Annotated in this window: 44 protein-coding genes (2 of these 44 cut by a window edge); 29 read left to right on the top strand and 15 right to left on the bottom strand. The window is 53.3% G+C overall.

From position 1 onward, the window contains the following. Nucleotides 1-314, bottom strand: partial view of a GNAT family N-acetyltransferase gene (locus tag EDM56_RS18405; protein WP_122919384.1) — the 5' portion only. The gene continues 259 nt to the left of window position 1, outside the view; 314 of the gene's 573 nt are visible here — the first part of the coding sequence; the start codon lies at nucleotides 312-314; its stop codon lies off the left edge, out of view. Nucleotides 315-435: 121 nt separating this feature from the next. On the opposite strand from EDM56_RS18405, the gene pdxR reads away from it, so the two are divergent. Beyond that, on the top strand, nucleotides 436-1,923 hold the full coding sequence (gene pdxR, locus EDM56_RS18400; RefSeq protein WP_122919383.1) for a MocR-like pyridoxine biosynthesis transcription factor PdxR: 1,488 nt from the start codon (nucleotides 436-438) through the stop codon (nucleotides 1,921-1,923). Nucleotides 1,924-1,943: 20 nt separating this feature from the next. Here pdxR and EDM56_RS18395 read toward each other — a convergent pair whose 3' ends face one another. From EDM56_RS18395 to EDM56_RS18380, 4 genes are all read right to left on the bottom strand, one after another. Next, nucleotides 1,944-2,681, bottom strand: a complete 738-nt coding sequence (locus EDM56_RS18395) for a stalk domain-containing protein (RefSeq protein ID WP_122919382.1) — start codon at nucleotides 2,679-2,681, stop codon at nucleotides 1,944-1,946. An 88-nt stretch (nucleotides 2,682-2,769) separates the two neighbouring features. After that, nucleotides 2,770-4,275, bottom strand: coding sequence for a vWA domain-containing protein (locus EDM56_RS18390; protein WP_122919381.1), 1,506 nt, complete (start codon nucleotides 4,273-4,275; stop codon nucleotides 2,770-2,772). 107 nt (nucleotides 4,276-4,382) lie between these two features. Then, a complete protein-coding gene (locus EDM56_RS18385; RefSeq protein WP_122919380.1) occupies nucleotides 4,383-5,729 on the bottom strand; it encodes an aspartate aminotransferase family protein in 1,347 nt (448 codons plus the stop codon). Between the two features lie 309 nt (nucleotides 5,730-6,038). After that, entirely contained in the window at nucleotides 6,039-7,835 is a 1,797-nt protein-coding gene (locus EDM56_RS18380; protein WP_122919379.1) for a sigma-54-dependent Fis family transcriptional regulator, read from the bottom strand. Between the two features lie 165 nt (nucleotides 7,836-8,000). Here EDM56_RS18380 and EDM56_RS18375 point away from each other — a divergent pair, with 165 nt between their 5' ends. Genes EDM56_RS18375 through EDM56_RS18365 form a run of 3 tightly spaced genes read left to right on the top strand, consistent with a single transcriptional unit; the run spans nucleotide 8,001 to nucleotide 11,003 of the window. Continuing rightward, nucleotides 8,001-9,536: a spore germination protein gene (locus EDM56_RS18375; RefSeq protein ID WP_122919378.1), complete on the top strand. Its 1,536-nt coding sequence runs from the start codon at nucleotides 8,001-8,003 to the stop codon at nucleotides 9,534-9,536. 25 nt (nucleotides 9,537-9,561) lie between these two features. After that, on the top strand, nucleotides 9,562-10,764 hold the full coding sequence (locus tag EDM56_RS18370) for a Ger(x)C family spore germination protein (RefSeq protein WP_122919377.1): 1,203 nt from the start codon (nucleotides 9,562-9,564) through the stop codon (nucleotides 10,762-10,764). 5 nt (nucleotides 10,765-10,769) lie between these two features. Continuing rightward, the gene (locus tag EDM56_RS18365) at nucleotides 10,770-11,003 is read left to right on the top strand and encodes a hypothetical protein (protein WP_122919376.1); all 234 of its coding nucleotides are present in this window, start codon (nucleotides 10,770-10,772) and stop codon (nucleotides 11,001-11,003) included. A gap of 116 nt (nucleotides 11,004-11,119) precedes the next feature. On the opposite strand, the gene EDM56_RS18360 is transcribed toward EDM56_RS18365, so the two are convergent. Then, nucleotides 11,120-11,491, bottom strand: coding sequence for a beta/gamma crystallin family protein (locus tag EDM56_RS18360; RefSeq protein WP_122919375.1), 372 nt, complete (start codon nucleotides 11,489-11,491; stop codon nucleotides 11,120-11,122). 243 nt (nucleotides 11,492-11,734) lie between these two features. On the opposite strand from EDM56_RS18360, the gene EDM56_RS18355 reads away from it, so the two are divergent. From EDM56_RS18355 to EDM56_RS18310, 10 genes are all read left to right on the top strand, one after another. Next, nucleotides 11,735-12,436, top strand: coding sequence for an ABC transporter ATP-binding protein (locus tag EDM56_RS18355; RefSeq protein ID WP_122919374.1), 702 nt, complete (start codon nucleotides 11,735-11,737; stop codon nucleotides 12,434-12,436). A 32-nt stretch (nucleotides 12,437-12,468) separates the two neighbouring features. Then, nucleotides 12,469-13,926, top strand: a complete 1,458-nt coding sequence (locus EDM56_RS18350) for an ABC transporter permease (RefSeq protein ID WP_122919373.1) — start codon at nucleotides 12,469-12,471, stop codon at nucleotides 13,924-13,926. Nucleotides 13,927-13,977: 51 nt separating this feature from the next. Next, nucleotides 13,978-15,498 carry an efflux RND transporter periplasmic adaptor subunit gene (locus EDM56_RS18345; RefSeq protein ID WP_122919372.1) on the top strand — a complete coding sequence of 507 codons (1,521 nt, stop codon included), beginning with the start codon at nucleotides 13,978-13,980 and terminating at the stop codon, nucleotides 15,496-15,498. 115 nt (nucleotides 15,499-15,613) lie between these two features. After that, nucleotides 15,614-16,549: a DMT family transporter gene (locus EDM56_RS18340; RefSeq protein ID WP_122919371.1), complete on the top strand. Its 936-nt coding sequence runs from the start codon at nucleotides 15,614-15,616 to the stop codon at nucleotides 16,547-16,549. Between the two features lie 412 nt (nucleotides 16,550-16,961). Beyond that, nucleotides 16,962-17,996, top strand: coding sequence for a cytochrome c oxidase subunit II (gene coxB, locus EDM56_RS18335; RefSeq protein WP_122919370.1), 1,035 nt, complete (start codon nucleotides 16,962-16,964; stop codon nucleotides 17,994-17,996). Between the two features lie 68 nt (nucleotides 17,997-18,064). After that, on the top strand, nucleotides 18,065-19,909 hold the full coding sequence (gene ctaD, locus EDM56_RS18330) for a cytochrome c oxidase subunit I (RefSeq protein ID WP_122919369.1): 1,845 nt from the start codon (nucleotides 18,065-18,067) through the stop codon (nucleotides 19,907-19,909). Further along, nucleotides 19,909-20,544 carry a cytochrome (ubi)quinol oxidase subunit III gene (locus EDM56_RS18325; protein ID WP_122919368.1) on the top strand — a complete coding sequence of 212 codons (636 nt, stop codon included), beginning with the start codon at nucleotides 19,909-19,911 and terminating at the stop codon, nucleotides 20,542-20,544. The genes ctaD and EDM56_RS18325 overlap by 1 nt, the downstream gene beginning before the upstream one ends. 2 nt (nucleotides 20,545-20,546) lie before the next feature. Further along, the gene (locus EDM56_RS18320) at nucleotides 20,547-20,867 is read left to right on the top strand and encodes a cytochrome C oxidase subunit IV family protein (RefSeq protein WP_122919367.1); all 321 of its coding nucleotides are present in this window, start codon (nucleotides 20,547-20,549) and stop codon (nucleotides 20,865-20,867) included. Nucleotides 20,868-20,941: 74 nt separating this feature from the next. Further along, nucleotides 20,942-21,856 (top strand): cytochrome c oxidase assembly protein, encoded by a 915-nt coding sequence (locus tag EDM56_RS18315; protein WP_183192509.1) that lies wholly within the window; start codon nucleotides 20,942-20,944, stop codon nucleotides 21,854-21,856. A gap of 34 nt (nucleotides 21,857-21,890) precedes the next feature. Next, the gene (locus tag EDM56_RS18310) at nucleotides 21,891-22,349 is read left to right on the top strand and encodes a DUF420 domain-containing protein (RefSeq protein WP_122919365.1); all 459 of its coding nucleotides are present in this window, start codon (nucleotides 21,891-21,893) and stop codon (nucleotides 22,347-22,349) included. Between the two features lie 160 nt (nucleotides 22,350-22,509). Here EDM56_RS18310 and EDM56_RS18305 read toward each other — a convergent pair whose 3' ends face one another. Beyond that, complete coding sequence (locus EDM56_RS18305) at nucleotides 22,510-23,277, bottom strand: sulfite exporter TauE/SafE family protein (protein WP_122919364.1); 768 nt, start codon at nucleotides 23,275-23,277, stop codon at nucleotides 22,510-22,512. A 321-nt stretch (nucleotides 23,278-23,598) separates the two neighbouring features. Here EDM56_RS18305 and cyoE point away from each other — a divergent pair, with 321 nt between their 5' ends. The 6 genes from cyoE to addA all read left to right on the top strand — a co-directional run bounded on the left by cyoE (nucleotide 23,599) and on the right by addA (nucleotide 37,891). Continuing rightward, entirely contained in the window at nucleotides 23,599-24,540 is a 942-nt protein-coding gene (gene cyoE / locus EDM56_RS18300) for a heme o synthase (protein ID WP_122919363.1), read from the top strand. A 31-nt stretch (nucleotides 24,541-24,571) separates the two neighbouring features. Further along, on the top strand, nucleotides 24,572-25,483 hold the full coding sequence (locus tag EDM56_RS18295; protein WP_122919362.1) for a COX15/CtaA family protein: 912 nt from the start codon (nucleotides 24,572-24,574) through the stop codon (nucleotides 25,481-25,483). A 156-nt stretch (nucleotides 25,484-25,639) separates the two neighbouring features. Beyond that, entirely contained in the window at nucleotides 25,640-26,896 is a 1,257-nt protein-coding gene (locus EDM56_RS18290; protein ID WP_122919361.1) for an exonuclease SbcCD subunit D, read from the top strand. After that, nucleotides 26,893-30,543: an AAA family ATPase gene (locus EDM56_RS18285; RefSeq protein WP_122919360.1), complete on the top strand. Its 3,651-nt coding sequence runs from the start codon at nucleotides 26,893-26,895 to the stop codon at nucleotides 30,541-30,543. Before EDM56_RS18290 ends, EDM56_RS18285 begins: the two co-directional genes overlap by 4 nt. A 33-nt stretch (nucleotides 30,544-30,576) precedes the next feature. Further along, nucleotides 30,577-34,053, top strand: a complete 3,477-nt coding sequence (addB, locus tag EDM56_RS18280; protein WP_122919359.1) for a helicase-exonuclease AddAB subunit AddB — start codon at nucleotides 30,577-30,579, stop codon at nucleotides 34,051-34,053. Further along, nucleotides 34,046-37,891 carry a helicase-exonuclease AddAB subunit AddA gene (addA, locus tag EDM56_RS18275; RefSeq protein WP_122919358.1) on the top strand — a complete coding sequence of 1,282 codons (3,846 nt, stop codon included), beginning with the start codon at nucleotides 34,046-34,048 and terminating at the stop codon, nucleotides 37,889-37,891. The genes addB and addA overlap by 8 nt, the downstream gene beginning before the upstream one ends. A 53-nt stretch (nucleotides 37,892-37,944) precedes the next feature. Here the strand turns inward: addA and EDM56_RS18270 are convergent, their stop codons facing one another. After that, a complete protein-coding gene (locus tag EDM56_RS18270; protein WP_122919357.1) occupies nucleotides 37,945-38,646 on the bottom strand; it encodes a DUF4362 domain-containing protein in 702 nt (233 codons plus the stop codon). A 136-nt stretch (nucleotides 38,647-38,782) separates the two neighbouring features. Between EDM56_RS18270 and purU the strand changes: the two genes are divergently transcribed. Together purU and EDM56_RS18260 are read left to right on the top strand one after the other, a co-directional pair. Further along, nucleotides 38,783-39,682 (top strand): formyltetrahydrofolate deformylase, encoded by a 900-nt coding sequence (purU, locus tag EDM56_RS18265; protein WP_122919356.1) that lies wholly within the window; start codon nucleotides 38,783-38,785, stop codon nucleotides 39,680-39,682. Nucleotides 39,683-39,885: 203 nt separating this feature from the next. After that, nucleotides 39,886-40,779, top strand: coding sequence for an AEC family transporter (locus tag EDM56_RS18260; protein ID WP_122919355.1), 894 nt, complete (start codon nucleotides 39,886-39,888; stop codon nucleotides 40,777-40,779). A gap of 359 nt (nucleotides 40,780-41,138) precedes the next feature. On the opposite strand, the gene EDM56_RS18255 is transcribed toward EDM56_RS18260, so the two are convergent. The 3 genes from EDM56_RS18255 to EDM56_RS18240 form a co-directional block, all read right to left on the bottom strand. Next, on the bottom strand, nucleotides 41,139-41,804 hold the full coding sequence (locus EDM56_RS18255) for an alpha/beta hydrolase (protein ID WP_122919354.1): 666 nt from the start codon (nucleotides 41,802-41,804) through the stop codon (nucleotides 41,139-41,141). Nucleotides 41,805-42,216: 412 nt separating this feature from the next. Then, nucleotides 42,217-42,873 (bottom strand): CoA transferase subunit B, encoded by a 657-nt coding sequence (locus EDM56_RS18245; protein ID WP_122919352.1) that lies wholly within the window; start codon nucleotides 42,871-42,873, stop codon nucleotides 42,217-42,219. Nucleotides 42,874-42,902: 29 nt separating this feature from the next. Beyond that, nucleotides 42,903-43,595, bottom strand: coding sequence for a CoA transferase subunit A (locus tag EDM56_RS18240; RefSeq protein WP_122919351.1), 693 nt, complete (start codon nucleotides 43,593-43,595; stop codon nucleotides 42,903-42,905). A 250-nt stretch (nucleotides 43,596-43,845) separates the two neighbouring features. Between EDM56_RS18240 and EDM56_RS18235 the strand changes: the two genes are divergently transcribed. Next, entirely contained in the window at nucleotides 43,846-45,459 is a 1,614-nt protein-coding gene (locus EDM56_RS18235) for a hypothetical protein (protein WP_122919350.1), read from the top strand. Between the two features lie 111 nt (nucleotides 45,460-45,570). Continuing rightward, a complete protein-coding gene (locus tag EDM56_RS18230) occupies nucleotides 45,571-46,374 on the top strand; it encodes a Cof-type HAD-IIB family hydrolase (protein ID WP_122919349.1) in 804 nt (267 codons plus the stop codon). A 60-nt stretch (nucleotides 46,375-46,434) separates the two neighbouring features. Here the strand turns inward: EDM56_RS18230 and EDM56_RS18225 are convergent, their stop codons facing one another. Both EDM56_RS18225 and EDM56_RS18220 read right to left on the bottom strand, forming a co-directional pair. After that, complete coding sequence (locus EDM56_RS18225; protein WP_183192508.1) at nucleotides 46,435-46,992, bottom strand: GNAT family N-acetyltransferase; 558 nt, start codon at nucleotides 46,990-46,992, stop codon at nucleotides 46,435-46,437. Nucleotides 46,993-47,098: 106 nt separating this feature from the next. Continuing rightward, the gene (locus EDM56_RS18220) at nucleotides 47,099-47,950 is read right to left on the bottom strand and encodes a putative RNA methyltransferase (RefSeq protein WP_122919347.1); all 852 of its coding nucleotides are present in this window, start codon (nucleotides 47,948-47,950) and stop codon (nucleotides 47,099-47,101) included. A gap of 401 nt (nucleotides 47,951-48,351) precedes the next feature. On the opposite strand from EDM56_RS18220, the gene EDM56_RS18215 reads away from it, so the two are divergent. The 5 genes from EDM56_RS18215 (at nucleotide 48,352) to EDM56_RS18195 (ending at nucleotide 55,022) form a co-directional block, all read left to right on the top strand. Beyond that, complete coding sequence (locus tag EDM56_RS18215) at nucleotides 48,352-49,596, top strand: efflux RND transporter periplasmic adaptor subunit (RefSeq protein ID WP_122919346.1); 1,245 nt, start codon at nucleotides 48,352-48,354, stop codon at nucleotides 49,594-49,596. After that, a complete protein-coding gene (locus EDM56_RS31905; RefSeq protein WP_122919345.1) occupies nucleotides 49,586-52,840 on the top strand; it encodes an efflux RND transporter permease subunit in 3,255 nt (1,084 codons plus the stop codon). The genes EDM56_RS18215 and EDM56_RS31905 overlap by 11 nt, the downstream gene beginning before the upstream one ends. A 34-nt stretch (nucleotides 52,841-52,874) precedes the next feature. Then, entirely contained in the window at nucleotides 52,875-53,378 is a 504-nt protein-coding gene (locus EDM56_RS18205) for a VanZ family protein (protein WP_246009437.1), read from the top strand. A gap of 221 nt (nucleotides 53,379-53,599) precedes the next feature. Further along, nucleotides 53,600-54,019 carry a S1 RNA-binding domain-containing protein gene (locus tag EDM56_RS18200; RefSeq protein WP_122919343.1) on the top strand — a complete coding sequence of 140 codons (420 nt, stop codon included), beginning with the start codon at nucleotides 53,600-53,602 and terminating at the stop codon, nucleotides 54,017-54,019. A 226-nt stretch (nucleotides 54,020-54,245) separates the two neighbouring features. Then, on the top strand, nucleotides 54,246-55,022 hold the full coding sequence (locus EDM56_RS18195) for an alpha/beta hydrolase family protein (protein ID WP_122919342.1): 777 nt from the start codon (nucleotides 54,246-54,248) through the stop codon (nucleotides 55,020-55,022). Here the strand turns inward: EDM56_RS18195 and EDM56_RS18190 are convergent. Together EDM56_RS18190 and EDM56_RS18185 are read right to left on the bottom strand one after the other, a co-directional pair. Further along, on the bottom strand, nucleotides 55,008-56,837 hold the full coding sequence (locus tag EDM56_RS18190; RefSeq protein WP_122919341.1) for an ATP-binding protein: 1,830 nt from the start codon (nucleotides 56,835-56,837) through the stop codon (nucleotides 55,008-55,010). The genes EDM56_RS18195 and EDM56_RS18190 overlap by 15 nt on opposite strands. Next, on the bottom strand, nucleotides 56,837-57,671 hold the 3' portion of the coding sequence (locus tag EDM56_RS18185) for a BMP family ABC transporter substrate-binding protein (protein ID WP_122919340.1). The gene runs 179 nt beyond the window's last position; 835 of the gene's 1,014 nt are visible here — the last part of the coding sequence; its start codon lies beyond the right edge, outside the window; it ends in the stop codon at nucleotides 56,837-56,839. The genes EDM56_RS18190 and EDM56_RS18185 overlap by 1 nt, the downstream gene beginning before the upstream one ends.

The raw sequence follows: 57,671 nt of genomic DNA, 5'->3' as shown, positions 1-57,671 counted from the left end.
TCATAGATGGCGATGCCGATTTCGAACCAGTTGGTGACCTCGCTCACCCAATACCGTCCGACTGTGCCTTTCAGCTCGCCGTCGATCTCGATGACCAGCTCGGTGCGAGGAGTAGCAGTATCTAGCAGCGACAGGCTTTCGTCATGCTTTTTGCTGTATTCTTCAAGCGTGAGCTCCGGGAGCGGCGCATAGGGCCCATTCCAATTGAGGTGCTCCCGGTCAGAAGCGAGATACTTCCAAAAGTAAATTTGCTCGATATCCGCCGGCTGCAAATCTCGCAAAATGACCCGTTTTCCTTGCAGATGTACATGCATATACGTTTTTCCTCCAATCATCAACACCGATGTGATACGCTTATGGTAAGGAAAAATTGACATGATCGATAGTGTCAGTTGTAAAAAATATGACAAGGTCAGATTGTGGGGAACAAACCGAATGGATATGACGCCGCGCTTGCATCCGAAAGCGGAAGAACCACTCTATGCGCAAATCTATCGCCATTTCCGCGAAACGATCATGGACGGCCGATTGGCTGCGCATTCCCGGCTGCCGTCTGTCCGCCAGCTCTCCAGCTCGCTTTCCGTAAGCAAAATTACGGTGGAGACCGCGTATCAGCAGCTTGCCGCAGAGGGCTTCATCGAAAGCCGAGCGCGCAGCGGTTTTTATGTAGCCGAATTGGAGGAGCGGGCCATCGACGAATCGGGTGAACTGATCGTCTTGAGTCATTTGGCGAACGGACAGTCTACACATTCCCCCGTGCAGGAGGGCGAGGCGGCAGGAACCGAGCGAACAACAGCACCGCCGATCGCTTACCATTTTCACGGCTCGATCATCGATCTGGAGCATTTCCCGTTCACACAGTGGCGCAAATGCGCGAGTGAGGCACTGGATTTGTTCCGCGATGATTTTTCTTTTTACGGCGAGAACCAGGGGGAACCAGAGCTGTGCGAGGAAATCGCACGTTACTTGCAGCGCGCCCGGACGGTACGTTGTGACGCTGCGCAAATCTTGCTCGGGTCTGGCTTCCAGCAGGCCATCGGCTTTCTCGCCCTGATGCTTGGGCCCGATCGACGTATCATCGCGATGGAGGAGCCGGGGTATGCCGATGTGCGGGAGGTGTTTACGCAATATGGACACAAGGTGGTGCCGATACCGTTGGAGGAGGATGGGCTTGACGTCGAGAGTCTAGCGGAAAGCGGAGCGCATGCCGTCTATGTGACACCGGCCCACCAGTATCCGCGCGGCATGGTGATGCCGATCGGCAAACGGCTCCGGCTCTTGCAGTGGGCGCAAGAGACAGGCGGCTACATCATCGAGAACGATTATGACGGCGAGTTTCGCTACAATGTGAAGCCGACGCCATCGTTGCAAGGCTTGGATCAAGATGGCAGGGTCGTTTACATCAGCAATTTTTCCAAAGCGCTGTCGCCGGCATTGCGGGTGAACTACACCGTGCTGCCGCCTGCCCTGTTGGAGCGTTATTTGCAGCATTTTTCCTTTTACCCGTGCCCGGTTCCGCGCATTCATCAGCGCACGCTGCAGCTGTTTATGCAAAAAGGCCACTGGGACCGCCATGTGCGCCGGATGCGCAGCCTGTATGGGCGCAAGCATGCTGAGCTGCTTCATGCGATCACTTCGATCATGCCCAAGGATCGGGTGGAGGTTGTGGCCCAATTTGCGGGCCTTCATATTGTCCTGCGGATCAAGCTGGCTGCCACGGCCGAACAGTTGGCAGCAGAAGCAGCGGCCCGTGGGGTCAAGATATACACGACGACGAAAAGCTGGATGAGGCTAAATCTTGATGTTATGCCGCACATTTTGGTTGGGTTCGGCGGCATGCACATCGAGGACATCCGCCCCGGTATCGAACAGTTGCATGAGGCGTGGTTCGGCGCAGAAAAAAAGAGAGCCCGCGAATCGTGATCTCTCTTTTTTCGGCGTGTTTATCCTTTTTTCAGTTCGTCGGTTTTGACTAATTTGCCGTTTTTAAACTGCACGATGCTTGATTCCAGCAGCTCTCCTTTACCAAAGGAGGAGGTTGTTGGCGTCGTGATCAGCTTGAATGCATGGCGATGGACATAAATCTCCTTGGTGTCCGGGTTGTACACGACGTCTCCGCTCGGTTGCGAGCCGTCCGCGTTCGCGCCAGATTCGCCTTCAAACAGGTGAATCGTGCTGACGAGCTTTGCTTGACCTTGTTCATAGCGGAAAAGCGAAGCGTACGAATCATAGGGGATACCCTCGACAGAGGTATAAACGAAATTGACCAAAAACTCGGAAGAGCTCGCACCTGACATGTTGATGAAGTTTTTGGACAACAAATGCTTATGTGGTGAACGTGTTCGCGGATTGCTGTAATCCTGAGTGATCGGCTCAAGCAGGCGGTCGAGGACTGTCTGTGGCACAGGATTGCCGCTGCTAAAGCGCACAGCAGGGGTTTTGTTATCCCATTCCTGCTTGATCCCGAGCATATTGGCGACCGTCGCAACCGGTGCGTTGACGTTGCCGTTATAGATGAACGGCTCGGCTTTCGTATCAATGGTCTTGCCGTTGACAATCAGCTTGATATTGGCGAATCGCGCGCTAATTTTTTCCGTGAGTGATTTGGCATAGCCGCTGCCACCAAATGCCAGGCTGATTGCCAGGAGCGGTAGGATGTTGTGTCTAGGTTTTAGCTTCATATCGGTAGCTTCCTTTCGAAGTTCGTGTGTGTATCATGATAGACTTGTGGGGGTGCAGGAATGTTTCCGATCGTACCTTTACCCATTTTTACCTGCCACGAAGGGCGAGCGCATTTTTCACAAGCTTGATGAACTCCAGTTGCTCTTCTCCTTTGGCGACGGGCTGCGCCACTTCCAAAACCGATTCGAGCGAGCCATTCTGCACCCACGGACTTCCGCGCAAAATCTCGGCATATTGGGCAACGGCGCAGAGGAAGAGCAGCTCGGGTGCGGGCTTGCTGCTTATAGGGCCGATCGTCTTCTCGATTTCCTCCGTTTTTCCCGTGTCCGCGTTTTGATAGCGGAAGCGGACCTTACCCAGATCGTGCGAGAGATCTCCTCGCGGCTTCACTTCATATAGGGCGGTAACGCTGTGGCCACCGCCGATTTCGCCCCCATCCACGCGATCATTGCGAAAGTCTTGATCCGCCACGTCCCGGTTTTCATAGCCGAGCAAGCGGTATTCCGCCACCTGCTTGGGATCAAATTCCACCTGGATTTTGGCGTCCTTCGCAATCGTCTGCAGCGTGCCGGTCAATGCTTCGGTGAACACTCGGCGCGCTTCGGAAAAGCTGTCGATGTAGGCGTAGACCCCATCCCCTTTGTCGGCAAGCTGCTCCATCAACGTATCGTTGTAATTGCCCATGCCAAAACCGAATGTGCTGAGCAAAATGCCGTCGGAGGCGTAATTGTCGATGCGCTCCAGCAAGGCTGAGGCGCGAGTCTCGCCCACATTGGCGACGCCGTCCGAGCAAAGGATGACGCGGTTGATGCCACCGTTCAGAAAAGACTCTGCCGCCATCGCATAACCCAGCTGCAACCCTTCCTCAGCATTGGTTGATCCTTCTGGTATCAGATAGTCGAGGCTGGCCAAAATTTTTCCTTTGTCTTGGACGGAGGTCGGCTCCAGCAGGCGACGGCCGTTCGAGCCGTATACGACGATTCCGACCCGATCCCCCTCGGTCAGCTGATTCACCAGCACAGAGAGGCTTTGTTTCACCAGCCCAAGGCGGTTTTCCTGATTCATCGATCCTGAAATGTCAATGACAAAGACGAGATTCGCCGGCTTACGCTCAAGTGCGGCGATTTCTTTGCCTTTGATCCCGATCCTCACCACTTCGTTGCCAGGGGAAAACGGGGAGGGAGCAGCATCTGTGTAGATGGCGAAGCTGCCGGTTTTTGGTGGTTCGTATGCAAGCGGAAAATAATTGATGAATTCCTCAAGTCGTACGGCGCTTTCTGGCGGTAGCGAGCCGCGGGAAATGTAATTGCGCATGACCGAATAAGCCCCGGTGTCGACATCGACCGCGAAGGTGGAGAGGCGGTCGTCGGTTGTCGAGACAAATGAGTTGGTTCCGTATGATTCAAAGTACATGCCGTTTCCGAGGGCGCCTGGATTTGGTGCAAACGCAGTGCTATCCGCGCTGGACATTTGTCCCTGGAATTGGCTTTGCGCCTCGTTTCCGCCGACTGGAGCGGGTGCTTGGCTGCTGCTGCAGCCTGCAGAGACGAGTGACATTGTGACGATGAGCCCCATGATTTTTCTTTTTTTCATGGTAAAACCCCCTTTGATGCTAAGACGTGGAAAAATAAGGAATGTTGCACGAAAAAGCCCCGTGAAACAGGTTCACGGGGCGATCGGCAAGGCAAGCGCAAGCTGCTTTAGGCAAGCAATTCTTCCACGCTGTCGCGGAAGACTTTCGTATGGTAATCGATGTCTTCGATTGTTGTCTGCGAGGAGATCAAGGCCATGTTATGGAACGGCGTCATCAAAATGCCGCGGTTCAGCGCATACAGGTGCATGTAGCGGTCCAGCTCGTAGTCGGCTGCGGCGGCAGCTTCTCCGCCATTTCGCGGCGCTGTGTCGCGGAACCAGTACTCGGTGCGGCAGCCCAGGCGCTTGACGATCCACGGGAGCTGTTTCTCGTCAATCACAGATTGCACGCCGTCAGCAAATCGCTCGGCGAGCGCGATGTTCCGTTCGAAATACTCTTCGGTCAGCACATTTTCGAGCGTGGCGCGCATCGCCGCCATTGATAGCGCGTTGCCAGCCAGCGTACCGCCGATCCCACCGACATCCGCACCTTCCAGATCAATGGAACCGCGAATCATTGCAGCAACCTCATGGCTAAAGCCGTAGACGGCGGTCGGTATGCCGCTGCCGATCGCTTTGCCGACGGTGAGCATATCGGGCTTCAGTCCGTGTGCGCCGGTGTAGCCGCCAGGTCCAGCCGACATTGTGTGTGTCTCATCGTAAATCAGCAGCGTGCCGGTGCGGCGTGTGATTTCGCGCAGGGCATCGAGGAACCCTGGTTCCGGCTGGATGATGCCGATGTTGGTCATCGCAGGCTCCGCCAGTACGGCAGCGACGTCGCCGGGGGCAAGCGCTTTTTCCAGCGCTTCGATGTCGTTGAACTCCACAACCTTGGTGGTCATCGTCGGATCGATGGCCGGCCCGATGTTGCTCACGCGGCTGTGGGCATCCCCATCAGTCAGCGTGACGAACGTTTCGTCCACGGTTCCGTGGTAGCAGTAGTTGAAGACGAGCACATATTTGCGCTTCGTAATGTGGCGTGCCAGTCGGAGCGCGAAGCGGTTGGCATCCGTCGCGGAGACGGCCACTTGCCAATACGGCAGGCCGAAGCGGCGAGTCAGCTCCTCGCCGACCCAGATCGAATCTTCCGTCGGCAGCATGAATGTGACACCTTTGCGGACGCGGTCCGCGATCGCCTCGACAGAACCTGTGGGCGCATGCCCCGTCATCGAGCCGGTATCGCCGAGACAGAAATCGATGTAGCGGTGGTCATCCACGTCGGTGAAATAAGCGCCGGAGCCTTCCTTGACAAACAGCGGGAACCCGCCCGCCCATTTAACCATCCAGTTCATCGGCACTCCGTCGAGCAGGCTTGCTTTTGCCCGCTCGTACAGTGCTTTGGAGCGAGGGTGCGTTTCCTCAAACAGCTGCAGCTCTTTTTCAATCAGGGATTGCAGTCGTGTGCGATCAATCATGACTCGATTCTCTCCTTCACCAGAAAAATGGTTTCCGCTGAAATAAAAGAGCAATTCCCGTGCCATTAGAAAACCTGGCTACGCCATGCTTTTGGCTTAAGCCGCGGTTGCACTTATACTGGATAAGAATTATAAATTCTTAACTGTATGAGAAAAAGCCTGATAAGACGGACTTACCAGGCCATGGGATTCGTTCCCGGTTTTTCAAATTTGACAAATTGAAGCTGCAAGAAAGAGGGGAGCCGACAAAATGAGGCGATCCAATCAGGTTTGTTGTTTTTGACAACCATTTTTCAAATTTGACAAACGCTACGGACGTGCCCGAATGCCCAGTTCGCGGATGCGTCGGTACAACGTCGATTCGCTGATTCCCAAGAGCTTGGCCGCTTTCACCTTGTCCTCCACCGAATAGCCAGTTTCCCGCAGCACGCGCTCAATGATTTGCTTTTCGAATACATCGAGCTGTGCCTTCAGCTTGCGCGTTTCCTTTTCTCCCGAATGGGTGCGACGCAGGCGGGCGGGAATGCTGTCGACCGTGATGAGCCGCTCGGTCGCCAGATTGACTGCGTACTCCACGACGTTTTCGAGCTCGCGAATATTTCCCGGCCATTGATAGCTAACCAAAAGCTCCATCGTCTCCTGATCAAACCCGCTGATTTCCTTGCCGATCAAGCGGGCGTGCCTCGCCAGCGCTTGCGTGAGGAGAAGTGGGATGTCTTCCTGCCGTTCCTTGAGCGAGGGAAGATGGAGCGGGATGACATTCAGGCGAAAAAACAGATCCTCGCGAAATTCTCCGTCCGTGATCATCTGCTCCAGATCTCGGTTGGTGGCCGCGATGACGCGGACGTCGATAGACAGGGAGCGAGTGCTGCCGACCCGTTCGATCTCCCGATATTGCAGCACATGGAGCAGCTTTACTTGCAAATGGAGAGAAAGGTCGCCGATTTCATCGAGAAAAATCGTGCCTCCATTTGCCAGCTCGAACTTGCCGACTTTTCCGTTTTTGCTGGCGCCGGTAAAGGCGCCGGGCTCATAGCCAAAAAGCTCGCTCTCCAGCAAAGCATCAGGAATCGCACCGCAATTGACGGTGATGAACGGCCGTTTTTTACGGGAGCCGCTATGATGAATCGCCCGGGCGAATAAGCTTTTTCCCGTTCCGCTTTCTCCGGTAATTAGGACGGTCGAGTTGCTGAGCGCGATTTTTTGCCCTTGCTCCTTAACGCGCAGGATCGTTTCGCTGGTGCCGATGATTTCTTGGAACGAAGAGCTTTCTTCCTTTTCCGTCAAGTCATAGACCATCCGTCGCACATCAGCGCTGTCGCGAAACGATAGGACAGTGCCGATTGGTGCATGGTCTGCGCTGCTTGCGCCGTGACCGCTGGCATTGATCGGCATCACAGTTGTAAAAAAATGCAAGGGCATGCCGCCACGGCGAAGCGGGGAGCGCGTATGGATCTCTTCTCGATCGCGGTATCCAACGCCGCTTTGCAGCACTTCGTGAAAGGAACTGTCGGGCCAGATCTTGGAAAGGGCGATCCCGATCAGCTGCTCGCGCGTCTGCCCGATCAACCGTTCCGCCATCATGTTGCAGGATGTAATGATCCCGTCCTTATCGACAGCCAGGATGCCGTCGCGGATCGTTTCGACGATGCTCGTCAGCTCCGTAGCGATTTTGGTTTCGGAAACTTTGCTTGCGAGCAAATAGGCCATCCGTTCCAAAAAAGTAAGCAGAGGCCCGCGGTTGCAGAGGAGCGTATGGCGTTGCTGCTCAGTAAAGGCAACCAGCCCCATCAAGCCGATCACCCGTCCGCTTAGCTTGATGGGACAGCACACTTCAGCCAGCTCGGCCTCCAGCGCGGCGTAGTCGGCGTTGTTTTGGGCATCTTCGATGACATACGGCTCGCCGGTTTGCAGCACCTGGCTGTACGTGAGCCCGGACTGAACGTTTCCTTCTTCTTCCTTTTGCCCGATCTTTTCTTTATAACGCCCTGTTCCGGCGATGATGGTCAGACGGTCGTCGATGATCTCGACATCGATTCCCAATGCGGCGGTGATTGCTTCCGCAACCTCCTGAGTCGTCTGGCGAATATCCAATAAACGTGACATGGCAGGTGACCTCCGATCGCGTAGCCTAAGGAAAACGGCAGATGTTAGGAGAATTGTATCGAAAAAGCAGAGCGGCGGGCAATGATTTTGCGTTTGCGGTTTTCGCATGAAGGCAAATATTCAAGGAAATAATAGACACAACCTTGGCTAGATAGGAGGGCAGCGATGCGAGAGCAGGCTCCGGAACAACTGGAACCGTTATATCCGAACCTCCAGGATAACATTACAAGGGTGTTGGAGGAGCTTCATTACGCTTCAGACATTGTATTGCGCGAGCTTTTGATCGGCACGGAAGAAGCGCCGCTCCGGGCTGCGCTTTTTTATACGGAAGGCTTGGTGGATACGCAGTCGCTTCATCATTATTTGATGGAGCCGCTTATGCTCAAAATGGACCCGGCGGTGTGGGCTGCCGTTTTGCAAGCGGAGGAGGGCTTTTTGCAACGGCTCAAAAACGATGTGCTGACGGTCGCCGCCATCATGGAAATCGCCGATTTCGATAATTTGTTCACCGCTTTGCTGTCAGGCAACGTCATTCTGCTATTTGACGGTTTTGATGTCGGCTTTCTGCTGTCATTAAAAGGCTGGGAAGCCCGGGCGATCACGGAGCCATCGACAGAATCGATCATTCGCGGGCCGCGGGACAGCTTTACCGAGACGCTTCGTACCAATACCGCGCTGATCCGCAGACGCATCCGCGACACCCGACTGCGTGTGGAGCAGCGGATGGTGGGGCGATCGACGAAAACGGACGTCGCCATCATGTATATCGAAGGGATTGCCAATGAAACAGTGGTGGAAGAGGTGCGGGTCCGTCTGGACAGGATCGATTTGGACAGCGTGCTGGAGAGCAGCTTCATTGAGGAAGAAATCCAGGACCGCACCACGACGCCTTTTCCCACCATCTTCAATACAGAGAGGCCCGATGTGGTGTGCGCGAATTTGCTTGAGGGCCGTGTGGCTATCGTCGTGGACGGAACCCCGTTCGTCTTAACGGTGCCTGCCTTGTTCGTTGAGTTTTTCCAGTCTGCTGACGATTACTACCAGCGTTCCGATATCAGCACGCTGCTGCGTTTTCTGCGCCTGCTTTGTTTTTTTATCGCGCTGATTGGTCCGTCGTTGTACATCGCCATCACGACGTTTCACCAGGAGATGCTGCCGACCCAGCTTCTGATCAGCTTGGCAGCGCAGCGGGAGGGCGTGCCCTTTCCGGCGTTTATTGAAGCCCTCGTAATGGAAATCACGTTTGAGATTTTGCGCGAAGCGGGCGTAAGGATGCCGCGGGCAATCGGGCAAGCGATGTCGATTGTCGGTACGCTGGTCATCGGGACGGCAGCGGTTGACGCAGGGATCGTCTCTGCCGCGATGGTCATCGTCGTTTCGATCACTGCCATCTCGACCTTTGTGTTCCCCGCATTCAACATGGGCATTTCCGTGCGGATTTTGCGTTTTGGGCTGATGGGACTGGCTGCCTCGTTCGGCATTTTCGGCATTATTGTCGGCTTGATCGCGCTCGTCCTGCATTTGTGCAGTCTGCGTAGCTTTGGCGTACCGTATATGAGCCCGCTTGCTCCGATGCAGATTTCTGACCAAAAAGATGTGCTGCTCCGCGTCCCACGCTGGATGATGCTGACGCGCCCCCATCTGATCAGTTCCTGGAACAATGTCCGGCAGAAAAGCAACCGGCCAAAACAACGCCAATAAGCCAATGGAAAGGGGAGTTGGGGGGATGCGGAAAAAGGGACTTTTCTTGGGGCTGCTCTGCCTTCTTCTCTTTGTCTCTGGCTGTTGGAACCGGAGGGAGCTGAACGAACTGGCGATCGCGGTTGCACTTGCGATTGATAAAGATGGAAAAGACTACAAAGTCAGCGTGCAGGTGGTAAACCCGGGTGCGGTTGCAGCGAAAGGCGGAAACAACTCCTATTTGCCCGTGACGTTTTATCAGCAATCGGGAGGCACGATTTTCGAAGCACTGCGGAAAATGACCAGCGTGTCTCCGCGCAAAATCTACTTGTCCCATCTGCGCATGCTGATCATTTCGGAGGAGCTCGCGCGGAATGGCATCGGCAAAGTTCTGGATCTCGTCCTGCGGGATCAGGAGGTGCGGAGCGATTTTTATGTCGTCATTGCAAAGGAAGAGCAAAAAGCGGAAGATACGTTGAAAATTTTGACCACGATTGAAAAAATTCCGGCCATCAAGCTGTTTTCTTCACTTGAAGCGTCGCAGAAGGCGTGGGCGCCGACGAGTGCCATCACGCTGTTCGACTTGGCATCAACCTTGGCGGAAGAAGGCAAGCAGCCGGTTTTGACAGGGCTTGAGCTGAGGCACCTAAACAAACAAGGAGAAACCAGGGCGAATATTGACAGCATCCAGCCGATTACTACGCTTGCCTATTCCGGTTTGGGCGTTTTTCGGCGGGATAAGCTGATTGGCTGGTTGAATGAGGAGCAGAGCAAAGGCTACAACTATATCACCAACCAGGTGAAAAGCACGATCGGTGAAATCAAGTGCCCGAAAGGTGGAATTATGGGGCTTGAGGTCATCCGCTCACAGGCCAAAATCAAAGGGAAGTTCGTCAAGGGCCAGCCGGAAATCACGATTCAGGTCCGGGCGGAGGACAACGTAGGGGAAGTGGAGTGCAAGGTTGATTTGATGGATCCAAAGGTGATCGCTGAGCTGGAACAATCGGCGGAAAAACAATTTGAGCAATTGATTATGTCAACCATCAGCTCTGTGCAAAAGAAATACCAGGCAGATATTTTCGGATTCGGCTCGGCGCTTCATCGTGCCGACCCAAAGGCTTGGAAAAAGATCCGAAAAGATTGGGAGACCAAATATTTTCCCAAGCTCAAAGTAAACATCAAAGCGGATATTCATATCAGACGGCTTGGCAAAGCAAGCAACCCGCTAACGCAGTACATTAAGGAGTAGAACGTATGGGGAGTGTACTAGGAATACTCATCGTGATTTTGATCATTTGTTTGCTTGAGGTGCCGAGCTTGCTCAAAAAAAAGCAGAGACGGGAGCTGTTGGCGTTTTCAGTTCTGCTGCTCGTCGGGACAGGGCTGAATATCGCACTGGCGATGCATATTGAACTTCCGAATCCAATGGATTGGATCATTGCGGTGTACAAACCGGTCAGTGATATGGTTGACAGTCTTTTCAAATGAGCATGGGCCTAGGGGGCTAAAAAGAAAAGCAACCGTCGAACAGCGGATCGTTTCCGACGGTTGCTTTTTTATACAGCTCGAAATGGTTTTGATCTGTAATGGCATGTGTTTTCCACTCAGTCACTGATGACCAAAATATTTTTTGGAATTTGACCGGTACGGCATATCTGGGAAATGGTTTCATCTGACATCCGACCACAGACGAGGATCAGCGATGTCGTGATGTTGTCAAAGCCGAATCTCGAAAGCCGGGGGATGTTTTGGGAACCGCGGAAGACTCTGACTTTGCCTTTAAAATTAGCTGCGGAGAACAACACAAGCGTCACATTGTCGGGTTCTCTCAAATTGCTGACACGAAAACTAGAGAGCCTGTTATTGAAATCGAAGGCGTGCATATCGCGGATAGCAACACCGCCGCGTTTAAAGCGGATCCGGCGACCCTTGTAGTTTTTCTGGGAATACAGCGAAAGACGAAGACTGGTTTCCATATCGTTTCACCTCATTCTCATAATGATAGTTACACAATATGTAAGAGTCAGGTCGGGTTCTTGTACGAATGTGAATGGTCATCTGCTTGTTTTCACGTTTCTACGGGTGAAAGATCAGCAAATCTAGCACATTATTGCGCGTCATTTGCCTTCAGGAAAAGGTTGTAACTTTATTCCTACTCGTTCGTCATACTTACAGAGTTGGAAAAAATATTCTGCCAGAGTAACTGAGGGGTAATGCAGATGAGCAATAAGCCAGGAGAATTAACCGCAGTCGGAATCAATCACAGCTATGGTGCGGGCAAGCTGAAAGTGCCGGTACTGTATGATGTGGGGTTGCATATCAACAACAGTGAATTCATCGCGCTTTGCGGGACGTCAGGGTCAGGAAAATCTACGCTGCTCAGTCTGTTGGCGGGACTGACGAGGCCGGAGGAAGGGCAAATCTTCATTAGCGGCGAGGAAATCTCTCGATACAACGAAAATCAGCTGTGCTTGTTCCGGCGCAGATCGATGGGCTTCGTCTTCCAGTCCTTCAACCTGCTGCCCAATTTGACCGCATTGGAAAATGTCGAGCTGCCGCTTGTCTTCCTCGGCGAGAGCAGGCGCAACCGGATCAAGCGGGCAAAGGAAATGCTTGCGATGGTTGGCTTGGAAGAACGAATGAAGCACCGTCCCAATGAATTGTCGGGTGGACAGCAGCAGCGCGTTAGTATCGCCCGCGCCCTTGTAACCAAGCCGAGCATCGTTTTGGCTGATGAGCCGACAGGGAACCTCGACAGTGCGACGGAAGAGGAAATCTTGATCCTGATGCGCGAGATGAACCGCGAAAACAAAACGACGTTTGTCATCGTCACACACGACCAAGGGGTGGCGGAGATGTCGGATCGCGTTATTTATCTCAAGGATGGCAGGGTCATCCAGAAGGAAGGCATGCTGGCGTAAATCATGCAAATGCATAAAAAGGTGTGGGAGAATTGAAACTATTGGATTCATTGGGGATTGTGTGGCGCAATCTGTGGCGGATGAAGCTGCGGACGATCCTGACCTCGATTGGGGTCATGATCGGTACGGCTGCGATTGTCGCCATGATCTCGCTCAGCTTGGGCCTGAAGGAAAGCGCGGTAAAAAGTCTGGAGAATTTCGGGAACCTCACCGAAATGGAAGTCGCACCGATGTATTGGGACGAAAAAACACAAAAGCCGATTCCGCCTGACAAACTGAAAAAGCTGAATGAGGATGCAGTGCTGGAGCTCAAGCAGATTCCCGGCGTACAAGCCGTCATGCCAACCAGGCAGCTGCACAGCGACGCCAAGCTGAAAATCGGCAGGCGCGAAGGACATCTTCAAATAATCGGCGTAGACGTCAAGGAATCGAGCGCCATGAAAAAAAGCACGGTTGAAAAAGGGGAATACCTCAGCGGACAACCCAACGAAATCGTCATTTCCTACGAGGTTCCCCGCGAAATGCGCGATGTGGAAAAAGATAAGCGTGAAGAGCGGAAGCGCCGCGCCAATGATCGGGCAGGGCGCCCAGCCGATATGGGTGGTGGATTCGGAGGAGAAGGCGGCCCTGACATGCCAACTGCTTTCAATGCGGTAGGCAAAACCGGAACCTTCGTTCTGAGCCGCGATTACGAAGACTCGAACGGTGACCGCAAATTTGAAAAAAAAGAAATTCGCGTACGAGTGGTCGGCCAATTCCAGAAAGAAGAAAACAATCGCTTTGGCCGAGGCCCGGTCGCCTATGTGCCCCTTGCCATGGTGGATGAAATGAACAAGTGGCTGGAGCAGCAGGACCAGCAAAATAATGGCAGTGACGCGCCACGCAAGCGCTCTCGCAACGATAAGGCGAAGCCGGAATTCGAGAGCATTTTTGTCAAAGTCGACAGCCGCGAGAACGTGGAAAAAGTTGTAGAAGGCGCGCAAAAATTCGGGTATGAAATTTATTCTCCAGCGCGTGAGTTAAAGGAAATCAATAAGTTCTTCTTTGTCATTCAATTGATTTTGGGCGGAATTGCCGCGATCTCGTTGCTCGTTGCGACAATCGGGATCGTCAACACCATGATCATGTCCATCCTGGAACGTACGAAGGAAATTGGGATCATGAAAGTTATTGGCGCGACCGTTTACAATATTCGCTGGCTGTTTTTGATCGAGTCCGGCTTTATCGGGCTGATCGGCGGCATCACGGGATTGGGTCTCGCATACGGCGCGGTAGAAATCCTCAATTATGTCGCAGCCAGTAATCCGGATTTCAATTTGTTCGGCGGACGCATGCCTGCCGGAGATACGCCGACGAAGCTGGCGGTTGTCCCATTGTGGCTCGCCATGTTCGCCATCGGATTTTCATTCGTCATCGGCTTGTTGGCGGGGATCTTCCCGGCGTTCCGCGCGTCCCGTCTAAGTCCATTGCAAGCGATTCGTTCCGAATAGATCAAATAGAGATAAGAAAAATAAAAGTCGTGAGCAGAATGAGAGGGTACTATGAGCAAGAAGAAGTGGATCATTATCAGCAGTCTCGTGGTTGTGTTGGGGGGCGGAGGCTACGGTGGCTATCATTATTGGAAAGCAAATTCAGCCGCGGAGGAACCAGTCATGGAGGAGAAGCCGCAGCTGCCAACGGTTGCTGCTGACACGGGCGAGGTCAAGAAGACGATTTATTCGACCGGGACTGTAGAAGCCAAAGCGCATGAAGAGGTAAAGTCGGACATGTCAACAAAGGTGGAACGGATTCTGGTCAAGGAAGGGCAGCATGTCAGCAAAGGGACACCGCTGTTCACGTTTGACAGCGCAGATGCGGAATTGCAGATTCAAAAGCAAGAGATCGCGCTCTCCAAATTGGAGCGGGATATGCTAGAGTTGGGCAAACGCAAGGACAAGATCGTTTCGGATAAGAAGGGCAAGATCAAAGAGATCATGGTCAAAGCAGGGGAAACGGTATCCACCAATCAGGTGATCGCCAAAGTCATCGACATGGACCATCTGAAGATCGTGGGAAAATTTTATTCCGTGCAATCAACCAAGTTCCAGGTCGGCCAACAAGTGCGCGTCTTCTTGCGTGCATCGCTCACCTACACAGAGGGGATCGTAACCAATATCGATCAGGCCGGGAAAAAGGTGGAGAACGCCGGCGTGCTGTATGACGTTGAGGTGTTGGTGAAAAAGGACAGCGGATTGGGCGTCGGCGACATCGGCCAGGTCGAATACCGCGGGCCAAACGGCGAGATTGGGTTGAGCCAAATCGTCACCAAGTTCGAATTCCCTGAAGAGATGGAAATCGTTGCGGGTACAGAGGGGAAAGTAAGCAAAGTGCTTGTGAAGGAAGATGACGCGGTGCAGCCAGGCCAAACGATGGTCGAGATGGACATGGAAGCGAGCGATCTGGAAAAGAAAGAAAAAGAGATTAACTTGAAAGAAGCGCAGCTTGATTTGATCCAGAAAAAGCGCGACTTGAGCAAAAAGCAGGTGACGGCAACAGTCGGCGGCGTCGTGACCAAGATCAACGCCAAAGAAGGCGAGCAGATCGACGGCAGTAAACCAGCGATGGTCATCATGGACATGTCCTCTGTTTATATGAAGGCATCCGTCGACGAGGTGGACATTCCTTACATCCAGGTGGGGCAAACCGTCGATGTATATGTGACGGCGTTCGGCAATCAGGTTTTCAAAGGGAAGGTCGTAGAAATTCCGCAGGAAGGTACCACGCAGGACAAAACCGTTCGCTTTGAGGTGAAAATCTTAATCGCCGACGGTGGCAAGATGAAGCACGGAATGACGGGCGATTGCGACATCAATGTCAACAGGGTGGAAAACGTGGTGCGTCTGCCTGTGAATGCGGTGGAAGTGCTTGAAGAAGGCAAAGGCACCGTCATGGTGAAAGATCCAAACAGTGGCGAGCTGATGCCGAAGGAAGTAGAGATTGGTATTGAAGGCGCCGAGTTCATTGAGATCAAGAGCGGTGTTAAAGCCGGCGATGAGGTCATGGTGACAGGCGGTATGGGATAAGATACGGGGCAGCCTCTTCTTGCGATGGAAGAGGCTGCTTTTTTCAGGCCGCGATCAGAAATCCCCTGTTATAATGAAAAAACGCATAGTACGTTACGGTAAAGAGGGGATTCGATTGAAGGCGATTTTGCTTGGCATCGCGGCATCATTTTTTTTCGCATTTACCTTTGTTTTGAATCGGGCGATGGACTTGTCGGGTGGTAGCTGGCTGTGGAGCTCATCGCTCCGCTACTTTTTCATGGTTCCGCTTTTGCTTGGCTTGGTCTGGTATCGCGGTAATTTGCGGGCGCTGTTCGTGGAAATGAAACAGCGGCCGTGGGCATGGGTATGGTGGAGCTTTGTCGGCTTCGGTTTATTTTATGCCCCGATCACCTTCGCCGCGGCTTACAGTCCGGGCTGGCTTACGGCCGGCACTTGGCAAATCACCATTGTGGCGGGCTCGCTTTTGGTCCCGTTTTTTCAGGATGCAGACGGAAGGAGGCAAAAAATTCCGCTGCACGGCCTCTGGATGTCAGGCTTGATTTTGCTCGGAGTCGCCGTCATGCAGCTGCAGCATGCCGAAGGCTTGTCCATGGCGCAGCTGATGTTCGGCGTCATCCCGGTCTTGATCGCCGCCTTCGCCTATCCGCTAGGCAACCGCAAGATGATGGCATTGTGCCAAGGGCGCCTCGACGCCTTTCAGCGGACGCTTGGCATGACGATTGCCAGTTTGCCGCTATGGGTGATCATTGCGGCGATCGGGTGGAATGAAGCGGGCTTGCCCTCATCCGGCCAACTTGTACAGACGCTCTTGGTCGCCATCACGTCCGGCGTCGTGGCGACGCTGCTGTTTTTTTCGGCGACCGACATGGCCAAAGGCAATGCCCAGCAGCTGGCAGCAATCGAGGCGACACAAGCGGGAGAGGTGATCTTTGCAGTCGTCCTGGAGATGCTGATTTTGCAAGCGCCGCTGCCGTCAGTATGGTCAAATGTCGGGATGGCGCTCGTGATGGTAGGAATGGTTTTGCACAGCATTTTGGGTCAGCGAAAACCGCTGGAAAAAAGCCCGTAATATTGTTCACAAAATTGTTAACAAATTGCTAACAAAAGACAAATTCTTTCCAATGTTTTTTAGGTATACTTAATGAGAAGTAGCTCTCCCGGGCTATGCCAAACCCGAGTGAGCCGCTTTTTTCTGTGAAAAGCGGTTTCCACGTTTTTCATAATTTAGGTTATGACCGTTCGCGGTCAAACAAAACGGCCCCGACCGTTTTGCACTTATTCGATCACTGATCGCTGGTGCTCTTTTTTGCCTTGGGACTGGGGAATGTTTGCTATTACTTTTTATCTTTGTGGTTATGATAAGAGATGGAAGTAACCTGCCGAGCATTCATTCGGTATTCGTGTAAAAAAGGGTGCTAATAGATTTCCGGCTGGAGGCACAGCTGGATCTATTACAACACAGAGAAAGTGGGGTTTATTGTATGAAGAGTCGTTGGCATCATGCTATGCGTCTGCTTTTCGCCGTTATGGCGTTGACGCTAGTGCTTACGGGTTGTGGCGACCCAACCCTCTCTGCCTTAACGCCGTCTGGGCCTGTGGCAGAATCCCAATTCTGGTTGATGAAGCTTACCTTCGGCATCATGGCTGGCGTTTTCTTGGTCGTCTTCATTCTTTGGCTTTATGTTTTGGTTCGCTATCGCAAAAAGTCAGGTCAAACCGGTTATCCGAAGCAGGTTGAAGGGAACCATAAACTGGAAATCATCTGGACGGTTATTCCTTTTGTGCTTTTGATCATCATGGCAGTACCAACGGTTACGATCGGCTTTGATTTGGAGAAGCGTTATGACAAAGCTGAAGCGATGCAAGTGAATGTCACGGCTCACCAATTCTGGTGGGAATTCGAATATCCAGACCTGGGCATCCACACTGCGCAAGACCTGTATATTCCTACCGGGAAAAAAGTTCAATTTACCGTTACGTCTGCTGACGTTATCCATGCATTCTGGATTCCTGCACTCGGCGGTAAAATCGACACCAACCCTGGTGACGAAAACCACATCTGGCTCCAAGCAGACAAGCCGGGCATTTATAAAGGCAAATGTGCTGAGCTCTGTGGTGCGGCCCATGCGTTGATGGACTTCAAAGTGGTTGCAGTTGACCAAGCGAAGTTCGATGAATGGGCGACAAAATTGAAAACGGCTTCTGTTACGCCAAAAACCGATTTGGCAAAACAAGGTCAAGAAGTATTCAAGAAAAGCTGTATCGGATGCCACGCGATTGGCTCTGAAGGTGGTCGTTTGGGTCCAAACCTGACCGATCTTGCAAGTCGCGAACGCCTTGCTGGTATTCTTCCTAACAACGCAGAAGAGCTACATAAATGGTTGAAAGATCCGCAAGCAATGAAACCAGGCAACAAAATGCCGAACCTGAACCTGCCGGACGATCAAATCAACGCGCTGGTTGAGTACCTCGGCGAGCTGAAAATCGATTACGATAATGGTTTGCCAAAGCAATAATTTCATATGAAACGTGCGATGAGTCAAGCCATTTTTGACTCAAGTGAAACTGCAAAGGAGGTAAAACCGTGGCTGCACATGCTCATTCTCACAAGAAGAGATCGGGATTGTGGGACTACCTTACGACCGTAGACCATAAGAAGATCGCGATTCTCTATTTGGTGGCAGGAGGCTTCTTCTTCCTAGTTGGTGGTATCGAAGCGCTGCTCATTCGTCTTCAATTGATGTATCCAGAAAATACATTGGTCGGCGGAGCCACCTTTAACCAATTGATCACCATGCACGGTACGACAATGATCTTCTTGGCTGCGATGCCGATTATCTTCGCGTTGATGAACGCAGTAATTCCGCTGCAAATCGGCGCGCGTGACGTTGCGTTCCCGTTTGTTAACTCTCTTGGTTTCTGGTTGTTCTTCTTTGGTGGCGTTCTCTTGAACACTAGCTGGTTCTTGGGCGGCGCTCCTGATGCAGGCTGGACCAGTTATCCGACCCTGGCCAATCCGGAGTTTAGCGGACATGGGGTCGACTTTTACGTCGTCGGTCTGCAGATCGCCGGTATCGGTACGCTGATCGGTGGTATCAACTTCCTAGTAACCATCATCAACATGCGTGCGCCAGGCATGACGTTCATGCGTATGCCGCTCTTTACTTGGAGCTCTTTCGTAACTTCTGGACTGATCCTGCTGGCTTTCCCAGCGATCACTGTTTCTCTCGTCCTGTTGATGTTTGACCGCCTCTTCGGCGCTAACTTCTTTGATACATCTGCCGGTGGTAACGTAACCATTTGGGAGCACTTGTTCTGGGTGTTCGGTCACCCTGAGGTTTACATCTTGATCTTGCCGGCATTCGGTGTGATCTCGGAAGTTCTGAGTACGTTCTCGAGCAAGCGTTTGTTCGGTTACAGCTCGATGGTATTCGCAACTGTACTGATCGGCTTCCTCGGCTTCATGGTGTGGGCTCACCACATGTTCACAGTAGGTCTTGGCCCGATCGCCAACTCACTGTTCGGTGTGGCGACGATGTTGATCGCAGTACCGACCGGTATCAAAATCTTTAACTGGATTATGACCATGTGGGGCGGACAAATCCGGTTCTCGACGGCGAACCTGTTTGCAATCGGATTCATTCCAACATTTGTTATCGGTGGTATGACTGGGGTAATGTTGGCGATGCCAGCAGCTGACTTCCAATACCATGACAGCTATTTCGTCGTTGCTCACTTCCACTACGTTATCGTCGGTGGTTTGATTAACGGTTTGTTCTCCGGTCTCTATTACTGGTGGCCAAAAATGTTCGGTATCTCACTGAGCGAAAAAGTAGGGAAATGGAACTTCTGGTTGTTCTTCATCGGTTTCCATTTGACGTTCTTCCCGCAGCATTTCCTCGGCTTGATGGGGATGCCGCGCCGCGTATTTACGTTCTTGCACAACCAAGACCTGGATACAGGCAACATGGTCAGCTCGATCGGTGCGATCATCATGACCGTTGGTGCACTGCTCTTCTTGGTAAACATCCTGGTAACTGCAAAAGCTGGCAAAAAAGCTCCAGCAGACCCATGGGATGCGCGTACGCTGGAATGGTCCATTCCATCGCCGCCGCCTGAGTACAACTTTGCTCAAACACCATTGGTTCGCGGTTTGGATGCCCTCTGGGTAGAAAAAATGGCGGGCAACAAAGGCATGACATATGCAGAGCCGCTCGGTTCGATCCATATGCCATCGCCATCGTTCATCCCGTTCCTGATGTCTCTATGTTTCTTCGTCGCAGGCTACGGCCTGATGTATCACATTGTTCCAGTGATCGTGATCGGCCTCGCCGGCGTGCTGGTAAACATGTTCTTCCGCTCGGTGTACGATGACCACGGTTATCATATCGAACCGGATGAGATTGACGAGAAGGGGGTTAAGGCGTAATGGGAAACGATCATGCACTTCACCACGGCGCTCTTCCTGACGAACCGGAAAAAGCCACCCTTGAAGGTAGAAATAAGGTTCTCGGTTTCTGGCTCTTCCTCGGCGGGGAAACAGTATTGTTCGGCAGCTTGTTTGCCACATTCCTGGCACTCCGTCATCAAACGAATGGCGGCCCGAGCGGAGCAGAATTGTTCCAGCTGGGCATGGTTGCAGCCGCAACCTTCATTCTCTTGACCAGTAGCTTGACATCTGTATTGGCGATTTTGGCAATGCACAAGAAAAACGTGAGCGCGATGGTCGCTTGGCTGATCGTCACGGTTATCTTGGGTCTTGCGTTCCTCGGTCTTGAAATTTATGAGTTCAACGAGTATGTGCATGAAGGTCACACGATGACTTCCAGCGCATTCGGTTCTGCTTTCTATACGCTTGTCGGCTTCCACGGTGCGCACGTATTGTTCGGTGTGCTTTGGATCAGCCTATTGATTGCGCAGGTCTTCAAAAAAGGTCTGACAGTCGTAACAGCACCAAAGCTGTATGTTGCAAGCCTGTACTGGCACTTTGTTGACTTGGTGTGGGTTTTCATCTTCACAGTGGTTTATCTGATGGGCATTATGGGCGAAAAGGTGGCTGGATAACGATGGGAGCAAATGCACACAACACTTCGGTAGAGCGCAAACCTGTAACGAAGCATGATGGGGCAAAAGTTCATCTCGTAGCATTCTTTTTGTCAATCGTACTCACCATGCTGGCGTTTGTTGCAGTCGCGTATGAAGCGGTTCCGCGCAAATTCGTGTTTCCGTTTATTCTCTTGTTGGGCATCGTTCAAGCTGCATTCCAATTTTATGTGTGGATGCATGCGAAAGATCGTGCTCATGAATTCCCGAAAATCGCAGTTTTCGGCGGAGCCGTTGTTATGATTCCGGTGTTTCTTGTATTTACATTGCTGATTTGGAATTAATGTTTGTGGGGGCGCTGGCAATAGTGCCCCCTTTCCTTTAAACTTGAGGATGTTTGTTTGAGAGGGGGATGATTATGAATCACGACCAAATGAACCATATGAATCATTCGATGACATCAGGTTCTGGCTTTGACACCTTTGTACAGCTTTGGGGACCTGAGATCATGCTGATCGCCGTTTTGCTTGCAGCGCTTTATTTAGCGGTTGTTGGTCCTTACCGTAATCGATTTGCAGATTCCGCTCCTGTTCCGCGTCATAAAAAAATCGCCTTCATGGCGGGCTTGTTCATGTTTTACCTGGCTCTCGGCAGCCCCGTCGCATACTATGGACATCATTTTCTTTTCAGCGTCCATATGGCACAGCAGTGCCTCCTGTTCATTTTCATGGTGCCTCTGATGATCATGGGCACACCTGCGTGGTTGGTTCAACCGCTCTTCAATCAGAAAATTCTCGGGGCGGTCCTGACAAAGCTGACCAATCCGTTTCTCGGTATAATGTTTTTCAACATGCTGTTCTCGTTTTACCACATTCCGCAAATCTTCGATGCCTTTCATGCAATGCCGGCGTGGAATATCGCGTTTCACGCACTCTTGACCTTGTTGGCTTTCCAAATGTGGTGGCCGATCCTGACGCCGATTCCAAGCCAGCAGCGCTTGTCTGAACTGCGCAAAATGGCGTATATTTTTATCAATGGGCTTTTGCTAACGCCAGCGTGCGCACTGATCACATTTGCGGGAACACCTTTGTTCGAAACCTACATGAATGCCCCTCAGCTGTTTGAGTACCACAGTGTGCTCGAAGACCAGGTGCTTGGTGGCGTATTGATGAAGCTGATGCAAGAAGCGAGCTATGGCTCGATTCTGGCTTACACATTCTTCCGTTGGTATCGCAAGGAACGCGAAAAAGATGCGCCGCTTGACGTGCTGCCGAACCAGCAGATGACCATACTGCCTCGCCCTGTCGGCGATGGCAACGGCGGCACAGCATAGGTCCGACTATTTGTAAACTGAAAGGGTTTTTTTGATGGTTACAATTTTGCCTACAATCAGTACATCTTTCATTGTCCTGAGTGCGATTTGTGTTGCGATTGGCTGGTATTATGTCAAAAAGAAGAATCTAGATGCCCATAGAAAATGGATGGTCGTCGGAGGAATTTGCGCCTCGATCTTCTTCATCACCTACGTATCCCGCACGGCTTTTGTCGGTAATACGTTGTTCGGCGGGCCAGCCGAAATCAAAATGATTTATCAGATCTTCTTGGTGTTCCACATCATTTTGGCAACGGTGGCGGCTGTCATGGGGATTATCACTTTCATGCACGCCTACAAAAACCGGATTGCCAAGCACAAAAAGATCGGACCTTGGACTGCTTCGATCTGGTTCGCCACCGCGATTACAGGAGTAACGGTTTACACGCTTCTGTACGTCATTTATCCGGGCGGCACAACGTCCAGCGTGATCAAAGTCATACTAGGCTTCTAACAAGAAAAACCGCCGGTGCTTACGAAAGCAAGCAGGCGGTTTTTTTGTACAGATAAGAATTTAAAAATTCTTATCCAGTATAAGTGCAACCGCAGCTTAAGCCAAAAGCTTGGCGTAGCCAGGTTTTCTAACATGTGGAGTTTAGTGGATGACGGAAGACTTAAAGAAGCTTTATTCCGCTGATCAGGATCAGTAGAGTAATGCACCAGCGCAGAAGGAAGGTAGGCACCTTCGTTGAAAGAATACTGCCGAGAAAAACGCCGGGAATCGAACCGCTGAGCAACTGGATCATCAAGGAATAGTCGACGTTGCCGAAGCTTGCGTGTGCGAGACCCGCGGCAGTGACGAGCAGAAGGGCGTGGGCGATGTCGGTCCCGACGATTTCCTTTCCGCTCATCGGGAAAAGATACATGAGAGCGAGCGCAAACAGAGAACCGCTGCCGATAGAGGTCAACCCAACGATGAAGCCGAGGATGGCCCCGATGGCGATGGGCAGGCCGCGTTTTTCGGCGAACGTTTTTTCCTGCTGGTCACTTTGCTTACCGCTGCGGCGGGAGTGAATGGCTTTGACAATCATGCAGATGGGAATCAAGATAAGGGCGAACCCGAGCACCTTTTTAATCAGGAAATCACTGCTGCCATACAGGTGTCGGATCCATTGGCTGGTCAAAACGGCGATGATCGCGCTAGGGACGCTTCCGATAGCAAAGAGACGGACCACCTTCACGTTGACAGTGCGCTGCCGCCAATGCTGAAAGGTGCCGAAAATCTTCGTGATCGAGTTATAGGCGAGATCGGTGCCGACGGCGATCGTGGGTGAAATGCCCAGCAGGATCAGGAGCGGTGTGAGGATTGCCGCACCGCCAACGCCAGTCAAGCCAACCATGAAACCAACGAACAGACCGATTGCGGTTAAGTGAAAATCCATGCGGGCATCCGTCCTTTTAAAACGGTCAATGAAATTATGGTTAAAAGGGGAAGGGCTATAACACACTATGGTTAGCTACCCATTTCTGTGCAGGAGACAGAAAAAATAGGCAGGGGGAAGTTTGCTAATTTGTCACCAGTACCTGTGTTTTTGCGGTGCTGTATTTGATAAAGTAGCTTTGTCGGGTAGTAGCGAGAGTCCGCGATGCCCAGTTGTTGACTGTGTTTGACAAATTTCGATACAATGACGTTATGTCGATTTTTGGTCGTTTTTGAGCCGGGTTCTTAAATAGATAGAGCGTCAGAAGGAGGTATTTTGGGAATGGATCAACCCGCCGTTTATGAAGAACGCATGCAGTCCGAGACATCACTCGCAAGCGAGCATGTGGATACGCCAAATCAGAAAGCGACTTGGCGAGATTATTGGCAATTGTGCAAACCAGGCATCATTACATCGAACTTGATGACAGCTTTCATTGGCTTGTGGCTTGCTGCAGCAGGAACGCTGCAATTGGCTTTGACAATCAATACGCTGTTGGGAACTGCGCTGGTTATCGCGTCAGGCGCAGCTTTGAACAACTATTGGGACCGCGATATCGATACGAAGATGAAGCGGACGAAAAACCGCGCGGTCGCAACCGGCAAGATTTCGCCGCGTACGGCACTGTTGTTCGGTCTGTCGCTTTTAGTGATCGGCCTTTTGATTTTGACTGTGCTGGTGAATCCGCTGGCAGCTGTTTGGAGCCTGATTGGCCACGTGTTCTACGTTCTGATCTATACGCCGATGAAGCGCGTGTCTTCGCTCAATACCGTTGTCGGTGCGATTTCTGGTGCAACCCCGCCCGTTATCGGCTGGGTGGCAGTAACAGGCCATGTGGATATGGGAGCGTGGCTGCTGTTCTTGATCATCTTCATCTGGCAAATGCCGCACTTCCTGTCGCTAGCCATGATGAAAGTGGAAGAGTACGGAAATGCGGGCTTGCCGATGCTACCAAATGTCAAAGGGTTCGAGGAAACCAAGCGTCAAATGTTCCTTTGGACCGGAGCGCTGGTTCCAGCATCGCTCTTGCTTTTCTTCCATGGCAACGTAGGCTACATTTACTTGATTACCGCGCTGGTGCTTGGCATTATTTACTTGGTTGAGCTGTTCAAAGGCTTCCATACGAAAGATGACATGGCATGGGCGAGAAAATTGTTCGGTTATTCCTTGATCTACCTGACGGCGATGTGCGCCGCGATGTTCATAAGCGCGATCCAGTTCTAGGTTGATCATCAGGAAAAAATGAGGTGTCGAAATGGATCGGTGGCTGAAATGGCTCGCCATTTTCGCAACTATCATCATGATGCTTGTCATGATTGCCGGATCGTTGGTGACCAAAACTAACTCCGGACTCGGTTGCGGGCATGACTGGCCGCTATGCAACGGGAAATGGGTACCTGAATATACGCTGCAATCCATGATTGAATACATGCATCGGTTCGTGACCGGCTTGGCGGGAATGGTTGTCGTGCTGTTCACGATCTGGGCATGGCGTCGCTATAAAGGAAACAAAGAGGTTCGCGCGACTGCCATCATTGGCCTGTTCTTCATCGTGCTAGAGTCGTTAGTCGGTGCGTCGGCCGTCATATGGCCGCAAAGCTCGCCTGTATTGGCGCTGCATTTCGGATTTTCCTTGCTTGCGTATTCAGGAGTATTTTTGCTAACGCTGTTCGTACTGGGTAAAGAGCGATCGCAGGCTGTGTTACAGACAAAGCTTGCTGCGGGTCATCGCAATTTGATCTGGTTTACGACAATCTTTGCTTATGGGGTTGTGTATCTTGGCGCGTACGTCCGCCATACCGGCTCCAACCTGGGATGTCCGGACTGGCCGCTGTGCCAAGGCCGGTTGATCCCCGAGCTTTCTGGCCAGGTGGGCATTCAGTTCGCACACAGGCTCGCGGCTGCCACGCTGCTTTTCTTGCTGCTGGCAGTGATGGTGATCGCCATCCGTCATTACAAAGAGACGCGCCGCGATATTTACATGGCAAGCATTTTGTCGTTCGTCTTGGTGGTCGTGCAAGTGTTCAGTGGCGGTTACGTGATTTTGTCCAAGCTGAGCTTGTTTGCAACCATTTTTCACTCGTTTGTCATCACGTGCTTGTTCGGTGTGATGTGCTATCTCTGCTTGCAGTCGCTGAAAGGACCGCAAAAAACGAGCAGCAAATGAATAAAATAGGTGTTGAACCGCTCCCGTTGTGTACGAGGGATGCGGTTTTTCTTTTTTGTCTGCCACAACTAACAAGAGATGTTTTCCTTATACGCAGCTGCCTATCTTTTGATAGAATAAACATATGCAAACACATGATCGATTGAGGTGAGAGGAATGAGAGTGCTTCATACCGCAGACTGGCACTTTGGCCGTTTGCTGGAGGGACGTGACAGAAGACAGGAACAGGAGGCATTTGTCACAGAGCTGTGCGCGATCGCAGACGAGAGGAACGTGGATGTCGTGCTGATTGCAGGTGATGTGTACGACTCGGTGAATCCGCCGGCATGGGCGGAGGAATTGTTTTACGAGGCTTTGGAGCGGCTCTCTAATAACGGAAAACGCGGGGTCGTGGTCATCGCAGGCAATCATGACCAGCCGGAAAGGGTACGCGCTGCAGCACCGCTGGCACACAAGCAAGGGATCGTGCTGCTTGGCTTGCCCAAGGAAGCGCCGTTTTGCACGGAGCCGGACACGCCAGCCGAGCAGGTGCGCATTTTACAGGGAGGGCCGTCCTGGTTTGAGCTAGCTGTGCCGGGGGTGGCGCATACGGCGGTCATCATCGCATTGCCTTATCCTTCCGAGGCGCGGCTACGGGAACTGATCAGCGAGAGCTTTAGCCAGGAGCAGATGCAGCTCGCGTTTTCCGAGCGAATTCGCGATTTGCTGGCAGATCTGTCCGGCCATTTCCGTACAGATACGGTGAATCTCATCATGAGCCACATGTTTGTCATGGGCGGGAATGAGAGTGATTCGGAACGACCGATTCAAATCGGTGGCACCCACTCGGTTTCGCTGTCGGCATTTCCTGAACAGGCCGATTATGTGGCATTGGGGCATCTCCATCGACTGCAAAAGCTGTCGGACAAGCCGTTGGTCCGCTATAGCGGCTCGCCGCTCGGTTACAGCTTTTCCGAGGCAGGTCAAAGCAAGGCGGTCGTCATGCTTGACCTCGTGCCGGGAGAAGCGCCGGTAGAGGAAATCATTTATTTGCAAAGCAGCAAGCCGCTTGCCCGTTGGAAGGCGACAGAAGGCATCGAGCAGGTTGAGCAATGGCTAGCCGAGGGGCGTGACGCGGAGGCGTGGATTGAGCTGGAGCTGCATGTTAGCGACACGATCGATCCGGCCGAATTTCAGCGGTTGAAAAAGATGAGCGACCAATTCCTCAAAATCCAGCGTGTGGCAGTGCAGGCGGAAGTGAGCAGCGAGGAAACGGAGGAAACGCGGCAGGAGCGCGCGCAGATGAGTCCTGAGCAGCTGTTTCGGCGCTTTTACGAGCGGAAAAAAGGGATGCAGCCGGATGAAAAGCTCATTCAGCTGTTTTCCCGCTTGATGGTGAATGAACAAGCGGATGAGGGAGGCGGATTGGCATGAAGCCGATACAATTGCAGATCGCCGGTTTGCACAGCTACCGCGACCAGGTGGAGATCGATTTCGAAACATTGTGCGCAGCAGGATTGTTCGGCATTTTCGGGCCGACCGGCAGCGGCAAATCCACAATTTTGGATGCGATCACGCTTGCGCTGTACGGGCAGGTTGTCCGTGCGGGCGGAACCTCCCATCCTCAAGAGTCGCTGAATCAGCATGAGCAGCGGCTGTTTGTCTCGTTCACATTCGAATTGGGTCATGATCGCGAGCGGAAGCGCTACACGATCGAGCGCGAATTCGGCCTCGATAAAAAGGGAAAGAAACGGCAGCCGGAGGTACGGCTGATCGAGCGTGCCACAGATGATGGTGCGGATATCGTGCTGGAGTCGAAAGCGACAACGGCAACACAAGCGGTTGAACAATTGCTCGGCTTGACGTTGAACGATTTTACCCGCGCGGTTGTGCTGCCGCAAGGGCAATTCTCCAAATTTTTGACGCTGAAAGGCAGCGAGCGCAATGAAATGCTGCAGCGCATCTTCCATCTGCACGAATATGGAGAAAAGCTGGGCGAGCGGATTCGGCGGACAGTCGAACAAAATAAAGAAGCGGTGAACCGGATCGAGAAAGAGCTGGCAGCTTTAGGTGACGCGGGCCCTGACGCTTTGGCGGGGGCAGAGGCGGAGCTGGCCGCGGCAATGGAGCAGGCGCAGAACTTTACCACGCAGCGCGCTGATTTGGAGAAGAAAAAAGCGGAGCAGGAGCAGCTGCGTGCCTGGCAAAAGGAGCTCGGTCAGATTGAGCAGGAGCTTTTGCAGCTGGATAGCCGCAAGCAGGAGATGGATTCGCTGCAAGAGCGCAGCCTCTTGATCGAAGCGGCGTTGCAAGTATGGCCCCAGCTGGAAAAAGTGGAGCGGCTTCTTACTGAGCATGTGGCGCTCGGAACCCGCCTCGATTCGCTGCGCGCGGAAAAGGCGCAGACAGAGCAAGCGTACGAAGAAAGCGAGCGGCGCTTTTTGCAGAGCCAGGCGGAGCGAAAAGGAGAAGAGCCGCTTTTGCTGGAGCAAAAAGGCAAGCTGGCGCAGGCGCTGGAATGGGAGCAGGAGCTTGTCACGCTGAAAACGGAGCTTGTGCAGGCACAGCAAAAATGGCAGCAGCTTGTTGCGCGACAAGGCGATGTGCACGCTCGTCTTGGAGGGCAGCAGGAGCAGCTAGCAGCCTGGCTCAGGCAACGGGAAGGCATGGAGGCCGAGCTGCGCGAGACTTCCGTGGCTGTCGAAGAGCGTAAATCCATTCTCGCGTTGCGCGAGCTTAAGCAGGCGTGGGAGCGGGAGCTTGCCCGCACCAGGCAGCTGGAAGCGGAAGCTGCACGCGCGCACGTTGAGCTGCACAAGCAGACGGAAGCTTCCAAGGAACAGGAAGTGCACTGGAAGCAAGCCACAGCAAAGCGCGAGGAGCTGGCAGAACGCATCGCTGCAGTCGAAGCGCAGCCTGTCTTGGATGAAGAGGAGCTCGCTTCTATGCGTGACGTTTTGCAGCAGATGCGCAATGTTGGGAAAGAATGGCGCGAGCTCGGCAAAGAACAGGAAGAGTGGGCGAAAAAGCGGGCGGAATGGGAAGCCCAACGCAAGCGCGTGCTTGCGGCGCTGGAACAAGCGGAGACCGATCATGCGCAAAAGGCGGGAGTCGCCGTCAAGCTACTGGATGAAAAAGCGCGGCTAGAAGATGAACTGCAGAAATGGCGCCAGCAAAACATGGCGAGAGTGCTGCGCGAGCATATGCACGATGGGCAGGAATGCCCGGTTTGCGGCTCGTTGGAACATCCGCGTGCCAAAACAGTTGCTGCGGAGACAGAGCATGCCATTGAGCAGGAAGGACAGGCGATTTTGCAGCGGTTGAAGGCTGCTGATACGGCTTTGAAAGCGGCTGAGCAGGAAGCGCGGGAGGCGGAGCAGCTTCTGCAGCAGGAAAAGGTGGCCGCTGCGGTTACAGGCGAACGCGAGGCTGCATTAATCGAAGAGCAGCGTTCCCATGAGGCGCGTCTAGCGAGAATCAAGCAGGAGTGCCGAGATGGCGGTGGGAGGTGGACTGTCGGGAGCGTCGACGATCTCCTAGAAGTATATAAAGAGCAGGACAAGCTGCTGCGCACGAAAACGGAGGAGCGGATGCAGCGCAAGCAAGAGCTGGATCGGCTGATGTCGGAGCAGCAGGAGCAGCGCGAGCAGGAGCTTGCCCAACAGCGGCTGTATGAGCGCATGCAGGCTGTGCTGGAGCAGGCACGCGAAAACGTCAAGGCAGCAAAAGCGCGGTGGGAGGAAGCAGATAAGCTCACCAAAGCGGCAGAGCAAGCTTTGCATGCCAGCCGCAAAGATATGCCGATCGAGGCGATTGAACACGCTTATGCACAGATTGAGGAGCGAGATCAGCGGCAGGCACAGCTCGTTGCCTTGCGCAGCGAATTGGAGCCCCGTATCCAGCAAGCCCAAGCGAACCTGCAAAACTTGCAGGCAGAGCAAGCCGAGTTGGAAAAGGAAGCTGCGGTGGCGAAAGAGCGGATTGGCAAAGAGGAGCAGCTGTGGAATGAAAAGCATCAGCGTTGGCAGGAGCGGACAGGCGGAGCAAAAGCGCAAGACTGCCTGTCACAGGTAGAGAGCAAGCTTGCTTCACTGCAGCAGGCTGCGGAAGAAGCGGAGTGTGCCTATGCCCGTGCGCGCGAGGAGCGCCAGCGTGTGCAAGAAGCGCTGGTTCAGAGCGAATCATCCGTTCAGGCGCAGGAGAGGCAGCTCGAGATGGAAAAAGCCGCGCTTGCCGACATGCTCCAAGACGCGAAGCTGCAAGATAACGCAAGCGTCATGACGTACTACCAGGAGCGCGACCAGCTTCCTGTCTATCGGGAAGCGATTCGATCCTATCAAACACGCATCGGCCAGCTTCACTATGATGCGGCACGATTATCAGACAAGCTAGGCGATCGCGTCGCGACAGAGGAAGAATACCAGGTTCTTTGCGAGGCGTGGGAAGCACTGGAGACTCAGCTGTTGTCCTCGCGCGATCAGGTGGCGGTTTCCCGCCAGACACTGACCCGGATTCAAAGCTCGCATGAGCGCTGGCTTTCACTGCACGCGGACTGGCAGGAGCGGATCGATGAACTCTCCCGTTTGGAGGAGCTGAGAAAGCTGTTTGAAGGGAAAGCGTTCGTCCAGTTCATCGCGGAAGAAAAGCTCGCATCGATCGCGCGCGATGCTTCCTATCATTTGATGCAGATGACCAAAAATCGTTATGCGCTGGAGCTGGGCGACGGCGGCGAATTCGTGCTGCGCGATGAAGGAGCAGGCGGAATCAGGCGTGCGGTCAGCACGCTGTCCGGCGGTGAGACGTTTCTCACATCACTTGCCTTGGCCCTGGCCCTTTCCGTCGAAATCCAGATGCGGGGAGCAAGGCTGGAATTTTTCTTCCTGGATGAAGGCTTCGGGACGCTTGATCCCGAGCTGTTGGAAGTGGTATTACATGCATTGGAGCGATTGCGCATGAACGATTTGACGATCGGGATTATCAGCCATGTGCCGGAGCTGCGCGTGCGGATGCCGCGCAGATTGATCGTGACGCCGCCGGAGCCGCTTGGAGCGGGCAGTCAAATCCATTTGGAAATGGAATAAACAAGCGAAAGCAGGCGGGAAGGAGGAAAAAAGGTGTCGCTTCGATTGATTGTAGGAAGAGCGGGTACGGGAAAAACGACCCGCATCATTGAGGAGCTACACGAGCGCCTCATTCAAGAGCCGGCTGGTGATCCGCTGCTCTATATCGTGCCGGAGCAGGCGACGTTTCAGGCGCAGTATCGGCTTGCCACCTTGCCCGAATTGGGTGGGACGATCCGCGCGCAGGCGATCAGCTTTGAGCGGCTGAGCCACAATCTGATGGCGGAGCTGGGCGGACATGCGCTTACTCCGGTTAATGAAATTGGGAAACAGATGGTGCTGCGTCTGCTTTTGGAACGCCACAGCAAAGAGTTGCAGGCGTTTCACCGGGCTGCGCTGCAAGACGGGTTCGCTGCCCAGCTCGCGCGAATGATCAGCGAGTGCAAAACGTACGGTATTCATGTAGACATGCTGAAGGAGCGGGATTGGGGAACGGGGACGCTGGCAGGGAAGCTGCACGACCTTTGTTTACTGATGAACGCTTATGACGGCTACTTGATGGAAAACGGGTATGATGCGGACGAGCTGGTGGCTCGGATGACGGAAAATATCGGGCAGTCCGACTGGATTGCACGCGCAGAAATTTGGATCGACGGGTTCAGCGGGTTTACTCCACCGGAGTTCGCGGTGATTAAACAACTCATGCTGCATGCGCGGCGCGTGACGATTGCCCTTACACTTGATCCGCAACATAATACCCCTGCCGCTGCGGCCGATGAGCTGCAGCTGTTCTACCCGACGCTGCAGACGTACCAGCGCTTGCAAACGCTGGCAGAAGAAGCACGCATCGAGGTCGAAGAGCAGGTGGAGCAAGACGATACGAAGCGCTTTGCCGCAAGTCCGCTGCTTGCCCATATCGAGCAGCATTACTTTTCATGGGAGACGCCGACGGCGAGACCGGGTGCCCGACGGGAGAGTGAACTGTCGCTCTATACGGCGGCCAACCGACGCGCAGAGGTGCAGGCTGTCGCGCTGCAAATGCTGGCGCTTGCCCGCAAGGAGAACTACCGCTATAGCGATATGGCTGTTCTTTTGCGTAACATGGACGACTATGCGGATGAGCTGGAAGGGACGTTTGCCGAATATCAGATTCCGTACTTTCTGGACCAAAAGCGCACGGTCATGCATCACCCGTTGATCGAGCTGATTCGCTCGGCACTCGAGGTGGTGACGGGGCGGTGGAGGTACGAGGCGGTTTTTCGCTGTCTGAAGACCGATTTGGTCGCAGGGCTGGCACTGCCTGTCGGACAAAGCCGCTCGGAGATTGACCAGCTGGAGAACTATGTGCTTGCGTATGGCATCCAGGCTGGCGATTGGAAAAAGGAAGAGGCCTGGAATTATCACGGAGCCTCGATGAAAGGCTTTGAGGAGATCGACCTGTGGCGGCGCCGCCATGGAGAACCGTTGCTCTCGCTGGACCGCGGCCTGAAGCAGGCTGGCCATGATGGCAGGCAGCTGGCTGCAGCGTTATACAGCTGGCTTGTAGAGCTGCAGGTGGCACAAAAGCTGGAAGCGTGGCAGGAACAGGCACAGGAGCAGGGCGATTTGGAGGCAGCGCGGGTACACGGCCAAGTGTGGGACGGCGTCATGGAGCTGCTCGATCAAATCGTCGAGGTGATGGGCGAGGAACAGATGAGCCTCGATACGTTCGCCAAAGTGATCGACAGCGGGATGGAAGGGATTTCGCTCGGGATCGTGCCGCCAGCGATCAATCAGGTGAGCATCGGTTCGATGGAGCGTTCGCGTCAGCCTGACGTTAAGGCGCTGTTTATCCTCGGCGTCAATGAAGGGATGCTCCCGATGCGCCCCAAAGAAGACGGCCTTTTGGACGAGGCGGAGCGCGACAGGCTCACGGCAGCCGGCATCGAGCTGGCACCAAGTGCCAAGCAGCGCCTACTAATGGAGCAGTTTTTGCTGTATCAGGCATTGACCCGCCCGTCGGAACGGCTTTGGCTCAGCTGTGCGCTGGCTGATGAGGAAGGGAAGGCGCTCTTGCCTTCCAATGTCTTTGATCGTCTAAAAGAGCTGCTTCCAGATGAAAAAATTCGCTTCTTTTACAACGAGCCAATTAACGTTGCGGAGGAGGACGCGTTTTTATTGGGACGTCCGCGCCAAGTGTTCGGCCATTTGCTGACATTGATCCGGCAGATGAAAAAAGGAACGCCGCTCGCGCCGTTTTGGCTGGAGGTGTATAACTGGTTTTTGACGCATTCGGACGATGTCGAGCGCGAACAGCGTCTGCTGTCCGGCTTTGCCTACACAAATCAGGCGCAGCCGCTGGCGAAGCGGCGCAGCCGAAAGCTTTACGGTGAGCAGCTGCGCATGAGCGTATCGCGGCTGGAAAGGTTCCAATCGTGCGCCTTTAGCCATTTCGCTTCGCATGGTTTGCGGCTGAAGGAGCGGTTGAGCTATCGGCTGGAACGGTTCGATGTCGGGGAGCTGTTCCACGCGTCGCTCAAGCTGGCCGTCGATAAGTTGAACGGCTCGGAGCAAGAATGGTCGGGCATGACGGAGCCGGACAGCTTGCAGCTCGCAAGCGATGTCGTCGAGGAGCTGATTCCGCAGACGCGCGGGAGCATCCTCAACCGGACAGCACGCTACCGCTATATGGCGGGCAAGCTGAAGCGTGCGGTGGGGCGCGCGATCTACGTGCTGGGTGAGCATGCGAGACGCAGCCGGTTCGTGCCGATCGGTTTGGAGATCGATTTCGGCCCAGGTGGAGAATTGCCGGGGATGACGCTTGAAATCGCGCCGGGGATCACCGTCCAGCTGGTAGGGCGAATCGACCGTGTGGACCAGTCGGTTGAAGGCGAGCGCACCTATTTACGGGTGATCGACTACAAATCAAGCCCTAAGCAGCTGCAGCTGACAGATGTATGGAACGGGTTGAATTTGCAGTTGCTGGTCTATCTCGATGTGGTCGTTTCCAATGCCCCACAATGGCTGGGCAAACCGGCAGAAGTCGGCGGCGTGTTCTACTACCAGGTGGCTGACCCGTTCGTCACAGAAAAAAGGGCGCTATCGGAAGCGGAGGTTGCCAAAAAGCGCGCAGCCAAGCTGAAGATGAAAGGTCTGATGCTGGCGGATACCGATCTTGCGCGCTTGATGGATGAGCAGGTGGAGACGGGCAAATCGGACTTGTTCCAAATCGCGATCAACAAGGACGGGTCTTTTTCGCAGCGTTCATCGTCGGTCGCGACCAAGGAGCAGTTCGACATGCTGCAATCGTACGTGCGCGGGCAGATCAAGCAGCTTTCCGCCCGGATGATAGACGGCGACATCGCCATCGCGCCGTATGCAATCGGCCAGACAGTCGCATGTATGACGTGCGATTACAAGGCGGTGTGCCAGTTTGACGCGCGGATGGCGGGCAATGAGCAAAAGCAGCTGACCAAATGGAAAAATCCAGAGGTGTTCGCCAAGCTGGAACAGCTGCTGGCAAATGAGCAGAGGGGGGAGCAGCATGTCTGAGACGAGCAAGATCGCCAAGCCTGACAAATGGACACAGGAACAGTGGCAGGCGATTATTCAGACCGGGAACAATCTGCTGGTCGCGGCCGCTGCAGGTTCAGGGAAAACCTCAGTTCTGGTCGAGCGGATCATCCGCAAGATGACGGACCTGCCGGAACCGGTCGGCGTCGATCAATTGCTGGTAATGACCTTTACCAATGCCGCGGCAGCGGAGATGCGCCATCGGATCGGCGACGCGCTGCGCACGGCATTGATCGCTCATCCGCATTCCTCCTTTTTGCGCAGGCAGCTGGCTTATTTGCAGCGGGCGTCAATCACCACGATCCATAAATTTTGCCTGGGGCTGTTGCGCCAGCACTATTACGCTGTAGAGCTTGATCCGGATTTTCGCATCGGGGATGAAATGGAGACGCAATTGCTGCGGCAGGATGTGCTGGAAGCCAAGCTGGAAGAGTGGTATGAGCAGGACGAAGCGTTTTGTCGGCTGGCAGACACAGTTGTCGATGGGCAAGACGATGAACGGCTGATTTCGCTGATCTTTGGGCTGTACAACTTTTCGCAAAGCCATCCCCGCCCGCAGCAATGGCTGGATGAGGCGGCATCGATGTTCCAGCGTGCAGGGACACAGACCATCGACGAATTGCCGTGGACGCGGAGCATCGTTCAAGAAATCGTGTCGGAGCTGGAAGCGCTGGCCGAAACGGCAGGACAGGCGATTTTGCTTGCATCCTCGCCGGAAGGACCAAACGCATACACAGGCTTGCTGGAACAGGAAAAGGAAGCGTTGCAGCACGCCGCAAAGGCTGGCAAAGAAGGATGGGAGCGGCTGGAACAGATGGTTCGTGCTATTTCTTTTCAGAAGCTTCCTACCGTAAAGGATGCAGATCCGGAGCTGAAAAAGCAGGTGCAAAAGCTGCGCGGCAAAGTGAAGGATGGAGTCAAGGACATTCTGGACGAGCATTTTGGTGCTCAACCGCATGAGCTTCTGGAAGACTTGCTGCAAACGGCTCCGCATATGGAAACGCTGGCTCGCATCGTCGGCGAATTCGCGGGGGCGTACCAAGCCGCCAAACGGATGCGCACGATCGTCGACTTCAACGACCTTGAGCATATGGCCTTGGCCGTGCTAAGCGAGACGGATGAAGCGGGGCAGATTGTGCCGTCCGCTGTGGCGAAAGGCTTGCGTGAGCAGTTTGCCGAGGTGCTGGTCGACGAATATCAGGACATCAACCTGGTGCAGGAAACCATTCTGCGTCTCGTCTCGCGGGAAGCCGCTGTTGATGGCGTGTCCAACCGGTTCATGGTCGGCGACGTCAAGCAGAGCATCTACCGGTTCCGCTTGGCGGAGCCCGGATTATTCATGCAAAAATATATGACCTACCCTCATCCGGATCTCGCGACGGACACAAGCGATGGCGTTCGCATCGATTTGGCGGCCAATTTCCGCAGTCGCAAAGAAGTCGTTGATGCGGTCAACTATTTGTTTCGCCAAATCATGTCGCCTGGCGTGGGCGAGCTCGATTACGACCGGTCAGCCGAGCTGATTTTTCAAGCCAGCTATCCGGAGATTGAACCGGAGCGGCTTACGGTCGAAATGCATCTGATCGACCGTACTGTACCGGAAGCGGAAGAAATCGCGGAGGAAGCAGGCGCAGTGGTCGCCACCTCAGGAGCAGAGCTGGATGAAAGCGGAACTGCAGGCGAATCGGCCGAGGAAAACCCGACGGAGGAAGCTAGTGTCGCAGAGCTGGAAGCGCGCCTGATCGCCAAGCGTATTCGCCAATGGATGGAGCCGGGAGAGGGCGAGAAGCCGCTTCTGGTTTACGACAGAAAAGAGAACGGCATGCGCCCGCTCGCGTACCGCGACATCGTGATCCTGCTCCGCGCCACGTCCAGTTGGGCGCAGCCAATGACCGAAGAGCTGCGAGCAGCGGGCATTCCGGTGTACGTGGAGCAGAGCGACGGTTATTTTGAAGCGACAGAAGTAGAATTGATGATCTCCTTGCTCAAGCTCGTCGACAATCCGCTGCAAGACATTCCGCTGGCGGCCGTCCTGCGCTCCGCATTGGTCGGCTGCAGTGAGGAGGAGCTTGCAGACATTCGCATTCAAGAGTCCGCAGGCACGTTTTATTTAGCTGTTCAGGCATTCGTCGAAAGCGACGGTCAGACGGAGCTTCACAGGCGTGTGCGCTCGTTTTTCCGTCAGTTGGCCGCGTGGCGCACGGTCGCCCGCCAAGGCTCGCTCACCGGGCTGCTGTCGCTCATTTATCGCGAAACCGGTTATTTGGAGTATTTGGCTACGCTGGAAAACGGCGAGCAGCGTCAGGCTAATCTGCGCTTGCTTTACGATCGGGCGCGACAGTATGAGGCGACGTCCTATCGCGGGTTGTTCCGTTTCCTGCGGTTCGTCGAACGGCTTCGGGAGGCAGGCAGCGACCTCGGTGAGGCGCGGACGATCAGCGAGGCGGAGGATGTCGTGCGGATCATGACGATCCACAAGAGTAAAGGGCTGGAGTTCCCTGTCGTCTTTGTGGCTGGCATGGGCAAGCAGTTTAATCAAATGGACATGATGAAGCCATTTTTGCTGCATAAGGAGCTGGGCTTCGGCCCGCAGGTCGTCGATTTGCAGCTTCGCCTACGCTACCCGAGCTTGGCGCAAAAAGGGATCAAACATCGCTTGAAGCGAGAGATGCTCGCAGAGGAAATGCGCGTCTTGTACGTCGCACTCACCCGCGCGCGCGAAAAGCTGGTGCTGGTCGGCTCCTCAAAAAAGCTGGCGGATCGGATCGGCGGCTGGTGCGATGCGGCCGGTCATGAAGAGAGGCTCGGCGATGGTGCACTGCTTAAGGCAAAAGGGTATCTCGATTGGGTCGGTAGCGCACTCGTCCGCCATCCGTACGCGCAGCCGCTGCGCAATTATTTGCCAGAAGGCAGCTTTGCCGCGGCACCGGGGATCATCCGTGATCAATCCCGCTGGACGTTTCATTTCCATCAGGTCAACGAGCTTGTTCGTAAGGTCGAAGAGGACGAAAAGCTTGCCTTGCTGTGGGAGCGGCTGGTAAGTCGCGAGCCGATCGCCGATCTGGCGGAGGGCAGAGATCCACAGTGGCGGGAGCGTATCGACGCGGAGCTTTCGTGGCGAGACCCGCATGCGGAAGCGTCGGCGACGAAGGTTAACTGGAGTGTTAGTGAACTGAAAAAAGCGGCGCAGACGGAGAACCAGCCGTTTGCAATGCCCAAGATCACCCGGAAGCCTCGGTTTTTATCGCAGGAGAAATCGCACCGCTTTACCGGAGCGGAGCAGGGCACCATTTTGCATACGGTGCTGCAGCAAGTGGATATGGCGAAAGCGTTGGACAGAGAAGAGCTCGCGCGACAAATCCAAGAGATGGTCAGCAAGCAATTTTTGACGGCGGAAGAAGCTCGACAGGTTGATGTCGAGCGAATCTTGACCTTCTTCCACACGCCGATCGGCATGAGGATGAAGAAGGCGAAAGCAATCCACCGCGAGCTGCCTTTCACCATGGCGCTCCAGGCAAGCGAAGTATCACCGGACTTTGTGCCGGACGCGAACAATCAGGTGCTCGTGCACGGGATCATCGACTGCCTGTTTGAGGAGGAAGATGGTACGCTGGTGCTGCTTGATTTCAAATCGGATGCGTTCCGCGGTGACTCTCCCGAGCAGGCTTCCGCACAAATCGTCAACCGCTATCGCGAGCAGATTCGCCGCTATGAGCAGGCCGTTGCGCAAATTTGGAAAAGACCTGTGGATGAAAGCTGGCTGTATTTGTTTTCAGGCGGCATAGGCGTGCGGATTGGCACGGAGGGTCGCGGGTAATTGTGTGTGGACTTCCTTTGGTTGGGGAGATGATTTTGCCGAGCGTGTGATGCTCATAGCAAGGTATCGAACCAGTGCTGCTGCCACGTTTGCTTGTGGATTGCGATCGTATACGTTTGGTCCTGCAATTGTAATTGATAGGTGTAATAGTCGGTTGCCGGTTGGATATCCGCCGGCAACGGCAGGCCATCGACGGCTTCTGCTGAAATGAACTCATCTTTCCATTGCAGACTCGCAAAGCCTCTCAGGTACGCGAGGCCATTTTCTTTTGTCATTGGAAGCAGCGGAACTCCTCCCAAGTGAAAGAACGCGGAGTGATCGCATCCGGTGAGGCTGTCAGCGATTTCGTCAAACCGGGCACAGGTCATGGTCGTGACGGAAGGGGAGCCGAATTTGTCATCGGTCGTATCAATCGTCACCTGATAGGTGTGCGAATTGGGCTGATAGATGAGGATATGATGGATGGGGTCCCCTTCGGTTGTATACTTGTCAAATGTCCAGCGCACAGAGGTGCCTTTTTTCGCTTCCGTAAAAAATTGCTGTTTCAGCTCACCGTTCTCTACACGGGTATGGATGTAGGTCGTTTTTCCGATGTCGAGGATCCCGGGAGTAGCTTGCTGCATGGCAGGCGCTTTTACGTCTGCAAAAGGAAAAAGAACGGCAAGAGACGTCAGCCATCTTTGCGACATCGCATAGGTCAAAATCAGAATAAGCCCCAAACCGATGATAAAACCAGCCAAAAACCGCCGTTTCATAACAATCGCTCCCTCTATCGTTTTCTCTTTGACGAGAGGATAGGGGGTGCTGTTTCAACCAAATTTTTTTTGCCAAGCACGGAAAAAAGAGAAGTGCTATACTGGGGAGAAAATGCTTTGATGGAGGCTACTACAGATGTACCGTTTGTCTGATCGGGAATGGCACAATTATCGTGAAAAAAACAAGGACCGCGCAAGAATGTTGATCGAGTGTCCGGACCGGGCGGGGATCGTCGCAGAAGTTTCCCGTTTCCTGTTTGAGCATGGCGCCAACATCGCGCAGTCTGACCAATATACGACAGACCCTGAAAATGGGCGATTTTTTATGCGCGTCGAGTTCGACGTCGTTGATCTGGAAAAACGTTATGAAGAGCTGCAGCGCAATTTCGCGCAAATCGGCGAATCGTTTCAAATGAACTGGTCGATCGTAGAGGCGAAGCGCCGCAAGCGGATGGCGATCTTCGTATCGAAAGAAGACCATGCTTTACTTGAGCTGTTGTGGCAATGGAATTCCGGCGTGCTCCATGCCGATATTCCGATGGTCATCAGTAACCACCCGGATTTGAAGGAGACGGTTGAGTCGTTCGGCATTCCGTTTTATCACATTCCGGTGACCAAGGAGACAAAACAGGAAGCCGAGCAAGCGCAGATCGAACTGGTTGAAGGAAAAGCAGACCTGATCGTGCTGGCGCGCTACATGCAGATCCTGTCTCCATACTTCTTAAAAGATTACCAGCACAAAATCATCAACATCCACCATTCGTTCCTGCCAGCTTTTGTCGGTGCGAAGCCGTATGAGCGTGCGTATGAGCGCGGCGTGAAGTTGATCGGCGCGACGGCCCACTATGTTACGGAGGAGCTGGATGCGGGCCCAATCATCGAGCAAGACGTCCACCGGGTGAACCATCAGTTTGGCGTGAGCGATTTGAAACAAATCGGTCGTCAGGTGGAGCGCACCGTTTTGGCGCGTGCAGTCGGCTGGCATCTCGAGGACCGCGTGCTGGTGTACCAAAACAAAACGGTTGTATTCCCGTAAAAGAGACGCATAGGGAAGCCACCCTGGCTGTATCGGGATCAAAAGCACCAAAAGAAGGTCACTTTCTGGAAGAATTTCCGTCCAGGAAGTGGCTTTTTTTACTGGATCAAAAAGAAGACTTGCCGTATCAGGCGGGTTTTTTTCCGTTTGCCTCTGCTATACTGTTCTTAGCATTCATTCAATTCTGAAAGTAGGTATCGACCATGATTTTTCTTCAAGTCATCCTGCCGGTCTTGCTGATCTTTCTTTCGGGATACATTCTTCAGCGTATCTTCAAGCTGGATCTCAAGCCGATATCGACACTGGCGATTTACGTATTGTCGACTGCTCTGGTGTTTCGTACCTTTTACAAAACAGCCTTGGATCTTCAGCTATTTTACATCGTCATCATTTCCATGCTGCTGTTGGGCGCATTAATTCTCCTCACCCTGCTGACAGCAAAGCTTCTCAAATACAACAAGCAGCAAGAGAGCGCCATGATGCTATCGACCGCTTTTATGAACAGCGGAAACTACGGGACGCCGATTATCCTGTTTGCGTTTGGGGAAAGTGGGTTCACGTACGCTGTACAAATCATGGTCTTTCACTCTATTATCATGGGTGTGTTCGGTGTGTACTTTGCTTCGCGAGGCAAAGGGGGAGTAGGGACCGCGATTAAAGCGGTGTTCAAGCAGCCCTCCAACTATGCGGTTATTGTAGCGATCATGTTTCAACAATTGCAAATCGTCATCCCGCAGAGCTATTACCAAGCGATCGATCTGGTGGCACAAGCGGCGATTCCGGTCATCATGCTAATTCTCGGAATGCAGCTTGCCAATGTGTCGTCCGCGAACTTCGAATGGCAGGAGCTTAGCGTCGCAAGTGTGATCCGCCTTATTGCCTCTCCACTTCTGGCCTATGTAATCTGTCTGTTCTTTCCGATCGAGCCGCTGCTGCGAAATGTGCTGGTCATTCTTGCGGCCATGCCTTCTGCCGCTACGACAGCGATCTATGCGATCCAGTTCAACATGCGGCCACAGTTCGTATCCAGCAGCGTGCTGGTGACAACCGTGATCAGCGTGGGGACGCTGACGTTTTTGCTGAGTGTGTTGCATTGAAGGTAAATAACGAAAGTTTTTGGGGCATGATCAAGTATTGATATGGATCATGTCTTTTTTGTATTTCTCATTTTTATCTACCTATAAAAAGGGCTAGCGGAAGCCAGCAGCTCAGGGACTCGGGGAAAAAGGGCAGAGCGCAGCCTTGACAGCGCCAGCAGAGGCGTAGCAGCAAAACGGAACGGCTTTCGCGCGTCAGATCACCCCTGAGAAACACCCGCCGCGCAGCGTGTGGCATTGGCGCGCGGTTCCGTTTTGCTGCGGAGCCGGTCTTCCCAGCTTCCAAGCAGGCGATGCCATGAGCGAAGCGGCGCCCTTTTTTCCCGAGTCCCCGAACCTCCACCGCAGCTCAAATCAATCTAAAGCCGCCGAATCCGCTCCGTAATCACCCTGATTGCCTCGTCGGCCTCCGAACCTTTAAGCAGCAAATGCCCAGACTCAGGAAAATAGCTGACATCAATCTCATCGCTCCCAATCGATTGCCGTAACAGGCCGACGCTGATGGCCTGAACCGTGTCATCCCGTTCTCCCTGCAAAAGCAGACACGGGCAGGTGACGGTGGGCATGATCGATTTGGTTTCGTCCAAAAGCTGGCGGAACTGCAGCATGCTGCGCAGCGGGATGCGCACCATTCCCTGCACATAGCGAGCCGCCTCCGTACCAAAATCGTCGCGCAGATTGCGCAGCGCCTGCCGGACATCCCAATAATGGTAGGGTGTATTCATGGTGACGAGCAGCTTCACGGGATGCTTTGCCGCCACCTGGAGCGCCAGAAGGCCGCCCATGGAAAAGCCGATCACAACAATTTCTGTGGCACGCATGGAAAGCCGCTTGTAAGCCTCGATCGCTGAGTTGACCCATTCGTCCCGCGTGCTCTTCCCCAGATGGCGGCGTGTTCGCCCATGCCCATCCAATGTCGGGCATTCCACTGCATAGCCTTGTTCCCTCAAATGGCGGGCGAGGGGCATGACCTCATGGATATCGCCGGCAAAGCCGTGAAGCACCAGGCAGCCGATTGAACGCATCGTTTGGATGCCTCCTTTATTAAGAAAATGCGAAAAAACCGTGTCTAATTTTATGGGGTCACTTCACCCAAGTATACCGTTTGGCGAGGTCTTTTCCTATTCTTTCGAACGTCCACTACAACTAAGGGATTTTCGCAAGAATGCGCAGCGGAAGCTTTGGCGATGCCCGCCAGGCTCGGGAAAAAAAGCGGAAACGCTTTGCGCAACACATCCTCTTCGAGATACACCCGCCGCGCAGCGTGTGGCTTTGGGGCGCAGTTTCCGCTTTTTTTCCCGGGCCGCTCACTCCGACCCCCAGCAGGCATTGTCACCGCTTCCGTGGAGCATTCTTGCGAAAATCTCCTCGCCTCCACCAAACAAAGAAAACCCAGCCTCTCGCAAAGAAAGGCTGGGTTTTATTGACCATAAACATTTACACCTGAATCGTCTTCACATTCTCCGAAATGATCAACGGCGGCTCCGTGCAAGCCTGAATCTCTTCCGGCGTAAATCCTTCCGCCACCTCGACCAACACCAGTCCGGCTGGCGTTACATCGAGTACCGCACGGTCGGTGATGATCCGGTTGATCACGTTTTTGCCCGTAAGTGGAAGGGCACATTCGTTCAACACTTTGGTTTCACCGTGCTTGTTCACATGCTCCATGATCACGACGATCTTTTTCGCGCCGTGGACCAAATCCATCGCACCGCCCATGCCTTTCACCATTTTGCCTGGAATCATCCAGTTGGCCAAATCGCCGTTGGCCGATACTTCCATCGCACCCAGGATGGCGAGGTCGATATGGCCGCCGCGAATCATCCCAAACGACTCAGCGCTGGAGAAGTAGGCCGCGCCCGGAATGGCGGTGACTGTCTCTTTTCCGGCGTTGATCAGATCAGGATCGATCTCGTCTTCAGACGGGTAGGGACCGATGCCCAAAAGCCCGTTCTCGGATTGCAAAACGACGGTTTTGCCCTCGGGAATATAGTTGGCGACCAGTGTCGGCATGCCGATTCCTAGGTTCACGTAAAAACCATCCTCGATTTCTTGTGCTGCGCGCATTGCGATCTGTTCACGTGTGAGTGTCATGAATATCCTCCTTTCAACGGGTATGCTGCTTATTTGCTGACGGTCCGGCGTTCGATTCGTTTCTCGAAAGACGGAGCCTGGATGATGCGTTGCACATAGACGCTCGGCGTATGGATCGAATCCGGATCGAGTTCACCGTTCTCGACGATTTCCTCGACCTCAACGATGGTGATTTTGCCAGCAGCGGCCATCATCGGGTTGAAGTTGCGCGCTGTTTTGCGGAAGACCAGGTTGCCCATCTTGTCGGCCTTCCACGCTTTGATCAGGGCGAAATCGCCTGTGATCGCGTTTTCCAGCAAATATTCCTTGTCGCCAAACACACGTGTCTCGCGTCCTTCCGCAATCGGCGTGCCTACGCCAGCTGGCGTATAAAAAGCCGGAATGCCCGCGCCGCCCGCGCGAATGCGCTCTGCGAGCGTACCTTGCGGCGTCAATTCTACTTCCAGCTCACCGGAGAGGAATTGGCGCTCGAATTCTTTGTTTTCCCCGACATAGGAGGAAACCATTTTCTTGATTTGCTTCTCCCGCAACAAGAGTCCGAGCCCCCAGTCATCCACACCGCAGTTGTTGGAGACAACGGTCAATTGACGGACGCCTTTATCACGCAAGGCAATGATCAAATTTTCTGGTATGCCGACAAGTCCAAATCCACCGACCAGCAATGTCGCATCATCGTGGATATCCGCGACGATCTCGGTGTAGGAGGTATAAATTTTCGCCATGGCGTTCACTCCCGCATCAAAAGTTAAGATCAGATTACTACTCATTATATAAAGCAGGGTAACAAACATGTTGCAGCCAAGCCTTCTTGCAGCCAATCGGTACAGGCTCGCGTTTGTAACCGGTTTGTAACCTTGCTGTTAACGGATTGTAACGCTTTTATCCACGCCGGACGGTACGATGTACATGTAAGCGAAGACGAGTTCGAAAACAACGAAACAACGATACAGCAACAACCACGGAGGGGTATATATGAAAAAAATGATGGCAATGACGACGGCTGCAGTGATGTGCGGTGCATTTCTGGCGACAACATGGGGAGCGGCAAACGTTCCGGTCAATGCGATGACAACCGAGGCGGCAGCACAGACCTTTGCGCCCGGACAGGCGTTTACAGCAAAAGAGCTGCCGTTTGCGCAGAGCATGACCGTGCTTGACGCGACACAGATGGATGTGACGGGGGACGGCGAGATAGACGATGTGCTACTGCTTGGACATAAAGAAAAGGCAGACGATCTGTACAGCACAGACGTGACTGTGGTGGTAAAGGATGGGAAGGCGAAAACGTATGCGAAGCTTTCTATCGGCAAGGTTGACGGCGGCTATGATCCAAAAGTGACGAGCATGGATTTCAATGAGGACGGCGTAAGCGATCTGCTTGTTCAGATGGCCAATGGCGGAAGCGGCCGCACCAGTACATACAGCCTGCTGACGTTTGCAGGGGGCAAAGGAAAAGAGCTGGTTCCTCAGGAAAAATTGAACACTGGTGTTGAACTGGAAGTCAAATTTCTCGACGGCTTTAAGGCGCAAGTAACCAACAAGCTGACTGGTAAAACAAGCACAATCGACATCAGTGCAGGAAAAGAAGCGTACCTCGATGCCAAAATCTACGAGAAGGCCGGCAAGCTCCTCATTCCAGTAGAGGGCGCTTATGACGGATACAGCGAGCTCACTCCACAATTCCAGCCGGATGGGACGATTGCACTGGCTGGCGTGCAGCAAATTTCGGGGGCGGCACATGCAGATACAATCGGGATTGCCAAGACGGTATGGGCACTGGAAAATGGTCAGCTGACGCTGAAAGAAGCGGTGATCAGCCCGCTCGATATCGATAACCTTCCATCAACACGCGTGGAGGCGAACAAGCCGTTTACGGAAAAAGACGCGAATCCTAACACCATGGTTGTCGATGCCAAATATGCCGATGTGACAGGGGACGGAGCGAAAGATGACATTTTGCTGGTTGGCACCAAGGAAGCGGATAGCCCGTACGTGACCGATTTGCGCGTCGTTGTGAAAGATGGCAAAACAGGCAAAGAAGTGCAGTCAAGCGTAGGGGAAGAGAATGGTGGCTATGAACCGGCTTTGTTCATCGGGCAGTTCAACAAAACGCCTGGCAAAGAGGTCCTGGTAGAAATGGCGACAGGTGGGAGTGGCGGCGTGTATACATACAGCTTGCTCTCCTTTGCAGATAACAAGCCCGCCGAGGTCGTAAAACAATCGCTCTTGAACCAAGGGCTCGCGTATGACATACAATTTGCCGACCAGTTCAAGGTAAACGTGACCAACACAGCGGATAAAGACAAGCAGTCAATTGATGTGAAGAACGCAAAAGAGACATACGTGGAAATGGGCATCTATGCCAAAGAAGGTGTGCTGAAAGAAAAAACAACCGGCATGATCGATGGTTTCGGCCAGCTTGCGCCGATTGATACAGACGAAGACGGAGTGCTGGAGCTGCGCGGTTTGCAGCGCATTTCGGGAGCCTACCATGCGGACGGGTTGGCGACAGTGGTTTCTGTTTGGAAAGTGGACGGAGACAAGCTTGCGTTGCAAAGCAAAGAGATTGTGCCGTTGAAACGATAATCAGCGTCCGAGGGAATTGATAAGAAGGTGTAAAGGAAAGAGCTGCTTCCTTTGCGCCTTCTTTTTGTTGGGGTACAATAAAGCAAGCGATAGGGGAGGGAAGAGAAAGAGATGATCAAGCTGTTCGTAACGGATTTGGATGGAACACTGCTGGACGACGATAAACAGGTGCCGGAAAAGAATCGCCAGGCTTTGCGTGAGCTTGCAGAGGCAGGAGTGGAGGTTTGCCTGGCATCCGGGCGAATGCATGGGGAACTGACGACCATCACGGACGACTTGCGGGTGGCATGCCACCGCATCAGTCAAAACGGTTCCTTCGTCTATACGTGCGAGGAGAAGCTGCTGCACAGTGACGCGTTTGAACCGGAGCTGGCCAAACGGCTGTATGCCGCGGCGCGCCACTACGGCTTCGTGGAGATGATCAGCGTCGGGCAAACGATTTATACGCCCAATAAATCGGAGGCAACAAAGAAGATTGAGGCGCGCATGCTGATGCCGTTCGAAGTGAAATCAGATGTTGTTGAGTCATTTGCATCCGACTTTGCGCCTTGCAAGCTCAGCTATTTTGGTGAGATGGACCGATTGCGCGAGATGCAGGCGGCGATCCGGGAGGCTTTCCCAGGAGAAGTGGAAGTGGTCGTATCTGATGTGGATTGCGTCGATTTCATGCCGATTCACGTCTCCAAAGGTGTGGGGCTGGGCTTCTTGCTCAAAGAATTGGGCGTCAAGCCGGAGGAAACGGTCGTCATCGGCGATTCCTTCAACGACCTGTCGATGTTTACGCTCACACCGCACAGCTTTGTGATGGCGCACAGTGACGCGGACGTACGCAAGCGAGCAAGCCGGGAAGCAGATTCTGTGGCCGAAGCGGTAGAGTGGGTCTTGCAGGCGAATGCGACTGCTGGCGTGCGTTGAAAAAATAAGGAGCGATCCGGGCGGTATTCGGTCAACCGAGCGGATCGCTTTCTAATTGTTTCATTTCCTTGCATAAGCCTTTTTATGAAACGCAGTAATGAAGGAAAACAGATGCTGTCCATCCTTGGGCAAGCGGCTTTCAGGCGAAAGCTCCACATACATCGCCTTGTACGTTTCAGGAACCCAAATGTACGTGTGGATGTAATCCGTAAGCGTAAATCCGCATGACTCCCAAAACCGGATACGGCTGCGATTCATTTCCGATTCCTCGGCTTCGACTTCGACGATGATCCCGTCCATGTGTGGCAGGGTCTGGGCCCATTCCTTCAGCATGGCCATGAAGCGCTGCCCGATGCGTTCCCCGCGCCGCGCCGCTTTCACGGCGAAATAATCGATCAAAAGCGCCGAAGCGTCTTCGTTCTGCGTTTTTCCGGTCAACGCCATGCCAACCGCTTCATCCCCATCCATCAAAACATGCAGATTACACATGTTTCTCGCGAACATCCGCTCGATCAGCTCGCGTTTTTTCCGCCCATGCGCGGGAAACGCTTCGTAATAGATCGGCTCTGCTTGCTGCCACAATGCTTCGTCCCACTTATCACTTGTCAGCATGTTCATGTCAAACCCTCCTGAGGCGCCAGACGCACCTTTGACGCTGGGCGCGCCTTTGACGCTAGACGCGTCTGTAAAAAACCGCCCGGGAAAAAGGGAGGTTTGATTCATTTTATATGGTAGCCGTTGCTTTTCCAACCAACACGGAAACATCGATCGTGATCTCTAGCTTTTGCAACGCGGTGGTTCGCAAGACTTCTGTATCCGCCGCTCTCCACGAAAGGGGGGTCATCTGCACGAGCGATTCAATCAGTCCACCTTCTAGTGCCATTGTATATTGGAGGCGCTGCTTCTCTAACAGCGTGAAGCGGCTGCAAAACCGATTGACGACCCGTTCATTCGAATAGGTAGAACGTTTCGTTTGGGCGAAAAAATGCCCGCGTAGCTCCTGCAAATATCCGCTCTCGGGAATGACCTTGATCAGCAAGCCGTCATGCGCAAGTAGTCTCGCAAACTCGCTGTAGTTGGCGGGCGAGAGGATGTTGAGAATCGCGGCAAATTGGCCATCGTGAAACGGGCTGTTCGCCAGATCTGCGACGCACCAGTGAAGCTCGGGAAAGCGTCTGGATGCCCGTACAATCCCTTCTTTCGATAAATCCAACCCGACACCCGCAATTTCAGCACCATGCTGTTCTTTTAATGTGGCAAGCACTCGTGCGAGATGCGAGCCCTCGCCGCATCCGGCATCAAGCATAAGCGTGCTGCCGGTACCCGACGCGATGGATGAACTACCAGTGAGCAGCTCGCTGATGTGCGCGTGAAGCACGTCATAGAAACCGCTGTCGCAAACGGCAGACCGTGCGGCGAACAAGCGATTGTCATAGGTCGATTTGAACGGGGCAGGCAGGAAGTTCACGTAACCGTGCCTGGCCAGATCAAAAGAATGTCGATTCAAGCATTGCAAATGTTTGCCACCCACAAGCTGCATAGAGCTTGTGCAAAGCGGACAACGAAAAATAGACATGAAAAAAGCACCCCATTCATTCGGTTATCGTGAATGAAAAAAGGCACAGTCAAATAAACCCGCGCGATTTCAATCAAAAGCGGGGCCACGTGAGCTGTACCTCTCATTACCGATAGCGAATGTATTGGATGATCATGTCAATCGAACCTCGTTTAGTTCAGAATGTAAATCGAGGAGATGATGTCCTCATGAAACAGTATAACAAGAAGCGTAAACAGATGCACTTATGTATTCCAGTGCATGTCATTGCGGAAAATTATAAAAAATAATAAAGGTTTTCAGAAAAATGATACAGAACCAATGACAGCATGTAAAATTATATTTACCATTTATAAATAATTTGCTGAGGCGTATTTTACCGAAAAAAAAGAGAAGAAAAGGTTTTTACGGGGGTTACGAACATGAAAAAACCATATGCGGTGTTGCTGGCGGTTCTTTTGTTGACGGCCGGTTGCGAAAAGCTGGAATCGCAGGTTGAGCAACTGCGCGATCGGGAAAAAGATACCGTGTTGAAGGTCAAAACCGTAAACGCTTACGTGCTGGAGCCGAAGCAGGGCGGTCTTACGCAGGAGATAACCGGTACGGTCGTCCCGCAAAAAGAATTGCCGCTGTCATTTGGTTCTTCGGGAAAAATTGCAAAAATATTTGTGCAAAAAGGAAGCGCTGTGAAAACGGGTGAGCTGCTCGCAGCGCTGGATACGACGGTATGGCAGCAGGAGATCGATGCAGCGCAAAGCCAGGTTGACCGCGCCGCGCTGCAGCGGGCCAAGACGCTGAAAGGCGCGCATGAAACGGATGTGACACAGCAAAAGCTCAAAATCGAGCGCGCGCGTCAAAATCTGGCCAAAGCGTCGGATGAGCTAAACCGCGGCAAGCTGCTGTTCCAGAACGGGGCGATCTCCAAAGAGGAGCTGGATACGGCGACGCTCGCCCAAAAGCAGGCGGCGATGAGCCTGCAGGAAGAGGAATTGAGCTTGAGCAAGCTGGTTGAAGCGGCGGATAAGCTCGATGTGGAAGCGGCCGATGCACAGGTAAAAGAAGCTGCGGCGCAATTGGGACGGGCGAATCAGGATTTGAAGCAGGCACAGCTTCATGCGCCGTTTGGTGGCATCGTTGCAGCCATTCCGATGCAGGAATCCGAACAAGTGGGCGCTGGGACGGAAGTGGTGCGGCTGATCGATCCGTCGTCCTGGATGGTTAAAATCCAGGTCGAAAACGACCAGATCGGCAATTGGAAAAAGGGCCAGACGGTGACCGTCGTGACCCCGGGCGGAGAAGAGCTGGGGGGTCAAGTCAGCTTTGTTTCGCCGATTCTCGATCAAGCCACCGCAACCTATCCGGTGGAAATCGCCGTAAAAGGTGACGTGGCCGATTGGAAGGCGGGGATGACCGTCACCTGCCGTTACGACGTCAAAGGCGGGAACGCGCTCCTCGTGCCGGTGTCCGCAGTGGGCATTTCCGATGAATCTCACTATGTGATGAAGCTGGCCGAAGATACGATCCAAAAAACGGAGATAAAGGTCGGACCGCTTTATGGCGAGTATTACCAGGTGTTATCCGGGTTGGAGGCGGGCGATCGAATCGTCAGCCAAGGGCTTTCCTATGTACTTGATGGCGAAACGGTGAGGGTAGCCGATGATCAATAACAGCTATCGCAAACAGGTAGTTGCGCTGCTCGCACTGCTCCTCATCGTGTTGGGAATCACCGCATACAGCAAGGTTGCTGTCGAGGTATACCCTGATTACGAGCTGTCTACGTACCAAATCTCTGCTTCGGCGAGCGGAATGACGACGGAGGAAGCAGAGGAAAAAATCGCGCGTCCGCTCGAAGACAAGGTTCGCGAGCTGGGCGGCTTGGAGAAAATTACGACGATCACGCAAGCGGGATCGGTCCAGCTTACTGTAAAAGGAAAGCCGGATGCCGGCAGCCGCTTACAAGACGAAATAGCCAAAAAGCTCGATGAAGCCGCAGTGTCGCTCCCTGTCAGCCGCAATGAACTCAAATGGAAGCGGCTCAGCCCTGATCATGGTCCGCTCGCTTTCTTGCTGCTGCACGGCGGAGACTTGAGCACGCTTGCGAATATCGGCAAATACACCGTACGGGAGCAGCTTGCGCAGGTTGCGGGCGTCTCGCGGGTCGAAGTCGGGAGCGGCCTTGCCAATAAGGTGGAGTTGGTTTTTTCACCGGCGATGCTGAAAAATTATGACGTGACACCTGGCGAAATCATCCAGCAGCTGCAACAGCAGACCGCACAGGCTGGAATCGGGGGAATCGGCGAAGGAATCGACCAGACTCGCTTTTTATGGACGAGTCAAGCATCAGCGCCGGAAGCCCTCGGCAAAACGATCATATCGACTAAGAAAGGCAATGTTGCACTGAAGCTGCTTGCCGAGATCAAGGACCTGCGGGGGAGTCAGGCTGACCAAATGACCCTGTATAAAGGAGAGCCGGCTCTCGCCATCAATGTGTATGGAAGGGAAGATGCGCGGGCTACCAAAACTGCGTTCGAACTGAAACGCGTCGTGGAGAGCATCAATGATCAGGGCCAGGGCAAATTCGTGCTAGAAGTAATCGAAAACAATGCCACGCCGATTGCGGACTTTTTGAAGCGCGTGCTTTTGTTCACTGTAGTTACGACAATCATCGCGGCTTCCTTTATCGGTTCATGGCTGCGTCAAACTACTGCGGCGTTTCTTTCCTTTCTGGCGGTCGTGCTGGTTGCGGGTGGCGTCCTTGGCGGCATGTGGCTATACGGCTTGACGCTGAATTTGACGACAGCCGGGGCGTTGTTTATCATCCTGCTGCTCGCCGAAGGAGCGTTGCTGGCGCTTTTCGCTCGATACGCCAAGCAGTCGATCCTTGACCAGGCGACGATCGATCGGCATACGAGGCCGTTATTGCTTTTGGTGGTTTGGCCGATTTTCGCAGTGATCGGCATTGCGGCCGTCCTGTTTACAACCGATTTCCTCAAAGCGACCGACATACCTGTTTTGTATGATGCGATCCCGGTTTTGCTGATCGGCGCTGTAGTTTTGGCCGTCGTCATCGGATTGATCGTTCCTACGCTTGCCGCGGGATGGCTCAGGGAGCACGCGCTCGCGCATCAGCCGCAAGCCAAGCAGACGAACATGGTCACAAGCTGGTTTTTCAAACGGTGGGAGCGGCTGCTCTCGCGCAAGACATTGCCGTATTTTGTTACGCTGCTGAGCACCGGACTTCTCTATGTCTTCTTTCATACGTTTGTGACGGTCGACCCGTTTTTGCAAACAGACAATGACAAGACGACGATGGCGTTGCCGACAATCCACGGCAGCTCACAGTCCGCCGCCTTGAAAGCGGCCCGAACGGCTGAGGAGAAGCTGCGCACGCTCACAGACGTTCAAGATGTGTTCGTGACCGTAACCAAAGAGGAGCTGCGGTTCACGATTTATATGAAAAGGCTGGCTGAGCGTGTACGCACGCCGTATCAATTTGAAAAAGCACTCAATGAGCAGATGCGCGACATCCCACAGACAGACCCTTATGCGCTTGTCGTCGGCGACGCCAAGTCGAACCGGCTTGAGTTCACGATTAAGGGAACATCGCTTGGGACGGCGAACGAAATCGCGTCGCGGCTGGCGGATTACTTGCAAAATTCGCGGATGCGAGATACAAAAAACAATCGGCTACTGACCGATGTCCATATCGGCGATACGGATTCGACGGTGTATGTAAACATGATTCCGCGGCAAGACATGCTAGCGCGCTACCATATTTCCGAAGCGGCTGTGAAAAGCCAGGTGGAAGGCTACCTAGGCGAACAAAGCGTGGGGAACGTTCGCTGGAACGATCAGAGCTTGTCCATCACGGCATCCTATCCGAAAAAGGAGATGGAGCATGCCGATCAGGTCAAAAACGTGTTCATCCGCACTTCCAACGGATCTGTCCGCCTCGATGAGCTTGTTGAATGGCAGCTGGTGAAAGCACCGGCGGTCTATAAGCGTGAAGACGGCATGTACATGATCAAAGTAAGCAGCGCAGTATCCGATCAACGCCGTATCGCCGGGCTTTCGTACTACTTGCCAATCATGATGAAAGACACGATCACGATCCCGGAGGGGTATACGATCTTGTCAGGGGAAGACATCCGCAAGCAGGAGAAGGAGGAGGCAGACAAGACAGATACCGCAACGCGCGTCTTGTTTTCGTCACTCGCAGCTATCGCGTTTTGTCTGGTCAGCTTGCTGGTGCACCGTACGATCCGGCACGCGGTGGTCAGCCTCTTGCTTGTGCCGCTGGCATCGTTTGCGGTGGTGGGAGGATTGCTCTGGTACAATCGCCCGCTTAACCTGATGGCTGCGAGCGGAGCTGCGGCTGTGATTGCGCTCATGCTGCAGCAGGCATACGTGCTGATCGACGGCATGGAGCGGCAGGCAGAAGGTGTGAAACGCCCGCTTACCATGCGAATTCAAACGGCTTTTGCGGAGTATATGCCTATTATGCGAGTGCTGCTCGTGATGCTTGTAGTCGGTTTACTCCCACTTTTCAGCTTTTGGAGTGGTGGGGACGATTTCGTCGCTTCCTTTGCGGCGGTGTTCACACCGGGAATTGCACTGCTCGCTTGGGTAGTAATGGTGATCGTTCCTGGGTTATACCATGCGATGGCACTGCGCGCGGAGCGTGGCGCGGCGCTGTCGCTGGCTCAGCTGAACCAGCAATTGTATGCGTGGTTCCATAATACGAAAGTCAAGCGCAAAGACCATCGCGCGTGGAAACGCAAACAACGCGCTGCCGCGATACAGCACAGGCGAGAACAGGCAGCTGCGGAACGCGAGCCGCGCAAAGCCGAGCTGCAGCGCGAAGATTTCCAGCCGATCGCCGATCTCCCTTCGATTGACCGCCATTCGTGATATACTTGGCAAGGAGCGAGAAGGAGGTTCATCGGTGAAAGGTTCATTTCTCATCTATTTTGCTTTGCTGTGCATTGTGCTCGGCGCTACATTTTATTCATCCTCGACGCCTTACGAGAAGCAGGACATCCGCGGGAACATCGGCCACGTGATAGATGCGAAGAAGGCGAGCCACTATTTGGGCGGCATTTCCTTTGTTTACGGCAAAAAGGAAATTAGCATCAGAGCGTTGGGCGTCCCAGGATTTATCGAGTTTTTCATCCGAAAGGCGACGCATTTTCTGACGTTTGCGTTGACGGCTTTCCTGATGTATCATGTTCTGCGTGGCTGGACAATGCCGCAGACAGCATTGCCTTGGAGCGGTTTTCTCACGCTGGCGGCTGCCGTGCTGGATGAGTGGCACCAATCGTTCACGCCCAACCGGACCCCCATGCTGTCCGATGTTGTGCTGGATGGAACGGGCATATGCCTCATGCTGGTAATGATTGGGCTTGCCCTGGCATTTCGTACCAAGCGAAAAAGAAGGCCCGTCGGCTGAAAGTGCAGGCGGAGTGGCAATGGCGCTCCGTCACGCATACCTTGTATCGATAGAAATGGCAAATTCAGCGAAGAACGTTGGCAACTAAAATTGTATTTCTCGACATTTACGCGTATAATGGGCTTTTCACAAAAATAAGTTATCTGCTATACTAAAAGAATGAGCCCCACGAAATGCGGCTCGTGACACTTTCGCGAAAAGATAAAAGGAGTGCAAACTGAATGGCAGTACAAGTGGGAAGCATCATCGAGGGAAAAGTGACCGCAATTAAACCGTTTGGGATGTTCGTGGCAATTAACGAAACACAACAAGGGTTAGTGCACATTTCCCAAGTGGCAAACGGATTTGTCAAAGATATTAATGAACACTTTTCCGTAGGAGCCCCAGTTAAAGTGAAAGTTCTCTCCATTGATGATGCAGGGAAAATCTCGCTTTCGGTTCGTGCTGCTCTGCCGGCGCCGGAACGTGAAGCTTCCGAAGAGCGTCGCGGTGGCGGATATCGCGGTGGCGGTCGCGGTGGAAACGACAGACGTAATGAAAACAACGCACCTTCGTTTGAAGATAAGATGAAAAAATGGCTGAAACACAGCGAAGAAAACCTCGCTACCATCAACAAAAAACAAGCAAAACGCGGTTACTAAGCGTTGATATATCGTAAAATGTGAGAAGGAACTTTCGGGTTCCTTTTCTTTTTTGTACAAATAAGGATCGCGGCTCCGTCAAAAGCTTGGGGTAGCTAGTATTCTAATCCAATGGCTGCTTTGATTCCAACAAGGTACGTAGAATGCGCGATTGCAGAGTTGGCAAGCTAAATAGAAAAATCGATAGGAAGGCGAGGAGGGGATTCCAATCAAATTCAAATGCACTATGCTTCCGCCTGTACAGCCAGGCGTAACGCTTTATGACGTTACATATGACAGTGAAGGACACCAAGTGAAAGCGATGCTCGCGGTACCCGAACAAGCGGGTAAAAAACCTGCGCTTCTATACTGTCGCGGCGGATACAAAAAAGTAGGGAAGGTGCGTGCAGAACGCATATCACAAATGGCCTCCTTCGGCTATGTCGTGCTTGCTCCCCATTACCGGGGAAATGAAGGAGGAGAGGGGAAAGACGAATTCGGTGGGGCGGAGCTTCATGACTTGTTTGCCGCTCATGAGCTATTGCTCAGCATGGACGTGGTGGATGCGGGGCGCATCAGTCTGTATGGCTTCTCACGTGGCGGAATGATGGCGTTGCTTGTCGCAGCAAAGCGGAGCGGGTTTCAGTCGGCGGTAGTTTGGAGCGGTGTGACCGATCTTTTGCTGACCTATGAGGAACGGGCCGACTTGCGTAAAATGCTGAACCGAATCGTTGGCGATCCGCAAAAAAATCGCGAGGGTTATTTGGCGCGTTCCCCGTGGCTGCTGGCTGATCGAATGACATGCCCTGTGCTCATCGTGCATGGGACGGCTGACCAAAATGTTGGCGTACAGCATGCCAAACAGCTCGCAGAGGCAATGGCTGCGAGCGGGAAAGCGCATGAATTGTGGCTTGCTGAAGGAGCGAGCCATCTGTTCGGACCACGGGAAATCGAGGACTACACGCGCCGGATGTTTGACTGGATCATGAATCAGGAAGAGGCAGCACGACTACCCCAAACCTGATTCATGCGGCTTCTTCGGCAGGATGATCGTGAACGTCGTTCCTTTTCCTACCTCGCTTTTCACCTGAAGATCGCCACCATGGTTTTGAATCATGCGCATCGTAATGGGCAAGCCCAAACCGGTGCCGTCGTCTTTATCGGAATAAAACGGCTCGTATATGCGTGTCATCTGTTCAGGCGAAATGCCGACGCCCGTATCGGTTACAGCGATGAACAGCTTGTCCGCGTCTTGCGTGCTTTTGATCGTCAGCGTGCCTCCATGAGGCATCGCTTCCAAGCTGTTTTTCATCAGGTTGAGCAAAATTTGCTTGAACTGCTCCACATCGACATGAAGGAACGCGTCTTTCTCATACGTTTCCTGGATCATGATGTTGTGGAGTGCGGCCTCACCTTTCATCAGAGGCAGGATGGCGGAAACGACCTCTTCAAGCGTGACCTTCCGATAGTTGGGCTGCGATGGCTTGGAGAGCATCAAAAGCTCGGTCACGATGCGGTTGACGCGCTCGATTTCCTGAATGATCAGCGGTACATAATATCGGTTCCGGTATTCTTCTGTCAGATTTTTTTCCAAAAGCTGCATGAATCCGTAGATGACGGTCAGCGGATTGCGGATTTCATGAGCGGCGCCGGCCGCAAGCTGGCCAACCAGCGATAATTTTTCCGACTGGTGCATATAAGCCTGGATCTTTTCCTGTTCGGTGATGTCGGATAGCACCATCATCCAGCCGATTTCGCTGCCGTCTTGCTGGACGATCGGGGCATACGAAATGAGCGCTAGGAAGGTGGAGCCATCGGTTTTGTACAACGTGATTTTGCGGTTTTCAAACCATCCGGGACTGTCGCCATCTTTGCGCGTCCATATGTCCGGCGCCGGCGACTTGGGCAGGAATGTCTCGTTCAGCTCGACAAGCGTCTGGGCTTTTTCGTTTAGATGTACTTCATTCGTCGGCGTATAGTAAGTGATGACGCCGACCGGCAGCGTGTTGAGAATTTGCTCGCGCACCTGCTTTTCTTCGGTCAAGATTTGGTTTTGCCGCTGTGTGTGCAAAAACAGCTCGGCGACATTTTTGGACATCTTGTTGAACTCGCTGGCCAATTCAAAGAACTCGTCCCGAGCTTCATACGTGATCTGTTTGCCAAAAGCGCCGTGCGACACCTGCCGCATCTGCTGAATCAGCGATTCGATCGGATGGAGCAGCTGCTTGCGGAAATAGAAGGCGGAGAACAGACCGAACAGGATGGCCGCGACGGATACGGTATACGTGATGATCAGCGCGACTTGCAGGCTGTTATTGGTTTGCTGGAATTCGGCATTCGTATCCGTCTCCAGGCTTTGCAGGGTGAACCCTAGCACCTGCTCAAGCTGCATGATGCGAGGCTCCACCTCAGTTTTGAGCACATAGGTGACTGCATCCACATTCTTTGCTTTCAGAAGCGGATCGATCTTATTGAAAAAAATGAAATCAAGCTCACTGATCTGCGACGCGATAGTGAACAACCGCTCATTTTCTTTCGTCCGTACGATCTGATCGAGCAGGTTGCGCTGCAGCATGCCGCTATAATATTTCTCCAAATATGCGGGTTCTCGGGTCTGGGCATACATTTTCAATGCGTATGTTTTGGAGTACAGCTGGTTCTTGAGGTTGAGCAGCGCGCTTGTTTGTGGCAGAATGCGCTGGGACAACCGCAGCTCATCCGTCGTAATTTTCGTCATTTGATAGCTGTACAAGAGGGCGACCGTGCCGATCAGCAGCATCATGAGCAAGTAGCTGAGCAACATTTTTTGCTGAAATCCCATCTTACGAAAAAAATACATTACGATTTCCCCCCGCTCCCACTGGTCACGTGCTTTTTCTCCACGATTTGTTGGAGCTCATGATTGATTTCATGCTGAACCGCCGGAGGAACCATTGGGCCAAACGGACTCAAGCGATTCGCCCCCTCTGCCAACCCAAACTCTACATTTCCTTGGGGCAGTGTGCCATTGGCGTATTGCTGCAAGAGCAACGTGTACACCATGTTGACATCTTGCATGATACAGGTGAGCACATTGTTCGGAGCGATATACCGCTGATCTGCAATATAGCCGATCGCATAGATGTTGGCTTTTTGCGCTGCTGTGATAACGGGTAGGTTGAAGCTGTCTCCCAGCGTGTAAATCACATCGACACGATGGGCGATCAGGTCTTGCGCCGCTTTCAACGCGGCCGCATCATCATTGTAGCTGCCAACGGCTTTGACATGGACGGTGGCGAGCGGCTTGACTGAGGCGACACCGCGTTTGAACCATTCAATCTGACTCGCTTCATTTGGCTTGTTGGCAACGATATAGCCGACTTGATGCGTTTTGCTTATCAGCGCGGACAGTTTTCCCATGAGATATCCGGAATCATTCATATCATAGCCGATGTTGGTCTGGTTGGGATAGGTAGCTTTTCCGTTAAAGGTGATAAACCGGGTCTTGGGATAATAGGGCGCGACATGGTAAAACGGCTCGGAAAAAGCCACGCCGTGGCCGATCACCAAATCATAGCCTTGGGCAGCGTATTGCGAAGCTGTCTCGGTAATTTTTGCCGCGGATAATTGATCGGCGATTTGCAATTCAAACGAAAAACGATCGCGCAGCCGACTGATGCTCTCCAGTGCGCTG

This window comes from Brevibacillus fluminis, from assembly GCF_003710825.1.
In the GTDB taxonomy this organism is placed as follows: domain Bacteria; phylum Bacillota; class Bacilli; order Brevibacillales; family Brevibacillaceae; genus Brevibacillus_D; species Brevibacillus_D fluminis.
The sequence above is the reverse complement of the archived record's forward strand: the minus strand, read 5'-3'. Positions and strand labels throughout refer to the sequence as shown.

Bases quoted from the DNA above. Each gene is read 5' to 3' on its own strand.
- EDM56_RS18385 (WP_122919380.1), bottom strand. From the start codon at position 5,729: ATGATTGATCGCACACGACTGCAATCCCTGATTGAAAAAGAGCTGCAG.
- EDM56_RS18195 (WP_122919342.1), top strand. From the start codon at position 54,246: ATGCTTCCGCCTGTACAGCCAGGCGTAACGCTTTATGACGTTACATAT.
- pdxR (WP_122919383.1), top strand. From the start codon at position 436: ATGGATATGACGCCGCGCTTGCATCCGAAAGCGGAAGAACCACTCTAT.
- EDM56_RS18225 (WP_183192508.1), bottom strand. From the start codon at position 46,992: ATGAACATGCTGACAAGTGATAAGTGGGACGAAGCATTGTGGCAGCAA.
- cyoE (WP_122919363.1), top strand. From the start codon at position 23,599: ATGGATCAACCCGCCGTTTATGAAGAACGCATGCAGTCCGAGACATCA.
- EDM56_RS18190 (WP_122919341.1), bottom strand. From the start codon at position 56,837: ATGTATTTTTTTCGTAAGATGGGATTTCAGCAAAAAATGTTGCTCAGC.
- coxB (WP_122919370.1), top strand. From the start codon at position 16,962: ATGAAGAGTCGTTGGCATCATGCTATGCGTCTGCTTTTCGCCGTTATG.
- EDM56_RS18345 (WP_122919372.1), top strand. From the start codon at position 13,978: ATGAGCAAGAAGAAGTGGATCATTATCAGCAGTCTCGTGGTTGTGTTG.
- EDM56_RS18245 (WP_122919352.1), bottom strand. From the start codon at position 42,873: ATGACACTCACACGTGAACAGATCGCAATGCGCGCAGCACAAGAAATC.
- EDM56_RS18235 (WP_122919350.1), top strand. From the start codon at position 43,846: ATGAAAAAAATGATGGCAATGACGACGGCTGCAGTGATGTGCGGTGCA.
- EDM56_RS18260 (WP_122919355.1), top strand. From the start codon at position 39,886: ATGATTTTTCTTCAAGTCATCCTGCCGGTCTTGCTGATCTTTCTTTCG.
- EDM56_RS18370 (WP_122919377.1), top strand. From the start codon at position 9,562: ATGCGGAAAAAGGGACTTTTCTTGGGGCTGCTCTGCCTTCTTCTCTTT.
- EDM56_RS18215 (WP_122919346.1), top strand. From the start codon at position 48,352: ATGAAAAAACCATATGCGGTGTTGCTGGCGGTTCTTTTGTTGACGGCC.
- EDM56_RS18285 (WP_122919360.1), top strand. From the start codon at position 26,893: ATGAAGCCGATACAATTGCAGATCGCCGGTTTGCACAGCTACCGCGAC.
- EDM56_RS18375 (WP_122919378.1), top strand. From the start codon at position 8,001: ATGCGAGAGCAGGCTCCGGAACAACTGGAACCGTTATATCCGAACCTC.
- EDM56_RS18295 (WP_122919362.1), top strand. From the start codon at position 24,572: ATGGATCGGTGGCTGAAATGGCTCGCCATTTTCGCAACTATCATCATG.
- EDM56_RS18200 (WP_122919343.1), top strand. From the start codon at position 53,600: ATGGCAGTACAAGTGGGAAGCATCATCGAGGGAAAAGTGACCGCAATT.
- addA (WP_122919358.1), top strand. From the start codon at position 34,046: ATGTCTGAGACGAGCAAGATCGCCAAGCCTGACAAATGGACACAGGAA.
- EDM56_RS18220 (WP_122919347.1), bottom strand. From the start codon at position 47,950: ATGTCTATTTTTCGTTGTCCGCTTTGCACAAGCTCTATGCAGCTTGTG.
- EDM56_RS18315 (WP_183192509.1), top strand. From the start codon at position 20,942: ATGAATCACGACCAAATGAACCATATGAATCATTCGATGACATCAGGT.
- EDM56_RS18270 (WP_122919357.1), bottom strand. From the start codon at position 38,646: ATGAAACGGCGGTTTTTGGCTGGTTTTATCATCGGTTTGGGGCTTATT.
- EDM56_RS18310 (WP_122919365.1), top strand. From the start codon at position 21,891: ATGGTTACAATTTTGCCTACAATCAGTACATCTTTCATTGTCCTGAGT.
- EDM56_RS18240 (WP_122919351.1), bottom strand. From the start codon at position 43,595: ATGGCGAAAATTTATACCTCCTACACCGAGATCGTCGCGGATATCCAC.
- EDM56_RS18390 (WP_122919381.1), bottom strand. From the start codon at position 4,275: ATGAAAAAAAGAAAAATCATGGGGCTCATCGTCACAATGTCACTCGTC.
- EDM56_RS18380 (WP_122919379.1), bottom strand. From the start codon at position 7,835: ATGTCACGTTTATTGGATATTCGCCAGACGACTCAGGAGGTTGCGGAA.
- EDM56_RS18230 (WP_122919349.1), top strand. From the start codon at position 45,571: ATGATCAAGCTGTTCGTAACGGATTTGGATGGAACACTGCTGGACGAC.
- EDM56_RS18320 (WP_122919367.1), top strand. From the start codon at position 20,547: ATGGGAGCAAATGCACACAACACTTCGGTAGAGCGCAAACCTGTAACG.
- EDM56_RS18305 (WP_122919364.1), bottom strand. From the start codon at position 23,277: ATGGATTTTCACTTAACCGCAATCGGTCTGTTCGTTGGTTTCATGGTT.
- EDM56_RS18290 (WP_122919361.1), top strand. From the start codon at position 25,640: ATGAGAGTGCTTCATACCGCAGACTGGCACTTTGGCCGTTTGCTGGAG.
- EDM56_RS31905 (WP_122919345.1), top strand. From the start codon at position 49,586: ATGATCAATAACAGCTATCGCAAACAGGTAGTTGCGCTGCTCGCACTG.
- purU (WP_122919356.1), top strand. From the start codon at position 38,783: ATGTACCGTTTGTCTGATCGGGAATGGCACAATTATCGTGAAAAAAAC.
- EDM56_RS18325 (WP_122919368.1), top strand. From the start codon at position 19,909: ATGGGAAACGATCATGCACTTCACCACGGCGCTCTTCCTGACGAACCG.
- EDM56_RS18255 (WP_122919354.1), bottom strand. From the start codon at position 41,804: ATGCGTTCAATCGGCTGCCTGGTGCTTCACGGCTTTGCCGGCGATATC.
- EDM56_RS18360 (WP_122919375.1), bottom strand. From the start codon at position 11,491: ATGGAAACCAGTCTTCGTCTTTCGCTGTATTCCCAGAAAAACTACAAG.
- EDM56_RS18365 (WP_122919376.1), top strand. From the start codon at position 10,770: ATGGGGAGTGTACTAGGAATACTCATCGTGATTTTGATCATTTGTTTG.
- EDM56_RS18355 (WP_122919374.1), top strand. From the start codon at position 11,735: ATGAGCAATAAGCCAGGAGAATTAACCGCAGTCGGAATCAATCACAGC.
- EDM56_RS18395 (WP_122919382.1), bottom strand. From the start codon at position 2,681: ATGAAGCTAAAACCTAGACACAACATCCTACCGCTCCTGGCAATCAGC.